At 35.7% G+C, this 57,671-nt stretch carries 47 protein-coding genes and 1 tRNA gene (1 of these 48 running past the window's edge); 27 read left to right on the forward strand and 21 right to left on the reverse strand.

Going from position 1 to position 57,671, the window contains the following annotated elements:
• From ACIEHO_RS06445 to ACIEHO_RS06460, 4 genes are all read left to right on the forward strand, one after another.
• Positions 1–1,413, forward strand: a 1,413-nt coding sequence (locus tag ACIEHO_RS06445; protein WP_406969857.1) for an RHS repeat-associated core domain-containing protein, incomplete at its 5' end; no start/stop codon positions are given.
• Positions 1,414–2,026: 613 nt separating this feature from the next.
• On the forward strand, positions 2,027–2,329 hold the full coding sequence (locus ACIEHO_RS06450; protein ID WP_406969859.1) for a transposase: 303 nt from the start codon (positions 2,027–2,029) through the stop codon (positions 2,327–2,329).
• A 319-nt stretch (positions 2,330–2,648) separates the two neighbouring features.
• Positions 2,649–2,723: transfer RNA gene (locus ACIEHO_RS06455), tRNA-Val, on the forward strand.
• A 75-nt stretch (positions 2,724–2,798) separates the two neighbouring features.
• Complete coding sequence (locus ACIEHO_RS06460; protein ID WP_406969861.1) at positions 2,799–3,569, forward strand: LuxR C-terminal-related transcriptional regulator; 771 nt, start codon at positions 2,799–2,801, stop codon at positions 3,567–3,569.
• A gap of 303 nt (positions 3,570–3,872) precedes the next feature.
• Here ACIEHO_RS06460 and ACIEHO_RS06465 read toward each other — a convergent pair whose 3' ends face one another.
• Both ACIEHO_RS06465 and gldJ read right to left on the reverse strand, forming a co-directional pair.
• Positions 3,873–5,153 carry a UDP-N-acetylmuramoyl-tripeptide--D-alanyl-D-alanine ligase gene (locus ACIEHO_RS06465; protein ID WP_406969863.1) on the reverse strand — a complete coding sequence of 427 codons (1,281 nt, stop codon included), beginning with the start codon at positions 5,151–5,153 and terminating at the stop codon, positions 3,873–3,875.
• A 91-nt stretch (positions 5,154–5,244) separates the two neighbouring features.
• Positions 5,245–6,927: a gliding motility lipoprotein GldJ gene (gldJ, locus tag ACIEHO_RS06470; protein ID WP_406969865.1), complete on the reverse strand. Its 1,683-nt coding sequence runs from the start codon at positions 6,925–6,927 to the stop codon at positions 5,245–5,247.
• A 262-nt stretch (positions 6,928–7,189) separates the two neighbouring features.
• Between gldJ and porU the strand changes: the two genes are divergently transcribed.
• The 5 genes from porU to ACIEHO_RS06495 all read left to right on the forward strand — a co-directional run bounded on the left by porU (position 7,190) and on the right by ACIEHO_RS06495 (position 15,775).
• Positions 7,190–11,077, forward strand: coding sequence for a type IX secretion system sortase PorU (gene porU / locus ACIEHO_RS06475; protein ID WP_406969867.1), 3,888 nt, complete (start codon positions 7,190–7,192; stop codon positions 11,075–11,077).
• Between the two features lie 34 nt (positions 11,078–11,111).
• Entirely contained in the window at positions 11,112–12,359 is a 1,248-nt protein-coding gene (gene porV, locus ACIEHO_RS06480; RefSeq protein WP_406969869.1) for a type IX secretion system outer membrane channel protein PorV, read from the forward strand.
• Between the two features lie 92 nt (positions 12,360–12,451).
• Positions 12,452–12,934 (forward strand): cytidine deaminase, encoded by a 483-nt coding sequence (cdd, locus tag ACIEHO_RS06485; protein WP_406969871.1) that lies wholly within the window; start codon positions 12,452–12,454, stop codon positions 12,932–12,934.
• Between the two features lie 204 nt (positions 12,935–13,138).
• Entirely contained in the window at positions 13,139–14,137 is a 999-nt protein-coding gene (gene pdhA / locus ACIEHO_RS06490; RefSeq protein WP_406969873.1) for a pyruvate dehydrogenase (acetyl-transferring) E1 component subunit alpha, read from the forward strand.
• 3 nt (positions 14,138–14,140) lie between these two features.
• Positions 14,141–15,775 (forward strand): pyruvate dehydrogenase complex dihydrolipoamide acetyltransferase, encoded by a 1,635-nt coding sequence (locus ACIEHO_RS06495; RefSeq protein ID WP_406969875.1) that lies wholly within the window; start codon positions 14,141–14,143, stop codon positions 15,773–15,775.
• A gap of 64 nt (positions 15,776–15,839) precedes the next feature.
• On the opposite strand, the gene ACIEHO_RS06500 is transcribed toward ACIEHO_RS06495, so the two are convergent.
• The 5 genes from ACIEHO_RS06500 to ACIEHO_RS06520 form a co-directional block, all read right to left on the reverse strand.
• Complete coding sequence (locus ACIEHO_RS06500; protein WP_406969877.1) at positions 15,840–17,231, reverse strand: FAD-binding oxidoreductase; 1,392 nt, start codon at positions 17,229–17,231, stop codon at positions 15,840–15,842.
• 25 nt (positions 17,232–17,256) lie between these two features.
• Positions 17,257–17,628, reverse strand: a complete 372-nt coding sequence (locus ACIEHO_RS06505; RefSeq protein WP_406969879.1) for a group I truncated hemoglobin — start codon at positions 17,626–17,628, stop codon at positions 17,257–17,259.
• Between the two features lie 39 nt (positions 17,629–17,667).
• Positions 17,668–18,150: a YybH family protein gene (locus ACIEHO_RS06510; RefSeq protein WP_406969881.1), complete on the reverse strand. Its 483-nt coding sequence runs from the start codon at positions 18,148–18,150 to the stop codon at positions 17,668–17,670.
• Positions 18,151–18,219: 69 nt separating this feature from the next.
• A complete protein-coding gene (locus ACIEHO_RS06515; RefSeq protein ID WP_406969883.1) occupies positions 18,220–18,768 on the reverse strand; it encodes a nuclear transport factor 2 family protein in 549 nt (182 codons plus the stop codon).
• Between the two features lie 125 nt (positions 18,769–18,893).
• Positions 18,894–20,000 (reverse strand): nickel-binding protein, encoded by a 1,107-nt coding sequence (locus ACIEHO_RS06520; protein WP_406969885.1) that lies wholly within the window; start codon positions 19,998–20,000, stop codon positions 18,894–18,896.
• Between the two features lie 139 nt (positions 20,001–20,139).
• Between ACIEHO_RS06520 and ACIEHO_RS06525 the strand changes: the two genes are divergently transcribed.
• The 3 genes from ACIEHO_RS06525 (at position 20,140) to ACIEHO_RS06535 (ending at position 25,067) form a co-directional block, all read left to right on the forward strand.
• Positions 20,140–21,093: a M20/M25/M40 family metallo-hydrolase gene (locus ACIEHO_RS06525; RefSeq protein ID WP_406969887.1), complete on the forward strand. Its 954-nt coding sequence runs from the start codon at positions 20,140–20,142 to the stop codon at positions 21,091–21,093.
• On the forward strand, positions 21,086–21,769 hold the full coding sequence (locus ACIEHO_RS06530; RefSeq protein WP_406969889.1) for an SDR family NAD(P)-dependent oxidoreductase: 684 nt from the start codon (positions 21,086–21,088) through the stop codon (positions 21,767–21,769). The genes ACIEHO_RS06525 and ACIEHO_RS06530 overlap by 8 nt, the downstream gene beginning before the upstream one ends.
• A 73-nt stretch (positions 21,770–21,842) precedes the next feature.
• On the forward strand, positions 21,843–25,067 hold the full coding sequence (locus tag ACIEHO_RS06535; RefSeq protein ID WP_406969891.1) for a T9SS type B sorting domain-containing protein: 3,225 nt from the start codon (positions 21,843–21,845) through the stop codon (positions 25,065–25,067).
• 19 nt (positions 25,068–25,086) lie between these two features.
• On the opposite strand, the gene ACIEHO_RS06540 is transcribed toward ACIEHO_RS06535, so the two are convergent.
• Positions 25,087–25,725 carry a YdeI/OmpD-associated family protein gene (locus ACIEHO_RS06540; protein WP_406969893.1) on the reverse strand — a complete coding sequence of 213 codons (639 nt, stop codon included), beginning with the start codon at positions 25,723–25,725 and terminating at the stop codon, positions 25,087–25,089.
• 97 nt (positions 25,726–25,822) lie between these two features.
• Between ACIEHO_RS06540 and ACIEHO_RS06545 the strand changes: the two genes are divergently transcribed.
• The 8 genes from ACIEHO_RS06545 (at position 25,823) to ACIEHO_RS06580 (ending at position 34,009) form a co-directional block, all read left to right on the forward strand.
• The gene (locus tag ACIEHO_RS06545) at positions 25,823–26,419 is read left to right on the forward strand and encodes a SprT-like domain-containing protein (protein WP_406969895.1); all 597 of its coding nucleotides are present in this window, start codon (positions 25,823–25,825) and stop codon (positions 26,417–26,419) included.
• Positions 26,420–26,425: 6 nt separating this feature from the next.
• Entirely contained in the window at positions 26,426–27,505 is a 1,080-nt protein-coding gene (locus tag ACIEHO_RS06550) for a mannose-1-phosphate guanylyltransferase (protein WP_406969897.1), read from the forward strand.
• 2 nt (positions 27,506–27,507) lie between these two features.
• Positions 27,508–28,986, forward strand: a complete 1,479-nt coding sequence (locus tag ACIEHO_RS06555) for a DUF389 domain-containing protein (RefSeq protein WP_406969899.1) — start codon at positions 27,508–27,510, stop codon at positions 28,984–28,986.
• A 76-nt stretch (positions 28,987–29,062) separates the two neighbouring features.
• Entirely contained in the window at positions 29,063–31,480 is a 2,418-nt protein-coding gene (locus ACIEHO_RS06560) for a glycoside hydrolase family 88 protein (RefSeq protein WP_406969901.1), read from the forward strand.
• Between the two features lie 81 nt (positions 31,481–31,561).
• Complete coding sequence (locus ACIEHO_RS06565; RefSeq protein WP_406969903.1) at positions 31,562–32,317, forward strand: DUF6090 family protein; 756 nt, start codon at positions 31,562–31,564, stop codon at positions 32,315–32,317.
• A gap of 214 nt (positions 32,318–32,531) precedes the next feature.
• Complete coding sequence (locus tag ACIEHO_RS06570; protein ID WP_406969905.1) at positions 32,532–33,266, forward strand: hypothetical protein; 735 nt, start codon at positions 32,532–32,534, stop codon at positions 33,264–33,266.
• Between the two features lie 42 nt (positions 33,267–33,308).
• Positions 33,309–33,563, forward strand: coding sequence for a hypothetical protein (locus ACIEHO_RS06575; RefSeq protein ID WP_406969907.1), 255 nt, complete (start codon positions 33,309–33,311; stop codon positions 33,561–33,563).
• Positions 33,564–33,565: 2 nt separating this feature from the next.
• Complete coding sequence (locus ACIEHO_RS06580; RefSeq protein WP_406969909.1) at positions 33,566–34,009, forward strand: hypothetical protein; 444 nt, start codon at positions 33,566–33,568, stop codon at positions 34,007–34,009.
• A gap of 18 nt (positions 34,010–34,027) precedes the next feature.
• Here the strand turns inward: ACIEHO_RS06580 and ACIEHO_RS06585 are convergent, their stop codons facing one another.
• Both ACIEHO_RS06585 and ACIEHO_RS06590 read right to left on the reverse strand, forming a co-directional pair.
• Entirely contained in the window at positions 34,028–34,795 is a 768-nt protein-coding gene (locus ACIEHO_RS06585) for an ABC transporter ATP-binding protein (protein WP_406969911.1), read from the reverse strand.
• Positions 34,795–35,532: an MlaE family ABC transporter permease gene (locus ACIEHO_RS06590; RefSeq protein ID WP_406969913.1), complete on the reverse strand. Its 738-nt coding sequence runs from the start codon at positions 35,530–35,532 to the stop codon at positions 34,795–34,797. Before ACIEHO_RS06590 ends, ACIEHO_RS06585 begins: the two co-directional genes overlap by 1 nt.
• Positions 35,533–35,639: 107 nt before the next feature.
• Here ACIEHO_RS06590 and pafA point away from each other — a divergent pair, with 107 nt between their 5' ends.
• From pafA to ACIEHO_RS06605, 3 genes are all read left to right on the forward strand, one after another.
• The gene (gene pafA, locus ACIEHO_RS06595) at positions 35,640–37,310 is read left to right on the forward strand and encodes an alkaline phosphatase PafA (protein ID WP_406969915.1); all 1,671 of its coding nucleotides are present in this window, start codon (positions 35,640–35,642) and stop codon (positions 37,308–37,310) included.
• Positions 37,310–38,119 (forward strand): DNA/RNA non-specific endonuclease, encoded by an 810-nt coding sequence (locus ACIEHO_RS06600; protein WP_406969917.1) that lies wholly within the window; start codon positions 37,310–37,312, stop codon positions 38,117–38,119. Before pafA ends, ACIEHO_RS06600 begins: the two co-directional genes overlap by 1 nt.
• A gap of 94 nt (positions 38,120–38,213) precedes the next feature.
• Entirely contained in the window at positions 38,214–40,937 is a 2,724-nt protein-coding gene (locus ACIEHO_RS06605; protein ID WP_406969919.1) for a T9SS type A sorting domain-containing protein, read from the forward strand.
• A 322-nt stretch (positions 40,938–41,259) separates the two neighbouring features.
• Here ACIEHO_RS06605 and ACIEHO_RS06610 read toward each other — a convergent pair whose 3' ends face one another.
• The gene (locus ACIEHO_RS06610; protein ID WP_406969921.1) at positions 41,260–43,467 is read right to left on the reverse strand and encodes a rhamnogalacturonan lyase family protein; all 2,208 of its coding nucleotides are present in this window, start codon (positions 43,465–43,467) and stop codon (positions 41,260–41,262) included.
• A 680-nt stretch (positions 43,468–44,147) separates the two neighbouring features.
• Between ACIEHO_RS06610 and ACIEHO_RS06615 the strand changes: the two genes are divergently transcribed.
• Positions 44,148–44,726 carry a HupE/UreJ family protein gene (locus ACIEHO_RS06615; RefSeq protein ID WP_406969923.1) on the forward strand — a complete coding sequence of 193 codons (579 nt, stop codon included), beginning with the start codon at positions 44,148–44,150 and terminating at the stop codon, positions 44,724–44,726.
• 1 nt (position 44,727) lies between these two features.
• Positions 44,728–45,228: a DUF6702 family protein gene (locus ACIEHO_RS06620; protein WP_406969925.1), complete on the forward strand. Its 501-nt coding sequence runs from the start codon at positions 44,728–44,730 to the stop codon at positions 45,226–45,228.
• A gap of 57 nt (positions 45,229–45,285) precedes the next feature.
• Here the strand turns inward: ACIEHO_RS06620 and ACIEHO_RS06625 are convergent, their stop codons facing one another.
• The 7 genes from ACIEHO_RS06625 to gcvP form a co-directional block, all read right to left on the reverse strand.
• Positions 45,286–46,350 carry a hypothetical protein gene (locus tag ACIEHO_RS06625; protein ID WP_406969927.1) on the reverse strand — a complete coding sequence of 355 codons (1,065 nt, stop codon included), beginning with the start codon at positions 46,348–46,350 and terminating at the stop codon, positions 45,286–45,288.
• Positions 46,351–46,749: 399 nt separating this feature from the next.
• Positions 46,750–47,727, reverse strand: coding sequence for a Gfo/Idh/MocA family oxidoreductase (locus tag ACIEHO_RS06630; RefSeq protein WP_406969929.1), 978 nt, complete (start codon positions 47,725–47,727; stop codon positions 46,750–46,752).
• Positions 47,724–48,311, reverse strand: coding sequence for an acyltransferase (locus tag ACIEHO_RS06635; protein WP_406969931.1), 588 nt, complete (start codon positions 48,309–48,311; stop codon positions 47,724–47,726). The genes ACIEHO_RS06630 and ACIEHO_RS06635 overlap by 4 nt, the downstream gene beginning before the upstream one ends.
• A gap of 132 nt (positions 48,312–48,443) precedes the next feature.
• Complete coding sequence (locus tag ACIEHO_RS06640; RefSeq protein ID WP_406969933.1) at positions 48,444–49,625, reverse strand: glycosyltransferase; 1,182 nt, start codon at positions 49,623–49,625, stop codon at positions 48,444–48,446.
• A 132-nt stretch (positions 49,626–49,757) separates the two neighbouring features.
• Positions 49,758–50,279, reverse strand: coding sequence for a methyltransferase domain-containing protein (locus tag ACIEHO_RS06645; RefSeq protein WP_406969935.1), 522 nt, complete (start codon positions 50,277–50,279; stop codon positions 49,758–49,760).
• A gap of 11 nt (positions 50,280–50,290) precedes the next feature.
• Positions 50,291–51,349, reverse strand: coding sequence for a 3-oxoacyl-ACP synthase III family protein (locus tag ACIEHO_RS06650; protein ID WP_406969937.1), 1,059 nt, complete (start codon positions 51,347–51,349; stop codon positions 50,291–50,293).
• A 101-nt stretch (positions 51,350–51,450) separates the two neighbouring features.
• Entirely contained in the window at positions 51,451–54,300 is a 2,850-nt protein-coding gene (gene gcvP / locus ACIEHO_RS06655) for an aminomethyl-transferring glycine dehydrogenase (RefSeq protein ID WP_406969939.1), read from the reverse strand.
• 87 nt (positions 54,301–54,387) lie between these two features.
• On the opposite strand from gcvP, the gene ACIEHO_RS06660 reads away from it, so the two are divergent.
• Positions 54,388–55,254 (forward strand): hypothetical protein, encoded by an 867-nt coding sequence (locus tag ACIEHO_RS06660; RefSeq protein ID WP_406969941.1) that lies wholly within the window; start codon positions 54,388–54,390, stop codon positions 55,252–55,254.
• Here ACIEHO_RS06660 and ACIEHO_RS06665 read toward each other — a convergent pair whose 3' ends face one another.
• Together ACIEHO_RS06665 and ACIEHO_RS06670 are read right to left on the reverse strand one after the other, a co-directional pair.
• Positions 55,255–55,494: a hypothetical protein gene (locus ACIEHO_RS06665; protein WP_406969943.1), complete on the reverse strand. Its 240-nt coding sequence runs from the start codon at positions 55,492–55,494 to the stop codon at positions 55,255–55,257.
• Between the two features lie 27 nt (positions 55,495–55,521).
• Complete coding sequence (locus ACIEHO_RS06670) at positions 55,522–56,076, reverse strand: sigma-70 family RNA polymerase sigma factor (RefSeq protein ID WP_406969945.1); 555 nt, start codon at positions 56,074–56,076, stop codon at positions 55,522–55,524.
• Between the two features lie 104 nt (positions 56,077–56,180).
• On the opposite strand from ACIEHO_RS06670, the gene ACIEHO_RS06675 reads away from it, so the two are divergent.
• Complete coding sequence (locus tag ACIEHO_RS06675; RefSeq protein ID WP_406969947.1) at positions 56,181–57,113, forward strand: aldo/keto reductase; 933 nt, start codon at positions 56,181–56,183, stop codon at positions 57,111–57,113.
• Here ACIEHO_RS06675 and ACIEHO_RS06680 read toward each other — a convergent pair.
• Positions 57,108–57,671: the 3' portion of a M3 family metallopeptidase gene (locus ACIEHO_RS06680; RefSeq protein ID WP_406969949.1), read on the reverse strand. 1,488 nt of this gene lie beyond the right edge of the window; only the last 564 of its 2,052 coding nucleotides appear in the window; its start codon lies beyond the right edge, outside the window; it ends in the stop codon at positions 57,108–57,110. The two genes, ACIEHO_RS06675 and ACIEHO_RS06680, sit on opposite strands and share 6 nt — an antisense overlap.

The following is a 57,671-nucleotide window of genomic DNA, read 5'->3' on the forward strand; positions in this document are numbered from 1 at the left end:
GCTTCCTCTTCCTACAAGGCCTATGGTTTTGAGGATGGCAATACCGTTGGCAACGATTATGATTATGACACCAACGGCAACATGACCGAGGACAAGAACAAGGGCATCATCTCGATAAGCTACAACCATTTGAACCTGCCCGACGAAGTACAGTTTGGTGGTACCGATAAAATTAAATACATTTACGATGCCACAGGTGTAAAGCTGGAAAAGAAGGTTACCGAAAACGGTAGCGACACCTATACCCATTATGCGGGGAACTATGTTTATAGGGATACGGGAAGTGGCAGTTCATTGAAATTTTTTAACCACCCGGAAGGATACGTAGAGCCCGAGGATGCCAATAACTATAGCCAGGGCTTTAACTATGCCTACCAGTACAGGGACCACTTGGGGAACATAAGGCTCAGCTATATGGACATTAACGGGGACAACCTTGTTGACGGGACGGGCAGTACCAGTTATAACGATGAGATACTGGAGGAGAACAACTACTATCCTTTTGGCTTACGTCATAAAGGTTACAATAATAATCCTGTTACTAATCATCCGTTTAAGTATAGTGGAAAAGAACTTAACGAAGAGCTTGAGTTAGATTGGTATGATTTTGGTGCTAGAAATTATGACGTTGCGCTGGGACGTTGGATGAATCCTGACCCATTAGCGGAGAAATATTATGGAGCATCGCCATACAACTATGCTCTTAATAATCCAACATTATTTATTGACCCTGATGGTAAAGATGTTATAATCTCAATTGATGAAGATGGAAATATAACTATATCTGGCAACATTTATATTCATGGTAGTGGTGCTAATGATAAAGAGGCAAGTAAAATTGAGAAATCAATTGAAAATTATTGGAATGCTGCTGGCTTAGGTTATAAAGATGAAGATGGTAATGAATATTCAGTTAAATTTGATGTGAACGTCGAAGTCTATGATGAAGAAACAACTGAATTAAAAGAAGGAGATAATCTAGTGGAAATTAAAGATGAAGAAGGTAGGTCATATGTAGATGGAGTAAGGTCAAATGGCGGAACTTGGTATTCTAAAGAGAGTTCTCCAGGTGCTAATTATTTTACTTATGCTCATGAATTTGGACATTTAGCAGGTTTAAAGGATAGATATTCGGATAATTCTGAAGGATATAGTGAACCGAATGATGGTTGGGAAAATAATATAATGGGTGATTGGGCTGGTAACGTTGAACAAAGGAATATAGATGGTATTGTAGAAGGGGCAGTCAATACTTTTAATAGATTTAAATCTGCTTACTCTAATTATCAAGCGAGAAAAAATACTACAAGGTATAGAAATGCTAAACGGAAAAATCTTTTTAATAATTATACTAGAACAGGAACATTTAAGACAATAAAAAAGCCTGTTTTAGTTAAATTGACAGGTAATTAAAAGTGTAAATTATGAAGAAAAAACTTTTAATATTGATTTTGATTAATGTTGTATTAATATCTATAATTTACTTAATACAGCCTCAATGCGAACCATGCCCCCCTGGAATTAAGTGCCCTCCCTGTATTAGCACTGAACAAATAATTTTGATTGTTTTATTAAGCATCTTTGATTTATTCTACATAATAAAAATGGTTCTAACTAAAAAGAAGATAAAAGAATAGGTTAAACCCTGCTAGTATGAGTTTGTAGCTCGTGCAGATAAGAGCAATAAAAAAGATAAACCACCTTTAACGAGGTGGTTTTTTTTATGAGAACGCCTGTTTAGTTTTAAAGTTCTGAATGATATTATCGATAAGAAAAAAGAGCTTGCTTCTGGTCTCATCGTCAAGCTGTTCAATATCCTCAATACGCTTTAAAACATCTTTATCGTAACTGGACAGTTGACCTTCCCCGCTACCGCTAGTTTGTAGCTAGTGGCGGTAAAGATTGGTAATGATAGCCATAAAATAAATTTAGAAAAGCTTTTACAGTCATGTAAAGGCTTTTTTAAATTGTAATATGGCCACTAGGCTTAGCTTAGCGGTAGGGTTAATTTTATTAAATTGGCTCTATGAGCAGAAATTATAAATTCCATAACAAAGCAGGTTTATATTTTGTAAGCTTTGCAACAGTAAATTGGCTTGATGTTTTTACAAGACAAATTTACTTTAATATACTGGCGGAAAGTGTAAACTATTGCAGGGCTGAAAAGGGTATGAAATTATACTGTTATTGCTTTATGCCAAACTATGTACATTTTATTTTTAGGTCTGCGAATGACAAACCTTCAGAATTGCTAAGGGATTTCAAGAGGCACACAGCCAAAAAGGTTACAGAAGCTATTCAAAACAACCCAGCTCTTCGAAGTTTGTAACTTCGAAGCATAATAAAATATGTCAATAGAGTACCAACATTTATAAGCGGTATAACAGAAATAAGGAAATAGTTGTTATTAAATAGGTGATTTAATGTCATTTAACATTATATAATTATATTTGAAATCTACGAAGCCAGATAATTCTAAAACGGTCTGTAATTCGGTTAGTAATAAAAACATAAGCAAGGAAACCCAGTAAGCATAGGGGCTAAAGAAATAGGTTCGAATCCCTTCGCGCCCACAAAAAGTCTGCTTTTTTAAGCAGACTTTTTTTATGTCTGTAGTTTAAAAAAATCGTAGATTTATAAAATTATTTGGGTCATTAACTCAGTTGGTTCAGAGTGTTACCTTGACAGGGTAGAAGTCACTGGTTCGAATCCAGTATGACCCACTATTATACTATAGAGGTCTAAACTAGTACTACTTCTAACTTTTTTTCCTACATTTATTGAAATCTTTCGTTTCTATGACCAATGAAAAAGTTAAAAGTACCTACAGGGAAATATTTAAATCATATTATAGTCCCTCTTTGGAGAAACACATTGAAAAAATAATTGAACTAGACGCTTTTCTTCCTTACAGCTCAACTTTTTTCTGTATTACCAATACGCAAGAATTATCGTTTGAATATGTTAGCAAAAATTTCAAGACCTGTTTGGGTTTAGACAAAGGTATACTAGAAGCAGAAGGCATGAGGTACTTTTGGAGTAGGATACATCCGGATGATTTAGAGCAATGGTTAAAAGCCCTAAATGAATTGATGAATTTTACATTGAGTGAAATTGACTTGGCAGACCGGGGAAAAATGAGTTATACTTGGAACTACCGTTTTAAAAATGCTAAAGAAGAATACGTCAATATCATTCAAAATACTACCCCTTTGGAATTTGACATGGATGAAAAGCCCATAATAGGGCTTGCCCATTATACTGTTATTAATGCCGATTTAAAAATGCCGGTATGTGCTTCGGCGAAACTTCTGAACAATCGAAATGAATACGATACGGTTTACTATAATAATTTCTCTCAGAATTTATTGACTGATGGTGTGAGTAATAGAGAACGCGATATTATTAGGCTGTTGGCTTTAAATTATTCAAGTAAGGAAATTGCTGAAAAACTCAATATCAGTTCAAATACGGTAGATACACACCGAAGAAATATTTTAAAAAAGCTTAATATTTCATCAACTGGAGAGCTTGTTGGGATGCTTAAAATGCAAAAGAATATTATTTAATGTTACCGCTACTACGTTTTTTCTTTTCAAATTGAACACAGTTGCTAGTAATTAAATGATTAGTATAAGCTTTTTATCTGCTCAAATAAGGCTTTTAACGAAAATTAGTATTGAATCTAAGTAAATACTCAAATTGAGTATTGTTTTATAAGTCATTTCGTTGCAACTTTATCATGCTATTAATTAGTTCTTAGGGAGAATTAGATAAAACAAGTGTCCGTGTGTAATTTAGCGGGCACTGTTTTGTTTTAAACATTCACGCTCTTAAAAAACAATATTAAGTTTTAGTTTGATATTTTAGTTTTATAAGATTTCCAAAACCCGCTCTAAAGCCATTCCGCGTGAGCCTTTTATTAAAAGCACAGCCTTTTTAATATTTGAAACATCAAACTGTTTTTCAAAATCAGAAAAAGATTTGTGTTTAGTTATTTTCCCTGAGTTCATTTCCACCTGAAAGAAATTTTCGCCCACCAGTATAATATTTTCTATGTTTAACGAGATGGCCAAATCAGCAATGTTTTGGTGCTCTTGTTTGGCGTCTTTGCCCAATTCGAACATATCGCCTAAAATGGCTATTTTGTTTCCAGATTGTTTTTCAAAGTTTTTTAAAGCAGCTATCATACTGGTCGGGTTGGCATTGTAAGCATCCAGGATAATTTTATTACTGCCTTTTTGTATAATTTGCGACCGGTTATTTGATGGTGCATAGCTTTCAATAGCTTGCTTTATATCAACGTTTGGGACTTTAAAATAGTTTCCTATGGTAATGGCTGCTGCAATGTTGTAAAAGTTATATTCACCAATAAGTTGGCTTTCTAGTTCTAAATCTTGGAAGCGGCATTTTACAAAGGGCTGTGCTTCTATAAAATCTATGACGACATCTGCCGACAGGTTTTTATTTCCAAAAGAAAAAGTGGAAGCGTTTTGGGTTTTTTCAACTTGAATTGGGTCATTTGCATTTACAAAAATTGTTTTATTATTGGTCATCAAATGGCCATACATTTCGCTTTTACCTTTAATAACCCCTTCAATACCGCCAAAACCTTCTAAATGCGCTTTGCCAAAGTTGGTGATGTAGCCATAATCGGGTTTGGCTATTTGACATAAAGATTCGATTTCTTTTAGGTGGTTCGCGCCCATTTCAACAATGCCTATTTCAGTTTTTTTAGTCATAGAAAGTAAGGTAAGAGGCACGCCAATATGGTTATTTAAATTTCCAAAGGTGGCTGTGGTGCAATACTTTTTGGAAAGTACGGCATTAATAAGCTCTTTTGTGGTGGTTTTACCATTGCTTCCAGTTAAAGCAATAACGGGAATATTTAAAAAGGTCCGGTGAAACGATGCCAGTTGCTGAAGTGTTTCGAACACGTTGTTAACCAAAATGGTTTTTTCGGAGGTGTTATATTCAACTTCATCAACTATGGCATATTTAGCACCCAATTCAATAGCTTTTTCAGCGTAGGTATTACCATTAAAATTTGCGCCTTTTAAGGCAAAAAACATATCGTTGGCTTTAATTTTTCTGGTGTCGGTATTTGCCGATGCGCATTTTAAATAAAGCTTGTGTAATACTTGTATTTCCAACTGCTATACAGGTTTTGTTTTATGAATTAAATGTATAAAAAAAGTCCTGAGATTAGTCAGGACTTTTCTAATTATTTTTTAAAAACTAAAACTAGTTTTTCTTTTTGTTCTTGGCTTTGCTTTTAGATCCTACGCGAGACATAGCACATCTAAATCCTATATAATCGGTAGCCATATCTTGTGGGAAGTAGCGTCTTTGAGCTGGGTCTAACCAATACTCTCTATCTTTCCATGAACCACCTTTATAAACCCTAACTTCATCATTAATTAAAGAAGTTCTGGTATTACTTTCATCATACTCTCTAATTATATTACCAAGAGAATCTCTTGATATTCTGTGTTTAGGAGAGTTGTACATGCTTCGAGTCTCAGACTCACCTTCTGTACCTTCATCATCCATGAAACTTTGGTAGTTACGTGATGAACGTTTGTCACCATCTCTAAAGTTTATTTCGTTACTTCTGTCAAAGTTGGTTCTTAAATATGTTTCGTTTTCGTCAACGGCAACTTGTTTAATCTCACCTGGAAGGTTTCTAGCAATTACTTTTCCGTTAGAAAGCGTGTCGTAAACAATGTCGTCAGTAGTAACTATTTTCACTGTGCCATCTTCGTTTAATGCATTTTTAGTATAAACATTACCACGGTAATAGTTAAAATCGTTAAACTCGTCGTCAATAATAGGCCTGTAAACATCAGCTACCCATTCGGCAACATTTCCGGCCATATCATATAAACCATAATCGTTAGGTTCGTATGATTTAACTGCGTTAGTTATATCGGCTCCGTCATCAGACCAACCTGCAATTCCGCCGTAATCACCTTTTCCTTGTTTAAAGTTAGCCAATTGGTCACCACGGAATTTACGTGAACCATTACGGGTATATTGTCCTTCCCATGGGTATTTTTTACGTCCGCGGTAAAGGTTGTAACTTCTAATTTCACTTAAACCTAAAGCTGCATATTCCCACTCAGTTTCTGTTGGTAGTCTATATTTTGGAGGAATAACTCCGGTTCCGCGAGTGGCAAAAACACCAGATTCATTTCCATCTTCATCAACTCTTATGTTTCTGCTGCCACGTTCTGGTCGCAATATTTCTTCATTGCCGCCAAATGTTTCGGTTGGTGCATTGATGTAAGTATCGGTGTTAAAGGTTTGCTCTGCATTGACTTGAAGGTGTGAATCACGCTCAAGATATCCATTCATTTGAAGGGATCTGTGTGCCACTTGATCAGATCTCCAGTTCGCGAACTCAACCGCCTGAATCCAACTCACCCCTACTACAGGGTACTCGGCATAGGCAGGGTGACGCAAATAATTTTCGGTCATCACTTCGTTATACCCTAAACGATTTCTCCAAACTAGCGTGTCTGGTAAAGCACCGGTATAAATGGCTTTATACATGTCCTCAGAGGGAGGGTATACGCGTTTAAGGTAATCTAAGTACTCAACGTACATCATATTGGTAACCTCTGTTTCATCCATATAGAATGATTGTACGTGTTGCTGATTTGGACTATTATTCCAATCATGCATCACATCGTCTTGAACGCGACCTTTAGTAAACGTGCCACCTTCAATAAAAACTAAACCAGGAGAAGTTTCCTGTTCCTTGAAGTCTGTATTATATTGAAAGCCTCCTTCTCTTGAATTGATTTCCCAACCGGTTGCTCTTGAAGTGTTCTTGGAGCTCGAAGATTTTTTACAACCAGTTGCAGTAACTATTAGTGCTAAAACTAATAGGAACTTTAATGTGACTACTTTTTTCATATCCATACTTTTAAGTAAGCTAATATTGTTTTGGAGGTGCAATATAATAATTAAAGCCAATAACACAAGCTATTTTTTGCATTTTAACCAAAAAAAAGTGTATTTCACCTTGTTTTTTTAACCGTACATCGATGTTTTTGCCGATTTTCAACGATGTTTTGTGTTGTATTAACGGCGGTTTTACGAATTTATTATTGTATTTTTGATCCAGTTTACGAAATTGTTGTTTTTTTAATAATAACAAGCCGTTAATGACGTTATTTTAGCAATGAAAAAGAATTATTTGATAATAATGCTGTTGTTATCAACAACAGTATTTGCTCAACAGAAAAAGTACAATATTACTTGGGAAGCAACAAAAACGCTGTCTATTGGTGCTGCAACCATCCAAGTTCCTGCTTTTAATAATGAGTATTTTGACTTTACTTTTGAAAAAGGTTTGCAGTTTGTCGATCAATGGGAGACCAAAAGCCTTGTAGATGAAAATTCTGCATCTATAACGAATGTTTCTTACCAATCCATTTCAAAAAGCGAGCTGAAAGACGTGGATTTGAAAACAATCCCAACAAAATTGAATTTCAGTTTAAAGAATTCTAACGCTCGTAACAAAAAATATATTTTATTTCGTATTACCCCTATTATAAAGGATGAAAACGGTCTTTATAAAAAAGTGATTGCTTTTCAACTTAACTATAATGGCGGGATTAATAGCGGTAGAAGTTCTATATTAGGCAAAGCATCACGAGATTCAAGAGCTATTTCTAACTCTGTGCTAAGTTCGGGTGAGTGGTACAGGTTTTATATTGATACCACGGGAGTTTTTAAATTATCAAAAAGTTTTTTGCAGCGTTTGGGTGTTAATGTGAACAGTGTAGACCCAAGGACGATTAAGTTGTTTGGTCATGGGGGTCGAATGGTGCCATATGCCAACGCAGAACCTTATCCTTATGATGTTCCTGAAAATGCCATTAAGTTTGTTGGGGAGGAAGACGGTGATTTTGGCAACAATGACTATATTTTATTTTACGGACAAGGTCCAAAAGGTTATAACAGTGAAAGTAGAACTCATATTAATTGTTATACCGATAAAACATATTATTATATTAATGTTGGGGCGGGCAATGGTAAACGGATACAATCTTTTGGGCAGCCGTCAGGAACGCCCAATCTTATAATAGATACTTTTGAAGATTACCAATTTCATGAAGTAGACGAGTATAACTTGGTGTCATTGGGAAGGCGTTGGTTCGGTGATCGATTTGATGTAGATAATAAAAAGGAATTTGGATTTGATTTTCCTGACTTAGTAACCTCACAACCGGTAAAAGTAACCGTTGTTGTTGCCGCGGCATCAAAAGCAGGCAGTACCATGAATGTACAGGTTAATGGTGACAACCAGGCTAATTTGTCGCTTTCGGGTGTAAGCAGCCCGACATATGCCAGTGGAGCCACCTTTAGTGGAAATGTGAACGTTAGCACGCCAAACGTAAAAGTAAATTTAAATTTCGATAATCGGGGCAATCCAAGTACTTTGGGGTATTTGGATTATATTTCTGTTGAGGGTGTTAGAAACTTGAATTTCAATAATAAGCAATTTCAGTTTAAAAACAGTATTGTAGCCACAGAAACGGGGATTGGTCAATATAATCTAAGCAATACGGAGAATCTCTCAGAAATTTGGGATGTTACTGATATATATAACGTTTCAAATTTTATAAATAACGACAGTGGATCGAACTTAAGTTTTAAAGCCAATTTAGGAAGTTTGAGAACTTACATGGCAGTATCGCCTTCCGATTTTCACGAACCTAAATTTGATGGAACAACAACTATTGGTAACCAAAATATTAAAGGAACTATATTTCAAAATAGTCAAGGCCAATTTCAAGATGTCGATTATGTAATAGTGGCTCCAGACAATATGATAAACCATGCTGAACGGCTGGCCCAAATTAACAGAAACCAATATAATTTAAATGTTAAGGTGTTGGGGCTTACTGAAATCTATAACGAGTTTAGCTCAGGGAATCCTGATATTGGAGCTATACGTAATATGGTTAAATATGTTTACGATAATGCCAGTGCGCCCGAAAATCGAATCAAATATTTATGTTTGTTTGGCGATGGCTCTTTCGATTATAAAGATCGAGTGCCTAACAATACCAACGTAGTGCCTTCATGGTACTCTTACAACAGTTTTAGTTTAGCAAGTTCGTTTGTTTCCGATGATTTTTATGGAATGATGGACGATAATGAAGGTAGTATGTCTACCTCCGATGGACTCGATATAGCTGTTGGAAGGATTTTGGCTGACACACCGCAACGTGCCAAAGAATTGGTAGATAAAATTGAATCTTACTATGTTAAGGAATCTTACGGAAGCTGGCGTAATAACTTTGTTGTTGTTTCCGATGATGTTGATCAAGATTGGGAAGGTTTGCTTCAAGAGACCACCGATGAGATAGGGAATTTGGTTACTAGCGAAAAACCATTTATGAATGTTGTAAAAATACATTCTGATGCTTTTCAACAGGAGTTTTCAGCAGGAGGGGAAAGATACCCTGATGTAACTACCGAAATTGCCAATGCTGTTGATAATGGTGCTTTGGTAGTTAATTATTTTGGGCATGGCGGTGAAGATGGATTGGCCGAGGAGCGTATTTTGCTTAAGCCCGATGTTGAGAACTTTCGTAATTTTAATAAACTCAACTGCTTTGTTACGGTAACCTGTGAGTTTTCTAGGTTCGATAACCCTTACAGGGAAACGGCGGGAGAGTTTACCTATTGGAATAAAAATGCTGGGGCCATTGGCCTAATTACTACAACCCGGCAAATATTTGTGAGTTTTGCTATTTCGTTTAACCGTATTCTTGGGCAGTATTTGTTTTCTTATAGCGATAACGATACTTATGGCGACTACGAATATCCATCAATGGCTGAAGCTTTAAGGTTGGCAAAAAGCGATGTGGGCGTAGCCCGGTCTAGCCAAAAGCGCTTGATATTTTTTATTGGAGACCCAGCCATGAAATTGGCATTTCCACGACCCAATATAAATTTAACAAAAATAAACGACGTTCCCATTGCTCAAGCTACAGATACTTTAAAAGCTTTGAGTTATGTAAAGTTGGCTGGCGAGATAACCGATTTATCCGGCAACCTACTTTCCAATTATAATGGTACGCTTTCAACGACGATTTATGATAAAGAAATTGAAAGACAAACCTTGGCAAACGATGGCACAACGTTGAATGGGCAATTGGTTAAACTAGATTTTAAAACCTTAGGCGAAATTATTTTTAGAGGACAGGCATCAGTGAAAAACGGGCAGTTTGAGTTCGATTTTGTAGTACCGAAAGATATAGGCATACCTGTTGGCTTTGGAAAAATTAGTTTTTATGCCCAAAACGAAGAACTAACACAAGACCGTGGGGGAGCGAGTGTAAACACCGTTAAAATAGGTGGGCTAAACGAAAATGCAGCAGAAGATAATACTGGGCCAGTCATAGCACTTTATATGAATGATGAAAGTTTTGTTTCTGGAGGAATAACAAACGAATCTCCTACTTTACTGGCTAACCTTGAAGATGTTAATGGTATAAATACAGCAAGTGGTATTGGGCACGATATCGTGGCTATTTTAGATGGCGATGAAACCAATCCTATAATTTTAAATGATTATTATCAAACCGAGGTGGACGATTACACTCAAGGAACTGTAAGTTTCCCTATGCGTAATTTAGAACCGGGTTTACATACCTTAACCCTTAAAGCGTGGGATGTTTACAATAATTCATCCATCTCTGAAATTCAATTTATTGTATTCGATAAGGATCAAGATTTAGTCATCAATAACGTGTTAAACTACCCAAATCCGTTCGTTAATTACACAGAATTTTGGTTTAATCACAATAGTTCCGAGCCTTTAGACGTTTCTATACAAATATTCACCGTTTCCGGGAAATTGGTGAGAACCCTGAACGGGCAAACTGCTGGAGGCACAATTACCACTAGTTCGCTATCGAGAGATTTGATTTGGGATGGTCGTGACGATTTTGGTGATAAAATAGGTAAAGGTGTTTATGTTTATAAATTAAGAGTGCGCTCCAATCTATTGAACAAAACGGTAGAGAAAATAGAGAAACTTGTAATACTGTAATAAAGATTTATATTTGCTAACTAAAAATGAATTCATGAAGAATAAACTATTGCTATTTTTAGCACTGGCTTTTGTCATAAAAACTAACGCTCAAGAAACTACGGTAATTATACCAAATGAAAATGATTCGAGGGTAATTACTACTGGAGTGCCTTTCTTGCTAATTGCATCTGATGCACGTGCAGCAGGTATGGCCGATATGGGTGTTGCTACCAGTGTTGATGCTTTTTCTCAACAATGGAACTCATCAAAGTATGTGTTTTCAGAAACTAAATCGGGCATTGGAATCAGTTATACTCCTTACTTAAGTAAATTGGTAAATGATATTTTCTTAGGAAACCTTACCTATTTTAATCGCCTAGATGAGCGTAGTGCTTTTGCAGCGAGTTTAAAATACTTTTCACTTGGTGATATTGAATTTGTAGCCGATGAATTCGCATCGCCCTTAATCCAAAGACCAAACGAATTAACGATTGATGCGTCTTATGCATTACGTTTATCTGAGCAGTTCGCCATGTCTGTAGCTATGCGTTATTTGCGTTCCGATTTAAGATTGAATGGTGTTGATGGTGATGCATCAGCGGCCAACACTTTTGGCGTTGACATCTCGGGTTATTACCAGAGCGAAGAACAAGCTTATTCTGATTACAATGGAAGATGGCGTGGTGGCTTTGCCATTCAAAATATTGGTCCAAAATTCAAATATGATGAAGGAGGGCAAGAAAACTTTCAACCAACCAACTTACGTTTAGGAGGTGGTTTCGATTTTATCTTTGACGATTATAATAAAGTATCTGTAACAGCCGAGGTCGCAAAATTATTGGTTCCAACACCTCCAATTCTTGGAGATAGATACAATTATACAGATAATAATGGAAATGGTGTTTATGATGAAGATGTTGATGATATCGAGAACACAGCAATAGAGGAAGATATTATTTACAAAGGGCAATCACAGGATGTAAGCTTTCTTTCCGGGATTTTTCAATCCTTTGGTGATGCGCCAGGAGGATTCAGTGAAGAATTAAAAGAATTTACATGGGCTTTAGGGGCAGAATACACATATCAAGACTCTTTCGCTTTTAGGGCAGGTTACTTTAACGAAAGCGAGGAAAAAGGAGCGAGAAAGTTTATGGCATTAGGAGCTGGGTTTAAAGCTAATGTGGTTAATATTGATTTATCTTATCTGTTCTCGGCTTCGAAAGTTCAGAGTCCTTTAGAAGGGACTTTACGTTTTTCTTTAACGTTTAATATTGGCGCTGGCGAGTATTACGAGTATTAAAAAAGAATTAAAATATCATTATTCGAAAAACTATTGCCACGGCAATAGTTTTTTTGTTAGTCATAGTTTGTTACTTTTACTTTAGCTGTTATATGAAAGAAATAAAAATAGAGTCAACATTACAGGTTTTTGAAAGCCTAGATGAATTGCCTCCTGAGGTTTATAGTTTGATGCAAAATGCTATAAAAGCAAGGAAAGGCGCATATTCGCCGTATTCAAAATTCAGTGTTGGTGCAGCCATACTTTTAGATAACAATAAAATAATTACTGGCAACAATCAAGAAAATGCATCTTTTCCATCGGGTCTATGCGCTGAGCGTACGGCTATTTATTATGCTGGTTCCCAGTTTCCTGATTCTAAAATTAGAATAATAGCCATTTGCGCGGGGTCTTTAAAGGTGCCAACCACAACGCCAATACCGCCTTGCGGTGCTTGTAGGCAGGCCATAGCAGAATATGAGATAAAGCAAAAGAGCCCTGTTGAAATCTATTTTAAGGGGGAATTAGGACATATTGCAAAGTCAAATTCATTAGAAAATCTGTTGCCTTTTATGTTTGATAAATCTGTGCTTTAGTGATTTAAAGTGTTTATTTAATAAATGTAATCGATTGAAATTTTAAATAAAAATACAATTGATTAAGAAAAATTAGTAAATGTTTAAAGATGAAAGATAGAAGTAAATTATTTGTATTTTTTGTACTTTAATGATATTGGGTTTTTTCAATACGGTACAAAGTGTTACTTTTGTATTCGCTTATTAATATTATAATAGTATTCCATGCAAAAAATCACAAAAGAGGTTTACCTCAAATGGTATGAAGACATGATGTTCTGGAGAAAGTTTGAAGACAAGCTAGCTGCGGTATACATTCAGCAAAAAGTAAGAGGATTTCTTCACTTGTACAATGGTCAAGAAGCAGTATTAGCGGGAGCTTTGCATGCGATGGATTTGACTAAAGATAAAATGATAACCGCCTACCGTAACCACGTTCAGCCAATAGGTATGGGTGTAGACCCAAAGCGTGTTATGGCAGAATTGTATGGAAAAGGTACTGGTACTTCTCAAGGATTGGGAGGCTCCATGCATATTTTCTCAAAAGAACACCGTTTTTATGGAGGCCATGGTATTGTTGGTGGCCAGATTCCATTAGGAGCAGGTATTGCATTTGGTGATAAGTATCATGGTAGTGATGCGGTAACTTTGTGTTGCTTTGGTGATGGTGCCGCAAGACAAGGGTCTCTTCACGAAAGTTTTAACTTAGCCATGCTATGGAATCTTCCGGTAGTGTTTGTTTGTGAAAACAATGGTTACGCCATGGGTACGTCTGTAGCTAGAACGGCCAACCATACCGAGATTTGGAAGTTAGGTTTAGGATACAACATGCCATGTGGTGAAGTTGATGGTATGAATCCTGTAAAAGTAGCCGAAGCATTTGATGAAGCTATTCAAAGGGGACGAAACGGTGGTGGACCAACGTTTTTAGAACTTAAGACATACCGATACAGAGGTCATTCAATGAGTGATGCCCAACATTACAGGACAAAAGATGAGGTAGAGGAATACAAGAAGATTGATCCAATCACTCAGGTGAAAGATGTTATTCTTGAAAAGAAATATGCTAGCGAGGATGATATTAAAGCCATCGATAAAAAAGTAAAAGAACGCGTTTTAGAATGTGAAAAATTTGCTGAAGAATCACCGTTCCCAGAAAAGAGCGTGATGTACGACGTGGTTTACGAACAAGAAGATTATCCATTTATTCAACACAAAATATAAACTATGGCAATAGTAGTAAATATGCCGCGTTTAAGCGATACCATGGAAGAAGGTACTGTTGCGGCTTGGTTAAAAAAAGTAGGAGACAAAATTGAAGAAGGAGATATTTTAGCTGAAATTGAAACCGATAAAGCAACTATGGAGTTCGAATCTTTTAACGAGGGAACTTTGCTTCATATTGGTGTGCAGGAAGGGGAAACTACAAAAGTAGACGAACTATTGGCAATTATTGGTGAAGAAGGAGAAGACATTTCAGATTTACTAAATGGTGGAGGTAGTGCTTCCGCAGAAAGTGGTGACGAAAGTTCTGATGATTCAACTGAAGATTCATCTTCAAGCGAAGAAGCTACTGAAGAAGCGTCAAGTGGATCAGTAGATTTGCCAGAAGGTGTCATAGTTGTTACTATGCCGCGTTTAAGTGATACCATGGAAGAAGGTACGGTTGCAACATGGTTGAAAAAAGTAGGTGATACTGTTGAGGAAGGCGATATTTTGGCTGAAATAGAAACTGATAAAGCTACAATGGAATTTGAATCATTCCAGTCTGGTACTTTATTGGAAATAGGATTAAAAGAAGGCGAATCAGCAAAAGTAGATGAATTGTTAGCGATTATTGGTCCTGCAGGAACCGATGTTTCAGGTGTGGCAGCTAGTTTTTCTTCTGCTCCGGCTAAAAAAGAAGAAGCTCCAAAAGCTGAATCTAAAAAAGAAGCCCCTAAGGCTTCTGCTCCAGTACCTTCAAAACCAAAATCAAGTGCGCCGGCACCAACGCCTGTTACAGAAAACGGACGTGTGTTTGTATCGCCATTGGCAAAAAAGCTTGCTGAAGAAAAAGGTATTAACCTGACTAAAGTTCAAGGTTCTGGTGAAAACGGACGTATTATAAAAAGAGATATAGAAAATTACGAGCCAGCGGCAGGAGCTGCTGCAGTTGGTAAATTTGTGCCATCAGAACAAGAAGATTTTGATGATATAACAAACTCACAAATGCGTAAGGCTATTGCAAAATCGTTAACCAAATCTAAATTTTCTGCGCCACATTATTATTTGGCCGTAGAGTTTGATATGGACAATGCCATTGCTTTTAGAACCCAGTTCAACTCTATTCCAGATACAAAAATTTCGTTTAACGATATAGTAGTTAAGGCTTGTGCTTTAGCTTTAAAAGAACACCCACAAGTAAATTCACAGTGGTTTGACGATAAAATGCGTTTAAATAACCATGTGCATATTGGTGTGGCTGTTGCTGTCCCAGATGGTTTGGTTGTTCCTGTTGTGCGTTTTGCCAACGAGCAATCGCTTCCGCAAATTGGAGCAGGAGTTAAAGAACTTGCTATAAAAGCTAAGAATAAAAAACTAACGCCAGACGAAATGTCGGGTAGTACATTTACAGTATCTAACTTAGGTATGTTTGGTATCGATTACTTTACATCTATTATCAATCAGCCTAATTCAGCGATTTTATCTGTTGGTGCCATTGTGCAAAAACCAGTAGTTAAAAACGGTGAAATAGTAGTTGGGAATACTATGAAATTAACATTGGCATGCGACCACAGAACAGTTGATGGTGCAACTGGAGCTCAATTCCTTCAAACTTTAAAAGGATATATAGAGAATCCGGTTACCATGTTGGTTTAGAAAAATCAATAAAATAGAAATTAAAAAAAACCTGTTTCAATTGAAACAGGTTTTTTTGTATCCTTTAATTACTGGGCTTAATGTTTTGGTTAACCCTAAATAAATTATTGGGGTCGTATTTTGCTTTAATTTTGGTTAATCTGTCGTAGTTATGCTTATAACTTGCTTGGACACGTTCTTGTCCTTCATCCATCATAAAGTTTGTGTAGGCACCACCAGATGAATATGGATGTAAGGCATTATAATAATTCTTACACCAGTTTGTGAGTTTGTCTGCATTTTTTGGGTCTGGATCTACTCCTACAATAACACCAGCATACTTGGCATCGCGATATGCCCAAGGTGTATCTTCTAGTCCAACACGGCTTGCAGCCCCAGTTATTGGGTATAAGTGCATTTGAGAAAGCGGTGTTGGAATTTTTGACCCGAAATTTAAATGTTGGCTTCTTATTTTTGGACCTAGTTCATTAAAAAAGTCGGCTCGCCAGTACCATTGTAATCCTGGAGGCATTAATCCATCAAATAATGTTTGAATTGCAGGATAGGGCATTTCGCCTACATGTGCAAAAACAGGCTCCAAGTCCATAGCTGGTTTAATTAGTTTGTCAAATTGCTCTTGCCCCCCAGTGTAGCACCATACGATTCCACAGTATTGATTGCCATGCAAAAAATCTGGAAATGGTGGGCCTGGAATAATCATCGTTGCTATAAATCCATTTAATTCGTCTGGAGCACTGTTAATAAACTCATGGTACCATTCCATAATTTCTTCGGTTCTTTCAATAGGCCATAAAGTTGGTCCGCCTACTACAGTTTTAACAGGATGGGCCTGAAATTTAAAAGAGGTCACTATTCCAAAATTTCCACCTCCTCCACGTATAGCCCAAAATAAGTCGCTATTTTGTTTAGCATTGACTGTTACAAATGAACCGTCTGCCAAAACCATATCGGCTTCCAATAGATTGTCGATAGTTAAGCCATATTTTCGTGATAAATGCCCAACGCCACCTCCTAAGGTTAATCCTCCAACCCCTGTTGTGGAAATAATTCCTGCTGGCACTGCCAATCCAAATGGATGCGTTGCATGGTCAACTTCGCCCCAAAGGTTTCCGCCGCCGACTCTTACTGTGTTATCTGATGTATCTACGCGAACAAATTTTAGTCCAGATAAATCGATAACGAGTCCGTCATCGCAAAGTCCCAAACCTCCACCATTATGGCCGCCACCTCTCACGGCAACCAGAAGATCGTTTTCTCTTCCAAAGTTTACTGCAGCAATTACATCAGCAACATCCAAACACATAGCAAATAGACCTGGGTGCTTGTCTATCATACCATTATACACTTTTCTCGTTTCGTTGTAACTTGCATTACTGGGCAATACAATGCGTCCTCTAAGTTTTGAAGTAAATTCATCAATTAAAGAGGAATCTAAATCTTTAACTAATTTTTTCATTTTTGTTTGGTTTATTATTAAATATTTACTTTGAAATTATCAAACCTTTCAATGACCATAGAATTGTCAAAACATCTTTTTTTGAGTCTTCATCTATATTGTTTTTATCAAGTGCCATAAAGATGTCGTCAATTGCATGCATGTATTCCGCTGGACTTATATTCATTCCAGTATGTGCCGCAATCATATCTTTGCCCTTGTAATTGTTTGGTCCACCACTTCCAGCTGTAAAAAAATCAATAGTATGATTTTTGATGGCGGCCATTTGTTCCGGTTTATCTTTATAGGGAAGGAACCTTGGACTAAGATGAGGGTTGTTAAAATGGTTGTTAACTATGTCGTCTACAATTATTGTAATCCCATTTTTACCACCTAATTTTTCAAAAAGTGTTTTCATAATATTATCTTTATTTTGGTTACCAATAATAATCTGTTATTAATGAACATTTAATGGGGAATGATGCTCGTGTACCATCTTCCAACCATCATTTGTATTTACAAACAAAAGAGTGATTTGGTCGTTTACAATAACTAGGTCTTCACCAAATTTTAAGTGAAAATCTGAATGGAATGTTAAATTCGCTACATGGCCATATACGGCAATTTTTAAATCTTTGGCATCAAACTTTACAACTTCAGTTACGGAGCCAAAAACACTACGTTCATGAGCTTCGTTTGCTTCACTACCATTTCTAGGTTCTCCGTTTTTGAATTCTGTAAACTTTGGTCCATAGGCATGAAAAGAAATGAGTTTATCGATATCTCCATCTTTAATACTTTGGGCAATAGCACCAAAGGTTTCCATGACCTCTTTCTCAGCTTTTGGGAATTGAGCATTTATAAGTTCACGTTGCGCAATTAAATTTATGGAAAAAAAACCAAAAATTATGATAAATGTAAATGTTATTCTTGTTTTCATAATAAAATATTTATGTGTTAAAAATTGATTGTGCTAATATTTACAGGATGCTTTTTGCTTGATAACCAGTTAGTTTAATGGTGAATGGTGCTCGTGAACCATTTTCCATCCTTTTTTTGTTTTAACAAACAGCAAGGTTATTTGGTCGTTTACAATAACAAGGTCTTCACCGAATTTTAAGTGAAAATCTGAGTGAAAGGTTAAATTGGCAACCTCCCCAAAAACGGCGATTTTTAAATCGTTTGCTTCAAATTTCACTACTTCTGTAACCGAGCCAAAAACATTACGTTCATATTCCTCGTTTGCATCACCTCCATTTCGGGGTTCACCATTTTTGAATTCTGTAAATTTCGGAGAATAGGCATGATAAGAAATGAGTTTATCCATATCACCTTCTATAATACTTTGTGCTATAGCTCCAAAAACTTGCTGTATTTCTAACTTGGCTTCAGAAAATTCAGGGGTTATAAGGTCTGGTATTTTTTTTGATGATTTTGCACTTGAGAGTTCAGAGGTGAGAAGATCGGTGATGCCTTCATCAGAATGACTATCATCATCGCATCCGGAGATGAATATTGCAATAACCATAATTAAGGCAATTTTTAAATTTGTTTTCATGATATATAGTTTTGTTGATTCTTATTTATCAAAGCTATAATTCGAGAAACAAACACACCTTTACATTTAGTTCAAAAAAGTAGAATTTTGAACCATATGAAAAATTCTAAATGAGATTAAGTTTTTTAAACGATATGCTGCTGAATATATTTTGAGGGGAGGATGCCGTATTTATTTAGAAAGCATTTAGAAAAATATGCTGCACTATTAAACCCTGTTTCAAAAGCAATTTCAGAAATGTTAGCTTCCTGCTTATGCATTAAGTTTAGTGCTTTGTGTAAGCGGAATTCTTTCAGGAAGTTATTGGGTGACAGCCCAGTTAAATTGGTAAGTTTTCTATACAGTTGTGATTTGCTAAAGCCTAGAGATTTACTGAAATCGGTCACATTAAAATTTGATTTATTCCAGATTTTTTCAACATAATCAATTAATTCGGTAAGAAACTTTTCCTCATTAGGTTTTAATGTTCTAATGATTTTATCATCAATCGCATTATTTCTGTTTTCACTTTCGTATAGCAACTTAACTTCTGTTGTAATCACGAGTTGCTCCTTAACAATTTCGCACATGCGGGTAGCTAGAGAAATAGACTCTTCAAAAATACTTTCTTTTGTAGTGATTGGAATACCAGAGCTTAGAGCAATATTTAATTTGCGTGTGGAAGGGTCGGGTTTAGGCGAAACATATTTGTATTGTCGTTGAATTTTTAAAGCCGATAAAATAGCATCAGTAACAGATTTAAAGGAAACTAAATACGTATTGTTATCCTTTTTTACGATGTTACCGTTAAATTTTTTTAGGGTTATAAATACGTTTTTGTGAAAATTTTGAGCAAATACCGAAAATTGATTGGCCTCAAGGCGGTTTAAGTAATTACTGGTTTCTATAACCATTAAAACTCTAAAAGCAGGGTCGTTTATTATATTCAGCTCTGTGTTTTTAGCTTTTTCTGGGTCTTCAATTCTTCCTAAAAAAGACTCCACAATGTTTCCTTCTACTTCAATTATTCGTAAAGGAACATCACCATGGGCTTTAGCATGCAAATCTTTAAGAGCTTGTTCATTAGGGGCTTCTATCAAACAGAAAGCCGTATGTCGTTTTTCATCACACCAATAAGTAAGACCACGGCAATTAAATTCGTGTTCAATTTTTAAATCGGCCTGGTGCATTTCTGCAACATGTTCAGCCGTAACACCATCTGGCATTTCATGGAGGTCTAAGTATATTGGCATGGTGTGAAGTTTTTAACAAATTAGTGATTATTAATGGTTTGTGCAAGGTAAATATGTGCTATGGTTTTTTGTGACAAAGCGCCATACGATTCACTGTGCTTTAATGAAGTTTACTATCTTTAGTTTTTAAATTTTTCTTATGAATAAGTTATTACTTTTGATTGTTGCATTGCTTTTTTTGGGTTGTGGGTCTCAAAAAAATATTTCGACAAATACAATAGAACAAATGCCGAAAACAGATATGAAATCGGCACTAGAGTATTTAGCTTCTGATGCCCTGCAAGGCAGGCAGACAGGAACAATTGGAATAGAAAAAGCCGCTACATTTATTGAACATGTTTTCAAAGAGAATAATGTGCCACCTTATTTTGAAACGTATCGAGATAGTTTTTATATTGACAACATTGTTGGGTATAATATTGTAGGTTATGTAGAAGGAAATGACGAAAGACTAAAAGACGAATTTATTATTCTTGGTGGGCATTACGACCATATTGGAACGGCAAAAAGCGTTTATGGTGATACAATCGCCAATGGAGCGAACGATAATGCATCTGGAACAGTCGCTATATTAGAAATGGCAAATTATATTGCTGCTAAAAAAAATAACAAGCGTAGTATAATATTTGTGTTGTTTTCTGCAGAAGAGATGGGGCTTTTAGGCTCTAAACATCTGGCAAAAAAGCTATTTGAGCAGGAGATAAACTTATACGCTATGGTTAATTTTGAAATGATTGGCGTTCCTTTTAAAAACCGAGATTATGATGCCTTTTTAACAGGATATGAAATGTCTAATATGGCTTCAAAAATAAACGAATATTTAGGAACTAAATTAATTGGTTTTTCTGAAGTGTCTAAAAAATACAATTTGTTTAGGCAGTCTGATAATGCTACATTTTATGACCTTTTTAAGGTGCCTTGTCAAACTATTTCATCCTGCGATTTGTCTAATTACAATTATTATCATCACGTCGATGACGAAATGGATAAATTAGATTATAGCCATATGGTAAGCTTAATTAATAAAGTATTGCCGGCAATTGAAAAAATGAGCCAAACACCAAACAAGGAAATTGAATTAAATAATGAATAAAAACATCATAATAACAGGAACCAGCAGAGGTATAGGTTTTGAATTGGTAAAATTATTTGCAGAAGCAGGGAATCAAGTATTGGCGCTTTCGCGGAACGAAAAACCGGTACAAGATTTGAAACTGAAAAACGTTGCATGTTTTTCATTCGATTTAAATGATGAACAAGCATATGCTAAGGTTGAAAATTTTATACAAGAAAATTGGAAACAAGTCGATGTATTAATCAATAATGCAGGCATGTTAGTGAATAAACCGTTTGCCGAAATTAACATGCAAGATTTTGAAAATGTCTATAGAACAAATGTTTATGGGGTAGCCGAATTAACAAGAGTGGTTTTGCCATTTATGTCTAAAAATAGCCATGTGGTAACCATAAGTTCCATGGGTGGCGTGCAGGGTAGTATGAAATTCCCCGGACTGGCAGCTTACAGTTCCAGTAAGGCAGCGGTAATTACTTTAACAGAGTTGCTAGCGGAAGAATACAAAGAATCAGGAATTTCTTTTAATGTGTTGGCATTGGGCGCCGTGCAAACCGAAATGCTTGAAGAGGCATTCCCGGGTTACCAAGCGCCAACTACAGCGTTAGAAATGGCTAAATATATTTTCGACTTTTCGCTAACAGGACAAAAATACTATAACGGAAAATTGCTGCAAGTTTCAAACTCTACACCTTAATACTTTAGCGCATTTTTTTGCTTTAAAACAGAAAAGAGTAAATAATTTAAAAGCTTTTTCTATTTTAGCTTATATGAAGAATATTCTTGCGTTTCTGTTTACGTTTTTTAGTATCGGATTGTCAGCTCAAATTACATTGTCTCATAATGTAGGAGATGTACCTATTGAAACAGGGATGCCTTCATGTGAAAGAGATGAATCATGGGCGCGTGTGTTTAAATTATCTGAATTTGGTATATCTAAATCGGAGCAGTTTATCATAAAATCGGGTCAGGTAGCCCTTAGTAAAGCACACGGAGGCGCATCTGTAGGGTTTGGGATTTTTAGTATTGATGGAGATTTTCCAAATTCCCAGCCACGGTATTTGGGAGGAGGTGGACTTTCAACCTTACCTGTAGTAAATGGGCCTCCTCAAATTTTTCAGACCGATTTCAATTACCCAATTGTTGTGCCTGCAACAGTTGAAAGAATATTGGTAGTAGTGACCAAAAGAGACGATTCTTACAACCCTAATTCCGCTGAGGTAGTCATTGCAGGAACTGAGCAGGATAATGCGGAATCGTGGTATTTAGGATGCAGAGAGTATTATAATTATGTGACGACCGAAAATCTTAATGACCCAGTTCCAAATGCAAACTTTTTTATAAATGTTACGGGTGAGAAATATAACAATAAAAGTTTAGGGTCAACTACTACTTTAACTCATAATGTTTGTGATCAGCCCATTTGGGTTAATCAGTATGGCTGTACAGGCGGGGCAATCAATTTTTCCAGAAGGTTTGTTTTATCTGATTTTGGAATATCAAATAATGAAGAGTTTGTCATAAAAAATGGACAAGTCGCTTTTTCTGCAGTAGGCGATTGGGACGTTAGGATTCAATTCAATATTTATAAAATTGATTCCAATTTTCCTGATTCGTTTTCTTCTACTGATTTAATAGGAAGTAGTCAAGTTTTAAGGCTGTTTTCTTCGAGTAATAGGAATAATCCAATAATTTATAATTTAGAATTTGAAAATCCAATAGTTGTACCTGAAGATGTAGAAAATATACTTGTTGAAGTAAATCATTTGTGGAGCACAGGTTATTCTGCAGCGTTCATTGCCGGTACTGAGTACGATAATGATGTTTCTTGGATTAAATCTAACACACCAGGATGCCCTCCACATGGATATTACGAATCAAGAGATATTAGTTATTATATCAACGTTACGGGAAACGTAAATCACGTGACCAACAACTTCGAGATGAACATTTCAAATATTTGTTCAGAATTTTTAAAAGAATTCAGTATCGAAAAAAAGGATAATGTGGCTTCCGTGGTGTGGAATTTTGGTGATCCCGCTTCGGGGATAGATAATACTTCGACAGATTTGTCACCATTCCACGATTTCTCTCAAGATGGTAGATATACCATTACAGCCACAGTTACAGGGAAAGATAGTTCAGTTGAAGTATTATCAGAAACCATCGACGTTAAAGAACCTCCAAATGCATATGGCATTGATGATATTTATGCCTGCGAAGATAATTTTGCAACGGGCTATTCATCAACTTTTGAAGTCTCAATGGTTGAACAGCAAATCTTGGGTAGTCAAACAAATAAAGTGGTAACCTATATAGATGGTTCTGGTAATGAATATGAAGATTTGCCCAACCCGTTTTCGAATACTATAAAAGATAGAGAAACTATTACTGTACGTGTTGCACATAATGATAACCCGTGCTGCTATTCCGAAATCACTTTCGATTTAATTGTAAATCCATTGCCTGATTTGGCAGAAATTGAAGATTTAATTGTTTGTGATAACCAAACTAATGGCTTTGCGCATTTCGATTTACAGAAAGTAAAGGATAACATTATAGGAGGCAATGCGAATCTTGGGGTAGAGTTTTACCATCAAAACAGTCAACAAGTCCAAGAACCCTTAAATAAAGTTGAAAACTTGGTGCCTAATGAAGAAGTTATACGTGTTCGTGCGACCAATACCATAACACTTTGCTTTAATGAAAGTACGTTCAAACTAAAGGTGAATCCTTTACCCGTGGCAAACATTTTATACGAACTAATTGGATGTGACGATAATAATGATGGTGTTTCTGAATATTTCGATACAACTGATGTTGAGACTGATGTATTAGGTAACCAAACAGGTATGGAAGTGTCGTATTTTGATGCCCAGGGAAATCAATTTTTAGGCCCGTTGGATAATCCCTACACGAACACAATACCAAACCAAGAAATCATTACGGTGCGTGTTACCAATCCCCAAACATTATGTTATGCCCAAACACCTTTAACTTTAAGTACGGCAACTCAACCCAGAATAAATAAGCCAGCTAACATTTACGCCTGTAATGAAGGTAATGGATTTGGAATTTTTAATACAACCTTAATTGAAGCTCAGCTCACAGAAAATCAAAGTGGCCTTGCTGTTTTTTATTTTGATGCAGGTGGAAACGTATTACCTAGTCCCCTGCCAGACGATTTTGAAAATACGGAACCTTGGCTTCAAACCATTACGGCTCGGGTTGAAAATGAATTGAATAATTTGTGTTATTCCGAAACCAGTTTTGATTTGGTCGTAAACGAATTGCCTAAAGTGGATATTGAAGAAACATATTTTCTATGCAATTTAGAGCCTTCTATGTATGTAAGTATACATGATGGTTTTGATAGCTATGTCTGGAAATTCCAAGACGGAACGGTGCTTTCATATACCAATGAGGTTGATTTGGTTGATGCTGGATACTATACCTTAACAATAGGAGAAAATACAAACGGAATATATTGCGAAAATAGTTATGATTTTGAGCTAATGCGTTCGGTGCTTCCAGAAATTGAAGATATCGAATACAAGGAACTTTCGGATGAAAATTATATAAAAATTATAGCCACAGGCGATGGAGATTTTGAATATTCGGTAAATGGTGTCGATTACCAAAACGGCAATGTGTTTACTGGTCTTCAAGGAGGTATATATACGGCTTTTGTTCGAGATAGATTTGGCTGTGGCGAAGACTTCAAAGAAGTGGTTGTTGTTAATTATCCTAAATTCTTTACCCCCAATGGAGACGGAATAAACGATGTTTGGCAAATTTTAGGGATAGCCGCATACCCCAACGCAGAAATTTTCATTTATGATAGATACGGGAAACTTTTGAAGCAAGTGTTTGCTAATAATACTGGATGGGATGGTACCTTTAAAGGACGAATGATGAATGCAACAGATTATTGGTTTACCGTTAAGCTGAATGAGAACCAAGAATTTTCTGGTCATTTTTCGTTAAAAATGTAACTTTTTTAAATTCGGAAAATTACTTTTTCATACCCTTATATTTATCATGCAATCCTTCACTGTTTAAAATCTTGCCTATGGATTTTTCAATCCGTGATATGCGTGTTTTAGATTGTTTAGGCGCTGAAAAGTATAGAATATACCCACGTTGTCGCCCAGGTGTTAACGCTTCAAAAGCAGATTTTAGCACCGGGTCTTCTTCAAATTTTTGTTCCAGTTCTTCTGGGATGGGTTCGGGGTTCTTTTTAAATTCAATTTTTAATCCTGCTTTTTCCATTTCAATGGCTTCATGAATGTAGGCTTCAATGTCTGCTTCTAAAGTTTTTATTTTTTCGGTATCTGTAAATTTAATAAGGCGCACGGCCTGTGAGTTTGCTCCAGGTTTTTCTAGGATATTTTTGGTGTCACTCAATAAAGCACCTTTAAAAAAGCTAATGGAACAATGGTTTTTGAATGCGCTTAGTATTAAAATATTCTTGTCGTTCAAAGTGTAGCAGGGCATGCCCCATTTCGATGCTTCATTTAAACCGCATTGCAAAACTATTTTTCTCAACAATTCCAATTCGGTAATCCATTGGTGGACTTTACAATCGGGGGTGCCGCCAAGTGAGCATCGCCCGCAGCCTTCAGCGAAATACTGTTCAACGGTTTGGGTCATTTTTATTATTTCGATTTATTTTATCTGAAACTAAGTTCAGTATTTTTTATTATAAAGTCAAGTTTAAATCTGGTAGAAATCCATTATTTTAGCAGTAATGCAAGAACAACTTCAAGATTATATCCCAGCCAAGGCCTTATTGAAAGTATTAATTTTACTGGAACATGATAATTTGGTGGTTAAAATAAAAAAAGAACGAAAAACCAGACATGGTGATTATTCCCGATTGCCGAACGGTAAGCATCAAATTACCATAAATTCAAACTTAAACCCCTATCGATTTTTAATTACGCTGGTTCACGAAATCGCCCATTTTGAAGCCTATAAAACCTTTGGTAATTCTATAAAACCACATGGTATAGAATGGAAAAAGACTTTTCTGCATTTAATGTTGCCTTTCTTAAACCCTGAGGTTTTTCCTAACAATTTGTTACCTTTATTAGCAAATCATTTTAAAAACCCCAAAGCGTCCAGCGATACAGATGCGCAACTAGCCCTAGCTTTAAAGGAATTTGACGAGCCCAATGATAAAAATTTTGTTTTTGAGGTACCTTTTGGTGCAAGATTCAAACTTTATAATGGGAAAATTTTCGAAATGAAGAATAAACGCGTGAAACGTTATGAATGCGTTGAGGTTAAAACTGGAAAATTGTATCTTTTCAATCCAAACGCTGAAGTAGAATTGATAAAATAAAAAAAAATGAATAAAAATTATTACGCCATTTTGATGGCAGGGGGGGTAGGATCTAGATTTTGGCCAGTAAGCACACGAGAATTCCCAAAGCAATTTCACGATATGCTGGGGACAGGCGATACGTTGATACAGAAAACATTTGGTCGTTTGGCCGATTTAATACCAAAAGAAAATATTTATATTTTAACCAACGAACGTTATAACGATTTGGTACTGGAACAGTTGCCAGAGGTTACCCAAAAGCAAGTGGTTTTAGAACCGGCCATGCGTAATACGGCGCCTTGTATTTTATACGCTTCATTGAAAATACAAAAGGAAAATCCAGATGCTGTAATGATTGTAGCGCCAAGTGACCATTGGATTGAAGACGAAAAAACATTTTCGAGTAATGTAAAGCAGGCCTTTGAGTTTTGTTCAAAAAATGATGCCTTGATGACTTTGGGTATTCAACCAACATTTCCTAATACAGGATATGGTTATATTGAGTTTGACAAAACTTCCCCGGAAGCGATAAAGGCGGTAAATCAGTTTAGGGAAAAACCAGATTACGAAACCGCAAAAATGTTTATTGCACAAGGAAATTTTTTATGGAATGCCGGTATTTTTATGTGGAGTGTTAAAAGCGTTATTAAAGCTTTTAAAAACAATCAACCAGAATTGTATCAGTTATTTGAAAGAGGAATTCCTTCTTATAACACCGGAGATGAATCAGGTTTCATTAAAGAGAATTATCCAAATGCCGAAAACGTATCAGTTGATTATGCCATTATGGAAAAATCGAATAATGTTTTCGTGATTGCTGCCGAGTTTGATTGGAATGATCTTGGAACTTGGGGAAGCCTATACGATAAATTGGATAAAGACAGCGATAATAATGCTGTAGTAAATGCTAGGACATTGGCCGAAGATGCTACAGGAAATATGATCAGTACACGCAAAGATAAAATTGTGGTTGTTGATGGTATTGAAGATTATATTATTGTTGATAAAGAAGAAGTTTTGCTTATCTTTCCTAAGTCAAAAGAACAAGATATTAAGAAAACCCTCCAGCAGGTAAAAGATAAGTTTGGAGAGAAATATGGCTAATTATGAGCGAAGAAAGCAAGTTTAATTTCTCTGAGGAAGAGGAGGAGAAAAAGAAGGCTAATGTCGAGCAATCTAAACAAGAAATTAAAAAAGAGGCTAAAGGTTTGTTGGCCAGTGTCAATAAATTTTTAAGCGAGCTCTTAGATTTTAGAGACGACACCGATAGAGATGCCACTATTCAGGCCATAAAGGCCGATATATCTTTTAAAGGCGCAACGGCCTGGATTTTGGTTTGTTCCATATTTGTGGCTTCTATTGGACTAAACGCCAACTCCACTGCTGTAGTTATTGGTGCCATGTTAATTTCTCCGCTCATGGGGCCTATTTTGGGTGTTGGGCTTTCTATTGCCATTAATGATATTGATACTCTAAAAAGGTCGCTGATTAATTTGGCCACCATGATCGTTTTAAGTTTAATAACAGCCTTTTTGTTTTTTTGGCTATTTCCACTAAGTGAAGAAACTTCAGAGTTGTTGGGTCGAACGCGTCCTGATATCAGAGACGTACTTATTGCCTTTTTTGGTGGTTTGGCGCTAATCATTGCCAGAACAAAAAAAGGAACCATAGCATCGGTGATTTTTGGTGTGGCTATTGCTACGGCCTTAATGCCTCCATTGTGTACCGCCGGTTATGGTTTGGCAGAAGGCAATTGGCTTTACTTTGGTGGTGCCATGTATTTGTTCACCATAAATACCATTTTTATTGCTTTAGCTACATTTTTGGTGTTAAAACTGCTAAGGTTTCCCATGCAGAAATATGCCAATTCCCATAAGCGAAGGTTTATTTCTAGAATCGCAACCGTTTTGGCAATAGTAGTTATGATTCCGGCAGTTTGGACGTTTATAAATGTGCTAACCGAAAGTAGATATCAACGAGATTATAATAACTTTATAAAAAACGAGGTTGAATCCAATAAAAGTCTGTGGCTACAGCGTCACAGCATGAATATGGGTAACAAAGCCATTTCTCTTTATTTCAATGGAGAATTGACAGAAGCTACGGTTAGCGATTTAGAAAATGAATTAAAGGGTTATGAAAATATCCAAAATTTTGAGTTAAATATTTCGGGCAATAAAAATAGAAGTTCTGATAAAATCCTGGAACTTTATGATAAAGCTACTGTTGAAATTGAGCAAAAAGATTATATCATCAAAGGACTTCGAGAAGAAATAGAAACCCTTAAAAATAATGTAGTGAGTTTAAACGGCCAATTAGAAAATAAGGCAAAAAATTCTGATGAAGTACTTTACTCTAAGGTAGCCAAAGACGCTAAAATTAAATTTTCTGATTTAGGATATTTCGGGTTTGCCAGAATGTTGGAATCTACAGATTTTATTAAAGTGGATACTGTTGAGGTTATAAGCTTAAAATGGAATGGAACCTTGTCTGATAGTCTCAGAAACAAAAAAAATAATGAACTTAAAGATTGGTTAAAAGAAACACTAAAGACTGAACGGTTGCTTTTGTTAAAAGAAGAATAAGCATTTAGAGTTTTCTTAAATTATTCCATATAATTATATTTACTTCACAAATAATTCAGCTAAACAAAACTAAAATATGAAACGGGTAGTATTTTATTTAATAATGACTTCACTGTTTTTTGCGTGTAAAAACCAAATCGAGATTAAAGACATTACAATTCCTTCATCAAAAAACGTATTAAAAACGGCTGAGAAAGTAGCCGATTGGCAAATTAAAACCTTTGAAGACCAAGGTAAATATAGAGCCTTGCCCTCTGGCAAAAGACAGCCTTGGCAAAACCGAATTAAACACCATGAATTAGATTGGACGAATGGAGCTCTGTATGCCGGAATGTTTGAACTCACAGAAGTTTCTCATGACCCTAAATACATTAATTGGCTAATTCAAGTTGGAGAAAGGAATAACTGGAGACTGCATCAAAGAATGTATCATGCAGATGACCATACTGTGGGCCAAACGTACCTCAACCTGAGAAGAGTAAACGGAAGAAGAGAAATGGTGAAACCTACTAGGGAACGCTTTGATTCTATCATGAAAAGTGATAAGGCAAACGAATACCACTGGGATTGGTGCGATGCCCTTTTTATGGCGCCTCCGGTTTGGGCAAAATTGGCCCAAATAACAAGAGATAGTACCTATTTAGAGTACATGGATAAACAGTATCACATGACTTATGATGAACTTTGGGATGCTGAAGAGCAACTCTTTTTTCGAGACAAGTCATATTTTGACCAAACAGAAAAAAACGGAAAGAAAATATTTTGGGCCAGAGGCAACGGATGGGTTTTTGGTGGTCTAGCAAATATAATCCCAGAGTTGCCAGATGATTGGGAGGGTAAGCCTTTCTACGAAAATTTATTCAAACAAATGGCCGAGACTTTGGTTAAAATTCAGAGACCAGATGGCACATGGTCGGCTGGTTTGTTAGGCGATATAAAGGATTACCCTAATGTGGAGACCAGTGGCACATCGTTTTTCACCTACGGACTTGCTTGGGGTATTAACAATGGCTTGTTGGATCAAGCTGTTTATGAGCCTGTGATGCTTAAAGCATATAATGCTCTTAAAAAATGTGTTAACGAAGAAGGTATGTTGGGCTTTGTGCAACCTATTGGTGCGGCACCTGGCGAAAGTTTTAAAGATTATACCGAGGTTTATGGCATAGGTGCATTTTTGGCTGCAAGCTCCGAGTTGTATAAATATCTTAATAAATTTTATCCCGTTGAGAAAGTAACCAACCACATAACTTTTATGGAAGATGGCGGTTGGTGCTGGTACCAAGACCCGAGAGCGGTTATAAGTAATGGAAAACTCATAATGGGAGGCATAAGCGGGCAGAGTGGCGATGTGCGATTAGGGGTGTATGATTTAGCCCATGAAAAAATCGACAGCACTCTTGTTTTAAGCGAAAACTTTCAGAGAGACGATCATGATGTACCAGCTTTTTTTAAAAGACCAGATGGGAGTTTGTTGGCAGTTTGGGCGAAACACGCCAATGAAAAAATTCATTATTATAACATTTCGGCTCCCAACGATTATTTAAAATGGGGAGAGCTTAAGGAATTCCATCATGATTATGACAGTAGAGTTGGGGTAACCTACATGAATCTGTTTTACCTAGAAAACGAAGGTAAACTGTATAATTTTTTTAGAGATGGATTAACTTTTAATCCTGCGTTTGTAACATCGAACGATTATGGTGAAACTTGGGAAAACAGAACCCATTTTATAGTTAACGATGTTTCGGGGTTTCAACGTCCGTATGCAAGATATATGCAAGTAGACAATAATACAATAGGGGTTTCTTATACCGATGGCCACCCCAGAAAGTATGGCAACAGTTTATATTATGTTGAATATCATGATAACAGTTTTTATAAGGTAAATGGTACTAAAATTAAAAGTTTAGCCGATGGCCCTTTGGTTACTATTGATGGTGAAAAGCTCTATACAGGAAGTGAAACCAAGGAGAAACCCATGGTAAATGAAAGTGTGCCAAACAGTGCATGGACGTGTGCTATGGAGAAGGATGGTGACAATAATCCACATATAGGCTACACACTTTATTTAAACGATAGTGATCACAGATACAGAATAACTTCTTGGGATGGCGTAAAATGGAATGACCGCGAAATTGCCTATGCCGGAAATTGCTTGTACAAAATTGAAAGTAGCTATACTGGTTTAATGACATTCGACCCAACGGATGTCACTAATGTTTTTATATCAACAGATGTTAATCCGTCAACAGGTGAAGACCTTGGTGGAACCCATGAAATATATCAAGCCAACATTGGCCCTAATGACGATATATCGACCATAAAGTGGAATCCTATTACATCCAATTCTTATTATAGAAATATACGACCAATTGTTGTTGCGGCTGAAGGTTATAAAGCGTTGTTGTGGCTTTATGGCCCATGGTACACTTATACAGATTACGATTCTAACGTGGTTGGAGTGATTATAGAAAAACCAGAACAGAAACTTTGAAAATAAGTAGTAAAATTGAAGAATATCCTTCTATGTATTATTTATAAATACCTGTGTTTTCGGTAAAACTTATGACTTTTTATGTTAAAACTATTTCGAAAAATTAGGCAAAAGCTATTATCTGAAAACAAATTCAGTAAATATTTGTTGTATGCCGTTGGAGAAATTGTTTTAGTGGTAATAGGTATTTTAATTGCATTACAAATCAACAATTGGAATGATGAAAAAAAGGATAGAGCCTTAGAAATAAAAATACTGAAGGAAATCCATTCCAACCTTGAGCATGATTTAAATGAAATTCAACATGACATTAGCGTTATGGATAGCGTGGATTTGGCATCCAAAAACGTCATCCATTTTTTGAAAACACAGGATAAACCAACGGAAGCATTTTATGATGATGTGGCCAAAATTAAAGTGGCACCACATTTTGATCCTAACAAAAGTGGTTATGAACTTTTGGTTTCAAAAGGTGTTGAAATTGTGTTGAAGGATAGTTTGCGTGCTGCTATTTCTGTGCTTTATGAGTCTGCCTATTCCTATTATGGTAAATATGAAGAAGAACGTATAAAGTTTAAAGCAGAACAAATCCATCCTGTATTGTTAAGATATTTTACGGCCGCTACGAAACCTGATTCTGTTTGGAAGAGTTCATTTTTCATAAACCTAGAAGATTATGGACTAATGAAAAATGAAGGCGTTTTTTTTAAGCTTGTTAATGCCGTAAATTTTGAAAACCATATGGTTTATGATCGGGCAAGTGTAACAGAAAGACATATTTATGGTTTAAAGGGATTAATTGAAGAAGAGCTGCAAAGTAAAGAAGTTAATTACTGATTTTCCTCCAAGTACATTTAGATTAAGTATTGGGTTTTATAGCCATTGATACTGCTTGATTAATTTTAAAATATACACACGTATATAGAATGAAGATTTATATCCTCTTTATTTAGCTGTTTTTTAATGGTTAGTGTCCAAATATAAACTACATTTGATTTACTTCATATTTCCAATTTGTCGTTAAGGTTTTTTGGATGAAAATAATAAGCCTATGAAAAATAATATATTGGTTTATGCTATTATTTTTCATCATTTATTTTGCATCGGGCAAAATTCTAGTCATCATAATTTAAGTATTTTAAATTTGGTATTGACTGTTGAGCAAGATTCCATTACTGTATCTCCGCAACATCAATTATCTAATTGGGGTTATGGGGTTGATTTAAATTTAGGTTATGGTTTGCTTTCAGGTGACTTAGAAAATAATTTAAAAAACTTTATAACCTATGGACTTTCGTTTACATTTGAATATAAAAAAATTGTTGTTCTTGGTTTGGGCTATTCTTATGGTGGCACTAGAACTAAGGAAGACATTCAATTAAATGGAATTGTTTGGGAGAATGACTTAAGAGCTAACATTCACCGTGGAGATTTGTTTATTGGACATGGACTACTAAACAATAAAGCTTTTAGAATGACTCCCTTTTTTGGGATGGCTCTAATAAAAATAACACCACACGAACCAAATAATTATGACTTTGATTTTGAAGACAGCATATTGTATGAAAAGGTAAGGTTTGATAAATTGGCATATTTGTTTGGGCTAATGTTGGATATTAAAACTACGCGCAACAGCAACGAGAGCAACATAAGCTATGGGGCAATTAGGCTTAAGTATTCATACTATATGCCTCATTTTGAAAAAAAATATAGTGTGTTTAACGGAAACATTCATTGCATTACAGTTGGTATAGGAGGGGTGTCAAGGAAGAATAAAAAAAAATAGCCATTTATTTTATTGCTTAAAATGTTTTAAAAAACTGAACATATGGGAAATAGCATCTCACTATGTTTAATGGGTGTTTGCAAGATAATTGGATTTAGTCAAAATTCGATTAACCAAAATTCTGAAACTATCAAGCAAGACTCAACATTTGTTTCTGATAATTTTCCATTGAATGATTGGAGTTATAGAGTGGGTTTATTTGCTAGCTATGGTGTGATTACAGATGATTTAGATGATAATTTTAAAATATTATGTTGTATGGAATTTCAGCGAGCTTTCAATATAAAAAGACTGTGACTTTGCATACTGGAGTTGTATTAGGATTAAGTAAACTTAAAGAAAATATCACTATTGATGATGGTATTTGGAATAAAGGATATAAGGCTGAAATTTTTATTCTTGAAGCTTCAGTTGGATTTCCTTTAATAGACAAAAAATCTTTTAAAATAGCGCCTTATTTTGGAATTGACTCAACAATTATTAACGGGAAAAAGGAAATATACCTATCAGATGCTTACAGGCTTGAGGAACGCTATAATGTTGAGTTTAATAATACCACTTTTCTTTTGGGCTTAAACTTTGATATTAAAATAAAACCAAAAATGCTAGAGTATTATTATGTAACAATAGGTTATGCCTATTATTTGCCAAATTTTGAAAAAAAATATGACCGGTTTAATGGTGATATTCATCTACTGTCTTTTGGATGGGGAAGATTTAGTAGGCCTAAAAAAAGAGTTTAAAAAAAAATTAAAAGTTAATTACTGATTTTCTTCAATATACATTTTACGGACTTTTTTAAATAGTTCTGAAGAATAAACAAAATCGGTAACCGCTTCGTTATCGGTTTTAAAAATAGTTTGGTTAGAACCTTCCCAAGCTTTTACACCGTCTTTTAAAAACACAATCTTTTCGCCAATTTCCATAACCGAATTCATATCGTGTGAGTTAATTACAGTAATAATTTGATATTCATCGGTAATTTCCTGAATTAAATTATCTATTACGATAGCTGTTTTAGGATCTAAGCCCGAATTAGGTTCGTCACAAAATAAGTATTTCGGATTGTTTACAATTGCTCTTGCAATGGCCACACGTTTTTGCATACCACCAGAAGCCTCGCTCGGCATTTTTTTATGTGCATTCTCTAGATTAACACGTTTAAGAACAAAATCGGCACGGTCTTGCATTTCACTTTTGCTCATTTTGGTGAACATTTGCAATGGAAACATAACGTTTTCTTCAATGGTCATAGAATCAAAAAGAGCACTTCCCTGAAATACCATACCTATTTCGGCACGAAGATTTCGCTTATCATCTTCAGATAGCTTCGAAAAAACTTTTCCATCATAGGCAATGGTGCCTTCTTCATATTCAAACAATCCTAACAGGCATTTTAAAAAAACCGTTTTACCAGAACCACTTTGCCCAATGATTAAGTTCGTTTTTCCTTTTTCAAACGTGGTACTAATGCCTTTTAAAATGTGGGCATCACCAAACGACTTATGCAAATCTTTAACTTCAATCATTAGCCCAGTAACATTTCGGTTAGTAAATAATTTAGTAAAATAATAACTACAGAGGTCCAAACAAATGCTGTTGTACTGGCTTTACCAACTTCAAGTGCACCACCTTTCATATAGTACCCGTAGTACGAGGGGATTGTAGCAAGCATAAGTGCAAAGACAAATGTTTTTATAAAGGCGTATACTACATGAAAAGTTTCGAAGTCGGTTTGAATACCCAAAATATAATCTTCCAATGTAGCATAACCTCCAAAAACGCAAGCTGCCATACCTCCAAGAATGCCTAAAAACATACCTATGGCTATAGCAAACGGGTATAATGTTAAGGCTATCGTTTTAGGGAAAACTAAATAGTTTAGTGAGTTTATACCCATAACCTCAAGCGCATCAATTTGTTCTGTAACGCGCATGGTCCCAATACTAGAAGTAATAAATGAACCCACTTTTCCTGCCATGATAATCGAGGTAAAAGTCGGGGCAAATTCTAAAATAACAGATTGTCTAGTGGCAAATCCCACTAGGTACCTTGGTATAAGTGGATTATCTATGTTTAATGCTGTTTGTATCGTGATAACACCTCCAACGAAAAACGAAATAAATGCAATAATACCTAATGAGCCTATAATAAGGTCATCAATGTCTTTTAAGATTAATGTTTTCATTACCGACCATTTGGTGGGCTTTCGAAACATTTCGATAACCATTAAAAAATAAGATCCAATATTTTTAAGGTAAGTCATATATAAATTTGTCTTCGCTAAAGTAAAAAAAAGTTAGAGGTATTTAACTTTAATTTTAAATTATGATGTTTTTAAATCAGTATTTTTGGTCAAAATTAAAAAAGAGGATGAAGAATATATTATTGGTCATTTTATTGGCTATTGGTGTTTCATGCAAATCTCAAAACCAAACGATTTCGGCTAAAACCGAGACTGAATTTTCAAGGCCAAAATTAGTTGTAGGTATTGTAGTAGATCAAATGCGATACGATTATTTGACCCGTTTTTATGATAAGTTCGGAAATGGTGGATTTAAACGAATGGTAAACCAAGGGTTCAATTGTAAAAACAACCATTATAATTACGTGCCAACTAAAACAGGGCCAGGCCATGCCTCAATTTTTACGGGTACTACCCCTAAGTATCATGGTATAATGGGTAATGATTGGTTTGATAAAACTTTAAGAAAAAACGTGAATTGCGTTGAAGATAATACGGTGAACCCCGTTGGCACAAAAAGTAGGGATGGTAAAAAGTCGCCACATAGAATGCTAGCTACTACCTTTGCTGATGAAAATAGATTATTTACGCAATTTAATTCTAAAACAATCGGTATTTCTTTAAAGCACCGAGGGGCTATTTTGCCAGCAGGTCATACTGCAAATGCAGCATATTGGTTTGATTATGAACACAACGGTTCGGGTAATTGGATTACCAGTTCTTTTTACATGGAAAAACTACCGGAATGGGTAGAAAGTTTCAATAAATCAGATTTGGCCGAATCTTATTTTAAAGAATGGAACACACTTTATGATATTGAAACTTATTCAGAGAGTGGAAGTGATTTAAATCCTTTTGAAGGTGGTTTTAAAGGAAAAGAAACTTCAACATTTCCTTATGATTTAAAAGAGCTGAAGGATAAAAATGGTAAATATGATGTGATTGGACATTCACCTTATGGAAACAGTTTAATTACAGATTTTGCCATTGCTGCCATTGATGGAGAGCAATTGGGGAAAGGTGAATATACTGATGTTTTAACAGTAAGTTATTCAAGTACTGATAAAGTAGGTCATAAGTTTGGTGTGAATGCTAAAGAAACAGAGGATACTTATATAAGGTTGGATTTGGATTTGGAAAGGCTTTTTAACGCCTTAGACAATAAATTGGGCGTAGGTGAATATACGGTCTTTTTAACCTCCGACCATGGCGCACCTTATGCCCCAGGATATTTAAAATCTAAAAAAATACCGGCTGGATTTTTTAATGAAAGTGAAATGCGAAAGGAACTAAATGAAATGTTGCTAAATAAATACAACGTCCCCAATTTGGTTTTAAGTAGGATTAATTATCAAATATACTTCGACCATCAAGCCATTGATAAAAATAAATTAAACTTAAAAATCCTTAAGGAAGACGTAGCTAAAAAACTATTGGAATACGAATTAATAGATAAAGTATATATTACATCCAGCATTAACCAATTAGAAACTCCCGAAGGAAATATAGAAACCTTATTGCAGAATGGCCACCACCAAAAGCGCTCAGGTGATGTTTTATTTGTTTATAACCCTGCGGTTTTTAAAGATACGCCCTGGAACCGAACAGGAACCGATCACGGCACGGCACTAAGTTATGACACCCATGTACCGTTGTTGTTGTTCGGAAAAGGCATCAAACATGGTCAGACATTACAAAAAACTGAAATTACAGACATTGCACCAACCGTCTCAGCTCTCTTAGGTATTAGTTTTCCGAATGCGTCTATTGGTCAACCACTTGAATTTGTATTGGATTAATGAATAAAAGAACAATTTATTCCATTATTGCCTTTCTTATTGTCTTCGGAATTTATGCCTACGAACATTTTTTAAACCAAGAAGAAAAGGCCGAAATTGTATCTGAAGGTAAAAAAACAAAAACCGAAACCAAGGCCTACTTTTTACCAACCAGTACAACGGGGCAAATAGTTCACCACGATGGTTATTCTTTATCTTATAATGAAGAATATGAGCAAGCCGAATGGGTGGCTTACGAGTTAAAAAAGTCACATCTTTCAAGTACAAATTTTAAGAGGCCTTATTTTGAAATAGACCAAGCCGTAAAAACAGATGCGGCGCACTGGGGCAATTATAAAAATTCGGGTTATGATCGCGGACATTTATGCCCTGCAGGTGATAGACGCTATAGCAAAGAAGCGTACGACGAAACCTTCTTAACCAGTAACATCAGTCCGCAAGAACACGAATTTAATTCGGGTGTTTGGAATAAATTAGAACAAAAAGTACGCTATTGGGCTAGAAAATATGATGGTGTTTTTGTGGTTACAGGAGGTGTTTTGAAAGGGCAATTAAATACAATAGGAGAAGAAGATGTCGCCGTGCCAAGGCAGTTTTACAAAATTGTTTTAGATTATAATAATGGAGCCGCTAAAATGATAGGTTTTTTATTGCCACACAAACAATCCAATCAGCCACTTTATAAGTTTGTGGTTCCTGCCGATAGTATTGAAGCCGTTACAGATATTGATTTCTTTCCGCGGTTAGATGATGCACTAGAAAATAAATTAGAAGCCTATAGTGATTATAAGCTATGGCAATTTAACTAATTATCGAAAATATTTGCATTTAGAGTCTTATTTGCTTTAATTCTGAAGGTGTTTTTGTATTTTATATCTCTTATTAATTTTAAATCAGGTAGTTATGAAAGAAAAAGTACACAATGACTCCCCAAATCTGATTTTAAAAACCTTAACCTTTGTTTTAATATTTTTCCTTGGAACTTCTGGATTAGTTGTTGCCCAAAATGCTAATGCAAATGAAAATGCAACTGTTTTTGGTGGAGAATTTACTTTTCTTGACGGTGAGACCTATAATAGTATTTGTATTGATGGTGAAGCAGATTATGTAATGGTTGAATTTGTTAAAGAACCATCAGGTCGACTAAAACAATGGATAATTACGGATGAGGAGGGTTATATTGTTGGTTTGCCCGATAATATATCCGATGTTAATTTTGACGAGGCAGAGGTTGGTATATGTTTGATTTACCACCTATCTTATAATGGGATGAAGCCTTTGGTAGATCCCTCTGGGCAAGGTAAGTTTAAATTACATATTAGTGAAGTTACCGAAAAGGGTGAAGGAAAGGGCAGATCTGACTTGTCTGAACCTATAATGATAGAAAGATTTCTACAACCTACTCCAGGAATTTTAGAAGGCGGACCTTTTGAATTTTGTGTAGGAGACGGAGAAGCAGATCATATTCCTGATGGAGCCATTACGCTTTCGGGTAATAGTAGTACTAATGAAGCATGGGTAGTTACAGATCCTGACCTTAATATCCTAGGATTACCGCCAACTCCCTATGATGTTAATTTTGATGAAGCGCCTGCCGGAACTTGCTTGGTTTGGCATCTTGGATATGAGGATAATGTAAGTTTTGATGGTGTAACTAATACGGCTGATTTAGTGGGCTGTTATGAACTTTCCAATCCAATTACCGTTAATAGATATACACAACCTACTCCAGGAATTTTAGAAGGCGGGCCATTTGAGTTTTGTGTAGGTGATGGTGTGGTAGACAATATTCCAGATGGAGCCATTACACTTTCGGGTAATAGTAGCACCAATGAAGCCTGGGTAGTTACAGATTCTGATGGTAATATCCTAGGACTACCGCCAACCCCCTACGATGTTAATTTTGATGAAGCGCCTGCCGGAACTTGCTTGGTTTGGCATCTTGGATATGAGGATAACGTAAGTTTTGAGGGTGTAGAAAATGCGGCAGACCTAATGGGCTGTTATGCACTTTCCAACGCAATTACTGTCAATAGATTTGCACAGCCTACCGCTGGAATTTTAGAAGGCGGACCTTTTGAGTTTTGCGTGGGAGATGGAATGGCAGATAATATTCCTGATGGAGCTATTGCACTTTCTGGTAATATTAGCACCAACGAAGCTTGGCTAGTAACTGATGACGCAGGCAATATTTTACAGTTGCCAAGCTCGCCCTATGATGTTAACTTTGATGAAGCGCCTGCGGGAACTTGCTTGGTTTGGCATCTTGGATATGAGGATAATGTAAGTTTTGATGGTGTAGAAAATGCGGCTGATTTAATGGGCTGTTATGCGCTTTCCAACCCAATTACCGTTAATAGATTTGCACAGCCTACAGCAGGTGTTTTAGAAGGAGGTCCTTTTGAATTTTGTGTAGGTGATGAAGTAGCAGATAATATTCCTGATGGAGCTATTGCACTTTCTGGTAATATTAGCACCAACGAAGCTTGGGTAGTAACTGATGACGCAGGCAATATTTTACAGTTGCCAAGCTCGCCTTATGAAGTTAATTTTGATGAAGCGCCTGCAGGGACCTGCTTGGTTTGGCATCTTGGATATGAGAATAATGTAAGTTTTGATGGTGTAGAAAATGCAGCTGATTTAATGGGCTGTTATGCACTTTCCAATCCAATTACTGTTAATAGATTTGAACAACCTACCGCGGGAGTGTTAGAAGGAGGTCCATTTGAATTTTGCGTTGGAGACGGTGAAGCCGATAATATAGCCGATGGAGCCATTACGCTCTCTGGAAATATGGGCACAAATTCGGCATGGGTCGTAACAGATGCAGATGGAAATATTTTAGGACTACCTGAAAGTCCTTATTCTGTTGATTTTGAAGACGCAGTTGGAGGAACATGTTTGGTTTGGCATTTAAGTTATGAGGATAATGTGAGTTTTGAAGGGGTAGAAAATGCAGCTGATTTAATGGGATGCTTTGCTTTGTCTAATTCTATTTCTGTTGTCAGAACTGAAGTTGACGGTGGAACAATTACCGGCGGAACAGATAATAGTTTTAGTTTTACAGTTGGTGATGGAACGGAAGATAAAATTCCAGCTGATTCTATTACGCTTGAAGGAAATGTGGGAGCAAACTCTGCTTGGGTTGTAACAAATGAAGATGGAACCATTATTCTTGGTTTGCCAGATAATTATTCAGATGTTGATTTTGACGGCGCGGAAGCTGGTATTTGTAAAGTATGGCATATGAGCTATGAAGATGGTTTAACTGGTACAGAGCCACCAGCAGAAGGAGATCATTTAGTGTCTAGTTTAAACGGATGTTTTAGTTTATCAAATGCTATTACCATAAATAGAACCACAGCGAGTTCAAGAAGTGTGGCGCTTTATCCGAATCCAACCAAAAAGTCAGTTAGCGTAGATTTAACTAATTTTTCGGGAGATGAGGTAAACATCAGTTTATATAATATCAATAATTCACGATTGTATAATCGAGATCTCATTTTTAATGGGGTGTCTAAAAAACAGAATTTAGATTTAAGCCGTTTTGGAAATGGTATTTATTTTATAAGGGTAACCGACCTGAAAACAGGCACTAATATTTTCAAACGATTAGTTGTAAAATAGATGAGATTGCTGTTTATTATTAAATAATTCAAACTACTTATAATTTGTAGCATACTAAAAAGCTCTAACTTTTTAAAGTTAGAGCTTTTTTTACTTTGAAATATACCTTGCCATCTTGTTTTTCTAATAAACTAGCCATGGTCTTTCGCTACTAAATACTCTAATTTTTTCTTTTTGGCTTTAAATAGCTAGCCATATAATCCTGAAATAAAGTAAAAACTACCTTTTTTGTATGCCAGTTTCAAAGCTGAAATAAATGTAATTAAAAAACCATAGTGCATTTTGTACATGGCTTCACCTTGTAAATATTTTGAAAGCTTAACTAATCCGATTTTATAATCTTTAGGGTTACCGGTTCTGCTAAATTAATTTTTAAATAATACATTCCAGCAGCTTTATCTGTTATATCTAATTTAAAGCTCTTACCATTTACCTCATGCTTTTGTGTTGAAATCAATGCCCCATTAATGCTATATAATTCGCTATTGACATTATTAATGGATATAGGTAAAATTATATCGAAAATACCATTAGAAGGGTTTGGATAAATATTTATGCCCTCTGTTATTTCCCTTTGAACTAGGTCTAACGATTCTCCATTTACCAATTGAATATTAGGAGCTGGTGGTTCATCCATTCCGCCACCAAAATAAAACCCAAGATTTGGAGGCTGGTTATAAGAGTTCATCTGCCATGCAATAGCCGACCTGTAGTTAGGATCATGCATTAAAGTGTACATTCTTTGTTCAGTAGTGAAAGGAGTAATAAAGACAACCATACCTGTGTTGTCCGTACGTCTGTATATAACTTCTTCTCGCCAATCCCCCAAAATATCAGCCATAAGACAAGGATTCGATTTAGTTGAATTATTGTCACTAATTGGTGCTATATTATATAATGTGGCTACCCTGTCGGTCCCATTTCCATTCCATTTAGTTATTACAGTTCTGTCGAGTATTTCACGTTGAACATCACCATCCCACCAAACACCAAAATTATAAGAATTTCCGTTACCCGCGGTAGTTGGTATTGCATTTGATATAAGTTGACCTGTACAGCTACGAAGACCAGAACCATCTGAACCCCATACTTCCACACCTTTGTAGTTTGGGTCGACATCGGCAGCCATACATCTTCCAATATCACCACTTGACCAATTTGCCCACTGTACTGTACCAGTCTCAGCATTTCTTATTGCTATACCCGGGATTGCTCCGCCAGCATGCTCCATACAGCTAAAATATTCCAAACCAGGAATATCAGGATTTATATCTGCTAAATGTGCAGCATCGCCATGACCAAAAGTGGTAGAGTAAAGACCATTGCCATATTCATCAATCGCCATAGCTCCATAAGTTATCTCGTCTCTCCCGTCACCATCAACATCGCCAGCAGCAAGATTATGGTTTCCTTGTCCGTGATAAGCAGACGCTACCCCACCAGGACTACTATCCCAAGCCCACTCTTGCGTTAGAGTTCCATTTCTGAAATTCCATGCTTCTAGTTTTATGCGTTCATAAATTCCTCTGCCGATAACAAAGCTTGGATTTACACCATCGAGATAGGCAACGGTCCACATGCATTTGGTAGCCCTATGGCCAAGTTGAGAAGCGTTTTGCCCTGGGCGCCCCCATTGTTCTATTGGTGTTAGACTGATATAAAAATCCCATGCAATTTCTCCACCTGTTTCGCCATCAAATATCGATATATAATCTGGACCATAGGTTCTGAACCAAAAAGGGCCATTTTGTGCCGCTGAAGCACGATAATTGATGTATCCGTCTTCATCTCTGTCGCCAATATTATTGCCTAAGCCGTCAATCATACCATCGGAAGTTCTAGTAGCAACCTCGGCTTTTCCGTCATTATCAAAATCGTATACCAAAAAGTTTACTTCTACTGCGTGTAACAAATTAGGTCCCAAATCAATGGCCCACATAAATGTACCATCAAGTTCATAAGCTTCAAGATAGTGATTATAGGGCGAACTAGGAGATTCATCATTTGAGAGTCTTTTTACCACGATTTCGTATTCCCCGTCTCCATCCAGATCGCCAACAGAGGCATCATTAATATTATGGGTACTGTAACCACCGTTAACCGATCTCACCGGAATAGTAAAAAACGATTCTGTTAAACGGCTTTTACCTGCGGAACGTTCTTGTTCTATTCCGTCAATAACAGCAGATACACTATAATCACCAGGGAAGAATGCCTGATCGTCAATATAATTTGAAACGCTCAGGTTGGACGCAATTCGTGTTGAACCTCGGTATACGTTAAAGGTAGCATTCTGGGCATATTCGGTGCCAAGAATTCGCCAACTTACTAGTGCTGAATTAGCACCGGTTTCCATGGCAATTAATCCTCTGTCAAGGTTTTCCATGTAACGTTGTCCGAAAAGAGAGGAGCTCCAAAGCGCCATGATACTAATCAAAGACAAGCTAACAAGTAACCTGTTCCTAAATAATTTTTTAACCATGAATTGATGAGCTAATAGGTGTTTTTTAATGGTAAATTTCGTTTTCATAAATCAGCTTTTAGGGTAAAAATAATATTTTTATTATTTTTTGAGCACTGGAGCATGGCTGTTGACTGTTCCAGTGAGTTTGTTCTAATTTTAGGGATACAAATTAGTTTGGTTGGTATTTAGTAAGTGTTTAAAATATACTTTTTTGATAATGTAAAAATATTTATGTTTTTGCACCTCTCCGTCCTGTACTTACCTGTTATTGTGAACAAATATTTTGAAAAATCGGAAGTAAAAATCAGTCGTTTTATAAAGTTAAATAAAACCATTGAATTTTCAAAGCTTTTTGATAGACCGTAATGCAACATGTAATAAAAATGTCACTAACCATATTTTGTTTAGTTTGTCGGCGTAAGTTCGTCTAAATTTTCAGTTTGATGTAGTCATATTTAGCTCCTTTATTATTGCTTCTTTAATGTTTTGCACTTCTTGTAATAGAATTTGTTTTTATTTGAATTGAACCCGTGTCTATATGTAATATTTAATTTAAAAAAAGGTTTAATTCTTGGGTCGGAAACAACATATGTCTGCATTGTAAATAGATTTGATACCTCGGAGCTTGTCTTGAGGGGTGCATTCCTCTTTAAATTATTTTAAAACATAAAATTCTGAGTTTTTCGATAACAAAATTCCTTTAGTAATCATATTCCCAGTATTTTTGATTTCCAAAATAAAAAAGCATGAATGAATTAAGTTTTTATTTGACAGAAGGTATTCGCCATATAACAGATCCGAAAGGTTTTGACCATATGTTATTTGTAGTAACCTTATGCTCTTTTTATCAATTGAATGAAATAAAAAAAATATTCATTCTCGTTACTGCATTTACTATAGGTCATTCAATTACTTTGGCTCTTTCTTCATTGGATATTATTCAGGTTAACCAAACTGCCGTAGAGTTGTTAATTCCAGTAACAATTTTTCTTACCAGTATTTTCAATATTACAGCAAAACAGAAAGTGAATTCAAAATTTGGATTAAATTATTTATTGGCTCTTTTTTTTGGTCTGATACACGGGATGGGCTTTTCCAACTTTTTCCGATCTATGATGATGGGAATTCAAGAGGGTTCCATCGTATTACCTCTGTTAGGGTTTAATTTAGGCATTGAAATAGGACAATTAACAATTGTGGCTATATTTTTAGTAATATTGCTAGTATATACAAAACTTTTTAAAGGAGCGCATAGAGATTGGAAGATATATTTCAGCGGAGCAGGAGCTGCACTGTCAATTTCTTTAATTCTAAACCAATTATAAAATGAAACGATTTCTTTTATTTTCGATAATTGTATTTTCTTTTGCTTTTGCTAAAGCTCATCCCATAAAGATGACTACCGGACGCATATATTATGATCATGATCAACAAAAATGTTTCTTAATGATAAATTTTTTTACTGATGATTTAACAAAACATCTCACTGAAATTTATCATTCTCCAATTAATGAAGACAATATCACAGAACAGTCAAATAGAGAAACATTTATGGATTATTTCAAAAAAAACTTTTCCATTTATGAGGGCTTAAAGGAAATCTCATGTAGACCGGAATATATTAAACACTCTGATGATAATGTTTTACAGGTCAAATTTATTTTGAAGAATTTTAACATCAAATCAAAAGAAGAAATAAAAGTAGTAAATACTTTAATGTTTGACGCTTTTGATAATCAATCTAACATCATCCATTTTGAGTTAAAACCCCAAAAAGAAATTATTCTTTTTAGTATAACTAAACCATTCCATGTTTTTCATTTATAAATTATGAAATAGAATAATATGGATTTGAAACCATTTCAGATATAAAAATCTGCTCTTTTATTTTTTATTAAAATACTCATCGTTCCATTTATTAGGAAAATCATTGTAGCGCAGAACTGCCCATGTTTGTTTTTTACACTCATCGCTGAGCTTATAATGATTTAACATGAGAACGATTCCTTTCTTAGAGAGATAAAAATCGGGGAAACGAAACGTTTTTTTATGAGTATAAGAACATTTTGAATTACTTATTTCTTTTGCGTAAGAATCATGTATGTATTTTTCTATTTTTTTCTCAAAAACATCACCTCGATATTTAAAATATTCTCGAGATTCATTACGAGGTGGTGTTCCTTCTCCAAGCCAAAGTAAATCTTCAAGATTTAATCTTTTAAGATTTTTTAAATCTAAAGTTAAATATGTGAAAGAAGCAGTTGCTTTGGTGTTAATAATATTACTCTTTTTTGACTCTACCATGCTCAGTACATAAGGACTGATATAGGAAATATTTATTTCGGTTTTGTAATTTTCATAACTATAACCGTTAAGTATATCATTTATAAAAAACTGTTCAAGGTAATTATTTATTTCAACCATTTTTGTGTCGGAAAACCCCTTAACGATACGGAATAATTTAATTTGAGAGCATGTTTCAGTAAGCCATTCTATTTTTATACCCTTTTTAAACTTTTGAATCGATGTTGATTCATATTTTATGTCACTAAGCAAACTATAATTATACGGCGATAGTTTCTTTTTAATTTCTTCATTGTTTATCGCATGTGGTTCAGATTGGATTACTTTAATAGGGCGCAGAAAAACCTCTTGAACCTTACCATCTGGAGTTCTTTGTTCCCCCGACCAATTATTCAACGAATCTTCAGTTATAACAATCTGCTCAAATGATTCCGGATTTTTTGTTTTTAAATTGGATCGTAACAAATTGAAGGTAAGTGTAATAGAATCATATTCAACCTCCAGATAGATAGATTTTTTTTTATCACGGAAACAATATCTCCCATTATAATATCCCTCAACATTTCGAATCTCCATAATTATTTCTCGATTACCTATAGTGCCTTCTAGGCTATATATCTTTTCTACATGGGCTGATACAGACATTGTAGAGAGAGAATATAATATAAAGAATAGAAAAACTTTTTTAAAATTCGTCATATGATATCGTGGACTAAAGTGCCAATTCAATAATTTATAATTTAAAACAGAGTGCAAGTTAGCATAAATTAGGATTAGTTTGATAGATAGGTTCATTTTTTTCTATATAGAAGAACCCGGATGCCATGCCAGTTTCAGATTGTTTTTAAAATGATTAGGCAGTCGTTCCAAATTATTCTGCGGAAAAATTAAATCAGGATTAAATTTACATATAGCATCGTAGTTATTGTCAAGTGTTTCAAAACCTTTGTAAAACGCATTTATGATTTTGTTGTTTCTGTATACAGAATTGAAAACAAACTAGAGGCTTCAAGTAAATACGAAGGATAGATTTTTAGACTTAAATTAGATGTTTTTTTTGTGAAAAGGGTGGTTAATAAGAGGGAGTTTGGCCATTGGATGAAAATCACCAGTTAAAGCCTTAGGTTTCTTTTGTCTTAAATCATGTGCTAACTCTAATGATTTTAAGGTTTCAGAAATGCCAAACCCATTTCCCGAAAGTATATGTTTGTATGATTTTGTGTGTAAATCTGTAAAACCTTTACTAAATTCAAAATTATGACCATCAATTGTTATTTCTCTAAAGGTGCGTTGTCCTTTTTCTTTCATTGACTTAGGTAAAACATTTTCATTAATAGATAAAAACCATCGAACGTTTGCATTTTTTAATTGTAAAAATCCAGAAGCTCTATCGTGTTCCATTAAGTGAACAGTGTTTTTAACTACATCTCCAAAAATCCAGATGAGCATATCAAAAAAGTGAATACCAATATTAGAGCATATGCCGCCGGACTTTTCCAAAGAACCTTTCCATGAGGCATAATACCAATTGCCCCTAGAGGTAATATAGGTAAGGTCGATATCATGAACCTTATTACTTGATTGATTGCTTATTTGTTCCTTTAATGCCAATATTGAAGGATGTAAACGCAACTGTAAAATGTTATTTATTTTGTTTGAAGTTTGTTTTTCTACGGCCATTAGCTTCTCAGCGTTCCATGGATTTAAAACTAATGGTTTCTCACAAATGGCATCTGCATTATTTCTTAAGGCAAACCTAATATGAGCATCGTGCAAATAGTTTGGCGTACAAATTGAAACATAATCAATAGGCTCTTCTTTTTCTAATCTTAGTTTTTCTAAATGTCTATCAAAACGTTCAAACTCGGTAAAAAAATGAGCTTTTGGAAAATATGAATCTATAATTCCAACACTATCATTAGGGTCGAAGGCTACAACAAGCTTATTGTTAGTTTCTTTAATAGCTTGAATATGTCTCGGGGCTACAAAGCCGGCAACACCCATTAAAGCAAATTTTTTCATGTTAGTATTGGTATGATTAAATTATTATTAAGTTGGTACTTCTCACTACTTTCTGGACATGTTGCAAAATTATTCTTATCAAAAATAAGCCTATGCCCATTTTTACTTACCCAACCTATTTGTTTGCCTGGGTTCCCAACAACAAGTGCATATGGGTTAACAGGCTTGGTGATAACTGAGCCTGCCCCAATCATGGCATATGCCCCAATTCGATTACCACAAATAACTGTTGCATTTGCACCTATTGTTGCACCTTTTTCTACATAGGTTTCCATAAATTCTGTTTTGCGAACTATAAAACTTCTGGGGTTGATAACGTTTGTGAATACCATTGAAGGCCCTAAAAATACATCATCTTCACAAATTACTCCAGTATAAACCGATACGTTATTTTGAATTTTCACTCCATTACCAATAACGACTTTAGGTGAAATAACTACATTTTGACCTATATTACAATGGGTCCCAATTTTAGAATTATTCATAATATGGGAAAAATGCCAAATTTTAGTGTGTTCACCAATATTGCATGATTCGTCTATAATTGAGGTGGGGTGTGCAAAATATTTTGTTTTGTTACTCAAGTTAAATTTGCTTTAAAGAATAATTTGATTCTTGCAGTTTGCAAGATCTAAAAGTACGGAACTTTTATAAAAGTTCGGAGAAGCATTTGTTGCTCCTTATGAGTTATTTAATTTTAAGATAAAGATAATTTGTTATTTGTAAATCTCTAAAAACTGCTTATCCACATTTTGCCGGTATAGCTCAAGTAACCGCTTTCTTCCATTTGCACCTAATTGGCTTCTTAGTTTTGGGTTATCCAACAATTTTGAAAGTTGTTTATTGAAATCGTTCTGAGTTTCATATAATAAACCACATTCCGCGGTTTCAATGAGGTCTTTCTGGGCTTTGCTTTTTGTGGCCAAAATTGGGATTTCTCCATACATATATTGAAACAATTTATTGGCAACGCCTGAATCGTGCTGGGCATTTACTTCAAACGGAGCTAGTCCTATCGATATTTTTTTAAGGTAGGAAGGAAGATATTTAACATCAGACCAAGGGATGTAAGTAATATTCTTTTTTAAAATTTGATGGCTCAAGTAAGAATTAAAATGAGCTTTGTCAGCCTTGTCAACTGGGCCAATAATTAGCGTATGAAACTGCTTTCCTTCTTCTAAAAGTTTTATAATCCACGGTAAAATATCTATAATCCCGCGACGTTTTGCTACGACTCCAAAATAGAATAAGGTAGTTGTGGGTGGATTAAACTCAACAGGAAAATCATCTTTTTCAAAAGCTTGAAAACTTTCAATATCAGGCATATTTGGGTGTACGTATATTGGTGTGGTTTTCAACGTGTGTATTCGCTCCTTCAGGTTTTCTTTAAAAGAATTGCTCAAGACAATAATATTATCAGCATATTTCAAATATTCTTCCTCTTTGTTGTACCACTTTTTAGGTTGAACAATATACTGTCTCCACCCCTTTGTAGCCCAGAGATAAGAGTTAATAGCTGCAGGGTAATTTTCGTGTAAATCTAAAGTAAATGAAACATCTAGCATGCTTTTCTTAATGCCCTTTTTAGCTGCTTTTGCCATGTACAAATCATGAACATGAATTGCATCTAACTTATTTTCATTAATAAATTTAGTGATGTTTTTTTGCCATAAAAGTTCATAAAAACGAAAGTTTGTGCTAAGAAGAACAAGTAAATCTTTTAATCTTTTATGGATTTTAATTCTTGTGACTTTTATGTTATTGTAGGTCTTATAGGGGTTATTAAAATCAAAACATAAAACATATATATTATGCCCTTCCTCCAATAATAGGCCTAATTCCTTTTGTACTCTATGGTCGTTATCAAATTCATTGTCTACTATTATTCCAATATTCATTAAAAAATGTTAAATATCAATATTATGCTTCTTAAAACGTTTTTTGCTAAAGTAAGCCCTATGGAACTCTCTTCATTGTTTGCTGGAATGCTGATGTAAAAATTCACGGTTTAAATTTTTTGAGATTCAAATTTAAACTCTTTCTGCATAAACAATATAATAACGTGGGGTAAACCAACGTAAAATTGGACGAACACCAATTTTTTTTGTTGGGTTAGTCCATTTTTGTATGTCAACAATTTTCCATCCTGTTTTTTCCAATAGCCAGTCGAACTGCCAATCTTCAAATTCATGATAGTGTCTGTCTAGCATGTCTGTTTTACTTCTATATGCCGAAGAAAACCATAACCTCAAGGGAATACTAGCAACAAGTTTGTTTGATTTTATAGACTTTAAAACTGTGAATGGCGAAAGTAAATGCTCAAAAATTTCAAAGGCGGTAACAACATCTGCTTCCGAATTTTCAATAGTTGATGTATCGATATCTAAATCTTCACCTTTAGTGTTTTCAACATTATAACCATGGTTTTTCATGATGTCTGAAAACGGATTGGCTACTCCTAAATCTAAAATGCTTTCAGAATTTGGTATATGTTTTTCTAAAAATTGTAAAGTATGTTTATAGCGTTTACTCGGAAATATTATTTCGTTCATTACTTAAAAATCTAATATTGATACACAATAGCATTGATATTCATACCCGCACCAACGCTGGCAAAAATGACAACGTCGCCCTTATTTAAATCGTGGTTTTCAAGCTGCTTATGTTTTACCAAATCCAAAAGGGTTGGTACGGTGGCTACAGAACTATTGCCTAATTTTTGGATGCTCATGGGCATAATGCCTTCAGGTATTTTAGTTTTATATAAACGATAAAAGCGCTTTAAAATAGCGTCGTCCATTTTTTCGTTGGCTTGATGGATAAAAATCTTTTTTACATCTTTAATATCAATGCCACTATTGTCTAAGCAAGTTTTCATGGCTTTTGGCACATTGATTAGGGCGAACTCGTAAATTTTACGTCCATCCATTTTAATGTAGCGCGTATCTTGCGGCAATTCTGGATTATTTGATTTTCCGAAGAACAGGTAGTATGCTTCATCATAAGTGAAACTAGCGGTTTCGTGGGCCAGAATACCTCCTTCTTCATCCCTAGCTTCGATAATGGAAGCACCAGCGCCGTCAGAAAAAATCATGGCGTCTCTATCGTGCTTATCGGTAACACGCGATAAGGTTTCCGTACCGATTACCAAACAACGTTTGGCCATTCCAGCCTTTATAAAAGCTTGGGCTTGAATAACGCCTTCAATCCAACCTGGGCAACCGAACAAAATATCGTAAGCCACACATTTAGGATTTTTTATGCGTAAACTGTGTTTAATTCGCGATGCCAAAGATGGTAACATGTCACTTTGGATCGTATTATGTTTAACATCACCAAAATTGTGTGCTACTATAATGTAATCAATCGTTTCAGGGTCTATTTTGGCATCGTCAATAGCTTTTTCGGCAGCAAAAAATCCTAAATCTGAAGAGTTTAAATGGTCTTTTGCATAACGACGTTCAGCTATTCCGGTAATTTCTTTAAACTTTTCAACAATAACCTCATTTGGAGAGTTAATGGCCGAACCATCGGTATTTAAAAAGTGGTGATTGTGGAAGGCTGTGTTTTTTTCAACAGTACTAGGAATGTAAGTGCCCGTGCCGGTGATTTTAATATTCATAAATCAATTTGCCTTAAAAAATTTTTAGTATCAAGCAAGGTAATTGCTTTTTAAAAAACAAAAATTTATTCCACTTAAAATTTACGATGTTCAACGTGCTTTTATACTTCTGCATAAGCTTCAATAGGTGTGCATGAACATACTAAATTTCGGTCTCCGTAAGCATCATTTACCCGTCTAACACTAGGCCAAAATTTATTATCCCTAATGTAGTCTAAAGGAAATGCAGCAGCTTCTCTAGAATAGGGAAAATCCCATTCGTCAGCCGTTAGCATGTTAAGCGTATGCGGTGCATTTTTCAATAGGTTGTTGTCATCATCTTTAGAAACTTGGTCAATTTCTTTTTTGATTGAAATAAGCGCATCACAAAAACGGTCTAACTCGGCTTTGCTTTCGCTTTCTGTCGGTTCAATCATCAGCGTTCCTGCAACAGGAAACGACACTGTTGGGGCGTGGAAACCGTAGTCTATTAAACGTTTGGCAATATCCGAAACTTCAACACCATGAGCTTTAAAAGCGCGGCAATCAATAATCATTTCGTGCGCTGCCCTTCCACGTTCGCCAGAGTATAGGGTTTCAAAACTGCCCTGTAAACATTGCTTTATGTAATTGGCGTTTAAAATAGCTGTTTTAGTAGCTGCCGTTAAGCCTTCAGCACCAAGCATTTTTATATAACCATAAGAAATTAGGCAAGCTAATGCCGATCCAAACGGAGCTGCAGAAATGGCTGTAATCGCTTTTTTACCTCCAGTTTTTAATATAGGATTTCCGGGTAAAAATGGCGCAAGTTGTTTGGCTACGCATATGGGCCCAACACCAGGGCCGCCGCCTCCATGGGGAATAGCAAAAGTTTTGTGTAAGTTGAGGTGGCACACATCGGCGCCTATGTTTCCTGGGTTGGTTAATCCCACTTGGGCATTCATATTGGCACCGTCCATATAAACCTGTCCGCCATTGTCATGAATAACTTTTGTAATTTCTTTAATAGCTGATTCATAAACACCATGCGTAGATGGGTAGGTTACCATCAAACACGACAAGTTTTCTTTATGGAGTTCTGCTTTTTTGCGTAAATCGCCAACGTCAATATTACCTTCTTCTGTTGATTTGGTTACAATCACCTTCATACCGGCCATAACAGCACTGGCAGGATTTGTACCGTGAGCTGACGACGGAATCAAACAAATATTTCTATGATGGTCACCACGTGATTCGTGGTATGCTTTTATTACCATAAGACCTGCGAATTCACCTTGGGCACCAGAATTAGGCTGTAATGAAGTTGCAGCAAAACCTGTAATTTCAGTAAGTTGGTCTTCTAGTTCTTTAAGAACTTTGGCATAACCTTTAGCTTGTTTTAAAGGCGCAAAAGGATGGATGTTGCCCCATTTAAACCAACTCAACGGAAGCATTTCCGCGGCAGCGTTCAATTTCATGGTACACGATCCCAAAGAAATCATGGAATGGTTTAGAGCCAAATCTTTCCGTTCCAGAGATTTGATATACCGCATCATTTCCGTTTCGGAATGGTAGGTATTAAAAACGGATTCAACAAGGAAATTGGATGTTCTCTGTAGTGGTCCCGCAATATTGTTTTCTTCAGAAACATTTGAAATAACAACAGTTTCTTTTTTGGCAGCTTCGGCAAATACGGAAATTAAATAGTTCAAGTCTCTAATTGAGGTTGTTTCATTAATAGAAACTGTTACCGTTTCTTTGTCAGGGTAATAAAGATTCACCTTTTTTTCGGTGGCCACTTTTTTGATTCTTTTGGCCTTTGTCTTTATTTGCAGCGTGTCAAAGTACGAGGCGTTAACTTGCTTATAGCCAAAAGTTTTTAAAACCTTGGCCAAGGTTACCGTTTTGTTATGTACTTTATTGGCTATAAACTTAAGTCCTTTTGGTCCGTGGTAAACAGCATACATTCCTGACATTACTGCCAATAATACCTGAGCTGTACAAATATTAGAGGTGGCTTTATCTCGTTTTATGTGCTGCTCACGCGTTTGGAGAGCCATACGTAACGCACGGTTTCCATCGGTATCTTTGGTGACACCAATTATACGTCCTGGCAAATAACGCTTGTATGCTTCTTTTGTGGCGAAATAGGCTGCATGTGGACCACCGTACCCCATTGGGATGCCGAACCGTTGCGTGGTGCCTACTACTACATCGGCACCAAATTTACCCGGAGCTTCAAGTTTTACCAAGCTCAAAATATCAGCGGCAATAGCCACTTTTATTCCAGCATTGTTAGATTTCTCAATAAATGATTTTATATCGGTAATTTCACCGTGTTTACCTGGGTATTGTAAAAGTGCACCGAAAAAGTCAGAAGAGAAATCAAAGTCATCTTCATGGCCAACAACTAACTCGATGTCGATTGGATTGGCTCTAGTTTGAAGAGTAGATAGGGTTTGGGGCAAAATATGTTCAGAGACAAAAAACTTGTTGATGCCTGCTTTTTTCTGGTCACGTTCACGAACTGCAAACAATAAACTCATGGCTTCCGCCGCTGCGGTGCTTTCATCTAAAAGTGAAGCATTAGCTATTTCCATACCAGTTAAATCCATTACCATGGTTTGGAAGTTTAGAAGCGCTTCTAATCTGCCTTGGGCAATTTCTGCTTGGTAAGGTGTATAGGCCGTGTACCAACCTGGGTTTTCAAGAATATTACGTTGAATAACAGCAGGTAAAATAGTAGGGTGGTAACCAAGACCAATGTAAGTCGTGTAGGCTTTGTTCTTTTTTGAAAGTTCATGAATATGGAGTAAATACTCATGCTCGGTCATGGGTTCATCTAGATTTAAACCATTTTTTAAACGAATGTCGTCCGGAAGCGTTTCGTAAATTAACTGGTCTAAACTATCAAGTCCAAGAGTTTCCAACATCAGTTTTTGGTCGGCTTCACTAGGACCGATATGACGCAGGGCAAAAGCATTTGTATTCATGAATATGGTTTTCGGTATATAATTCGCAAAAATAAGCATTATTTAGAGCCTTTTGTTGCGTAAAATGGAAAGTTTTCAACCATAAGAATGGCTTATGAACAGTTTGTTTATTTTTGTACGATGAAGGTTTTGAAACATCTTTTTAATTTTTATATACAGGCTAGTATTCACGTGGCTTTAGCGGTGTACGCATTATCTTGGATAACACTAATGGAGTATGGTGTTGCGTACGATGAAAATGTGCTGTATTTTATCTTTTATGCATCCATTACCGGATACAATTTTGTGAAGTATTTTGGAGTTGCCAAATTTCATCATAGAAGCTTGGCCAATTGGTTAAAGACTATTCAGGTGTTTTCCTTTTTTTGCTTTTTGTTGATGTGTTATTATGGCTTACAATTACATAAGAACGCCTTGTTGTGCATAGCCGCTTTTGCAGCTATAACTTTCTTTTATGCGATCCCGTTTTTACCTAGACATTTTTTTGTTGATAATCAACATAATTTAAGAAGTATAAGTGGGTTAAAAATTTATTTAATAGCCTTGGTTTGGGGTGGTGTTACTGTTTTTTTGCCATTAGTAAATAACAATTACCTATTTAGTACAGATATTATTATTACAGGGGTACAACGTTTTGCGTTTGTGATTGTGATAATGCTTCCATTTGAAATTCGGGATTTAAGGTACGACAGCTTGAAACTCTCAACAGTGCCTCAAAAAATAGGGGTTAAGCAAACGAAGATTCTGGGTTCGATACTTTTGCTGGTTGTACTTTTATTGGAGTTTTTTAAAGATGAAACGTCAATATTATATATAGTTGTATTATTTGCCGTTTCAGTTGTTACAGCACTTTTTTTAGTCTTTTCTAAAATAGAACAGGGCAGATATTATAGTTCATTTTGGGTGGAAGGGTTGCCTGTTTTTTGGTTAGTACTGATGCTTTTGTTTGCTTAGTTAAGCAGATTGTTCTTTTATGGCTTTATCGAGTTTTTTTTTCATGTGTTCTTTGCAGTTTTTATCCAAACAGTCAACCTTAGAAGCTTTTACAGCTTTAGTAAGTTTACTGTTGTTTTTTGTATATCCGCGACAAGCTCTGCAGTATATTAAATGAAGGTTGAGTATTATTTTCTCCCAAAGTGTAGCTTCACTGTATTGTGTTTTATCGCACACATGATTTGCTTCGTCGCAAGGCATAAAAACCTTAATTTTTGCACACATAATTTAAAACCAATTTTCTTTTAAGCAATCGGCCAAAGCGGTACGTGCGCGATGGATGATTACCCAAAGGTTAGACGGCGTAATTTCTAGTTCATTACAGATTACTTCAGTTTCATGCCCAAGTATCGTTTTCATTTTAAACACTTCGGCTTGTTTTTGGGGAAGTTTCTCGAGGCATTTATAAATAGCATCGCCCAGTTCTTCATTCTCAAGAGTATCTTGAGCGGTTTTGTCAAAGGGGTCGCTAACGCGTTCCTCAAGCCAGTCACCTTCGTTTTCAGAACTAGAATTATAGTTCACTCTAACTTCTGCCTTGCCTTTTTTTGAATTAATCTTTCTGTAATAATCTATAATTTTCCGCTTTAAAATAGAGATAAGCCAAGTACGCTCACTAGCCTCCCCTTTAAAGTTTTTCATAGATTTAAGCCCGGCCAAAAAGGTGTCCTGTACCAAATCTTGAGCAATAACTCTGTCGCTTACACGCGAAATGGTATAGTTGAATAAGTAATCGGAATATAAATCAATCCACTTATTCGGATTTATTTGATGCTTGGGCATTTTGGTGCAATTTTTCTTTTATCAAAAATAGGACAAAAAAACGGATAATTTTTTGTGATTTTTAAAAGTTGTGCGTGTCTTAAATAATTTCACTAAATTAGAATATGCCTAATACAAATTATAAAAGGAGAGATATATTAAAACTTTCAGGGCTTGCGGGACTTGGAATATTTGTTGCGCCTATGTTGACATCCTTGAATTTTAAAGACCAAATTTTAAAAAGAAGAATTCCATCTTCAAACCAAATGCTTCCAGTTGTTGGGTTAGGTACGTGGCGAACTTTTGATGTTGGGCCTTCAATGCCAGAAAGAGACAGGTTAACGCAAGTGTTATTCGAAATGAATACACTTGGAGGCCAGGTAGTCGATTCGTCTCCAATGTATGGGCGCTCAGAGGCCGTTGTTGGCGAATTAACCTATAATAAAGCTTTTGGAAGCGATTTATTTTATGCGACCAAAGTTTGGATCAAAGGGAAAGAAGCGGGAGAGAATCAAATGGAAAATTCTTTAAAACTAATGCGCCGGAAGCAAATGGATTTAATGCAAATACATAATTTGATAGACTGGAAAGTTCATGTTAAGACTCTAAAGGATTGGAAAGAAAAAGGAAAAATTAAATATTGGGGTATTACACATTACACCAATGCGTCGCACGCAAGTTTAGAACATGTTATTAAAACTGAAAAACCAGATTTTGTTCAATTTAATTATTCTATAATGTCTCGCCATGCAGAACAATCGCTGTTCGAAACAATTAGGAAAAACAACACCGCCGTTATAGTCAACAGGCCATTTGAAGGCGGAAGATTGTTTAGAAGCATAAAAGGCAGAGACTTACCTGAGTGGACAAAAGAATTTGATATAAAGAGTTGGGGCCAATTCTTTTTGAAGTTTATTTTATCCATTGAATTGGTTAATTGCGTCATACCGGGTACGTCCAAACCACACCATATAATCGATAATATGATGGCCGGTTATGGCAAAATACCTGACCATAAAACTCGAGAAAAAATGTTTAGTTATGTTAAAGGTCTATAGGGGTTGTTTCTCAATCAACCCCGCTCTTCTCAACAGTGCTTCAGGCTGTGGTTCTTTTCCGCGGAAGCGCTTATAAAGCGTCATTGGGTCTTCTATGCCACCTTGCGATAAGATGTTGTCCTTAAATTTACTCGCAACAGTTTTGCTAAAAATGCCTTCCTCTTTAAAATATTCAAAAGCATCGGCATCTAAAACCTCGGCCCATTTATAGCTGTAGTAGCCCGAAGAATAACCCCCTTGAAATATGTGTGCAAACGAGGTGCTCATGCAATTGGTTTCCACATCAGGATAGAGTTGCGTGCCTTTAAAAGCTTCAACTTCATGGGCTTTTACATTATCTATTTTTTCTGGCGACTCGCCAGCGTGCCAACTCATATCGAGCAAACCAAAACTTAACTGTCGTAATGTTTGCATGCCTTCGTTAAAGGTAGCGGAGTCTTTAATTTTTTCAATTAATTCCATGGGAATAACTTCGCCTGTTTCGTAATGTGTGGCAAACAGTTCAAGAGCCTCTTTTTCGTAACACCAGTTTTCCATTACTTGACTGGGCAGTTCCAC

Origin of the sequence: Flavisericum labens, assembly GCF_045446075.1 — a bacterium.
Classification (GTDB): Bacteria; Bacteroidota; Bacteroidia; order Flavobacteriales; family Flavobacteriaceae; genus Flavisericum; species Flavisericum labens.

Bases quoted from the DNA above. Each gene is read 5' to 3' on its own strand.
- ACIEHO_RS06450 (WP_406969859.1), top strand. From the start codon at position 2,027: ATGAGCAGAAATTATAAATTCCATAACAAAGCAGGTTTATATTTTGTA.
- ACIEHO_RS06460 (WP_406969861.1), top strand. From the start codon at position 2,799: ATGACCAATGAAAAAGTTAAAAGTACCTACAGGGAAATATTTAAATCA.
- gldJ (WP_406969865.1), bottom strand. From the start codon at position 6,927: ATGGATATGAAAAAAGTAGTCACATTAAAGTTCCTATTAGTTTTAGCA.
- porU (WP_406969867.1), top strand. From the start codon at position 7,190: ATGAAAAAGAATTATTTGATAATAATGCTGTTGTTATCAACAACAGTA.
- porV (WP_406969869.1), top strand. From the start codon at position 11,112: ATGAAGAATAAACTATTGCTATTTTTAGCACTGGCTTTTGTCATAAAA.
- cdd (WP_406969871.1), top strand. From the start codon at position 12,452: ATGAAAGAAATAAAAATAGAGTCAACATTACAGGTTTTTGAAAGCCTA.
- pdhA (WP_406969873.1), top strand. From the start codon at position 13,139: ATGCAAAAAATCACAAAAGAGGTTTACCTCAAATGGTATGAAGACATG.
- ACIEHO_RS06495 (WP_406969875.1), top strand. From the start codon at position 14,141: ATGGCAATAGTAGTAAATATGCCGCGTTTAAGCGATACCATGGAAGAA.
- ACIEHO_RS06500 (WP_406969877.1), bottom strand. From the start codon at position 17,231: ATGAAAAAATTAGTTAAAGATTTAGATTCCTCTTTAATTGATGAATTT.
- ACIEHO_RS06505 (WP_406969879.1), bottom strand. From the start codon at position 17,628: ATGAAAACACTTTTTGAAAAATTAGGTGGTAAAAATGGGATTACAATA.
- ACIEHO_RS06510 (WP_406969881.1), bottom strand. From the start codon at position 18,150: ATGAAAACAAGAATAACATTTACATTTATCATAATTTTTGGTTTTTTT.
- ACIEHO_RS06515 (WP_406969883.1), bottom strand. From the start codon at position 18,768: ATGAAAACAAATTTAAAAATTGCCTTAATTATGGTTATTGCAATATTC.
- ACIEHO_RS06520 (WP_406969885.1), bottom strand. From the start codon at position 20,000: ATGCCAATATACTTAGACCTCCATGAAATGCCAGATGGTGTTACGGCT.
- ACIEHO_RS06525 (WP_406969887.1), top strand. From the start codon at position 20,140: ATGAATAAGTTATTACTTTTGATTGTTGCATTGCTTTTTTTGGGTTGT.
- ACIEHO_RS06530 (WP_406969889.1), top strand. From the start codon at position 21,086: ATGAATAAAAACATCATAATAACAGGAACCAGCAGAGGTATAGGTTTT.
- ACIEHO_RS06535 (WP_406969891.1), top strand. From the start codon at position 21,843: ATGAAGAATATTCTTGCGTTTCTGTTTACGTTTTTTAGTATCGGATTG.
- ACIEHO_RS06540 (WP_406969893.1), bottom strand. From the start codon at position 25,725: ATGACCCAAACCGTTGAACAGTATTTCGCTGAAGGCTGCGGGCGATGC.
- ACIEHO_RS06545 (WP_406969895.1), top strand. From the start codon at position 25,823: ATGCAAGAACAACTTCAAGATTATATCCCAGCCAAGGCCTTATTGAAA.
- ACIEHO_RS06550 (WP_406969897.1), top strand. From the start codon at position 26,426: ATGAATAAAAATTATTACGCCATTTTGATGGCAGGGGGGGTAGGATCT.
- ACIEHO_RS06555 (WP_406969899.1), top strand. From the start codon at position 27,508: ATGAGCGAAGAAAGCAAGTTTAATTTCTCTGAGGAAGAGGAGGAGAAA.
- ACIEHO_RS06560 (WP_406969901.1), top strand. From the start codon at position 29,063: ATGAAACGGGTAGTATTTTATTTAATAATGACTTCACTGTTTTTTGCG.
- ACIEHO_RS06565 (WP_406969903.1), top strand. From the start codon at position 31,562: ATGTTAAAACTATTTCGAAAAATTAGGCAAAAGCTATTATCTGAAAAC.
- ACIEHO_RS06570 (WP_406969905.1), top strand. From the start codon at position 32,532: ATGAAAAATAATATATTGGTTTATGCTATTATTTTTCATCATTTATTT.
- ACIEHO_RS06575 (WP_406969907.1), top strand. From the start codon at position 33,309: ATGGGAAATAGCATCTCACTATGTTTAATGGGTGTTTGCAAGATAATT.
- ACIEHO_RS06585 (WP_406969911.1), bottom strand. From the start codon at position 34,795: ATGATTGAAGTTAAAGATTTGCATAAGTCGTTTGGTGATGCCCACATT.
- ACIEHO_RS06590 (WP_406969913.1), bottom strand. From the start codon at position 35,532: ATGACTTACCTTAAAAATATTGGATCTTATTTTTTAATGGTTATCGAA.
- pafA (WP_406969915.1), top strand. From the start codon at position 35,640: ATGAAGAATATATTATTGGTCATTTTATTGGCTATTGGTGTTTCATGC.
- ACIEHO_RS06600 (WP_406969917.1), top strand. From the start codon at position 37,310: ATGAATAAAAGAACAATTTATTCCATTATTGCCTTTCTTATTGTCTTC.
- ACIEHO_RS06605 (WP_406969919.1), top strand. From the start codon at position 38,214: ATGAAAGAAAAAGTACACAATGACTCCCCAAATCTGATTTTAAAAACC.
- ACIEHO_RS06610 (WP_406969921.1), bottom strand. From the start codon at position 43,467: ATGAAAACGAAATTTACCATTAAAAAACACCTATTAGCTCATCAATTC.
- ACIEHO_RS06615 (WP_406969923.1), top strand. From the start codon at position 44,148: ATGAATGAATTAAGTTTTTATTTGACAGAAGGTATTCGCCATATAACA.
- ACIEHO_RS06620 (WP_406969925.1), top strand. From the start codon at position 44,728: ATGAAACGATTTCTTTTATTTTCGATAATTGTATTTTCTTTTGCTTTT.
- ACIEHO_RS06625 (WP_406969927.1), bottom strand. From the start codon at position 46,350: ATGTCTGTATCAGCCCATGTAGAAAAGATATATAGCCTAGAAGGCACT.
- ACIEHO_RS06630 (WP_406969929.1), bottom strand. From the start codon at position 47,727: ATGAAAAAATTTGCTTTAATGGGTGTTGCCGGCTTTGTAGCCCCGAGA.
- ACIEHO_RS06640 (WP_406969933.1), bottom strand. From the start codon at position 49,625: ATGAATATTGGAATAATAGTAGACAATGAATTTGATAACGACCATAGA.
- ACIEHO_RS06645 (WP_406969935.1), bottom strand. From the start codon at position 50,279: ATGAACGAAATAATATTTCCGAGTAAACGCTATAAACATACTTTACAA.
- ACIEHO_RS06650 (WP_406969937.1), bottom strand. From the start codon at position 51,349: ATGAATATTAAAATCACCGGCACGGGCACTTACATTCCTAGTACTGTT.
- gcvP (WP_406969939.1), bottom strand. From the start codon at position 54,300: ATGAATACAAATGCTTTTGCCCTGCGTCATATCGGTCCTAGTGAAGCC.
- ACIEHO_RS06660 (WP_406969941.1), top strand. From the start codon at position 54,388: ATGGCTTATGAACAGTTTGTTTATTTTTGTACGATGAAGGTTTTGAAA.
- ACIEHO_RS06665 (WP_406969943.1), bottom strand. From the start codon at position 55,494: ATGCCTTGCGACGAAGCAAATCATGTGTGCGATAAAACACAATACAGT.
- ACIEHO_RS06670 (WP_406969945.1), bottom strand. From the start codon at position 56,076: ATGCCCAAGCATCAAATAAATCCGAATAAGTGGATTGATTTATATTCC.
- ACIEHO_RS06675 (WP_406969947.1), top strand. From the start codon at position 56,181: ATGCCTAATACAAATTATAAAAGGAGAGATATATTAAAACTTTCAGGG.